Genomic DNA, 57671 nt, shown 5'->3' on the forward strand with positions numbered 1-57671 from the left:
GTCTTTTAATGCTAAAATTAAGGCGTTTAGAGCTGCTTTAAGAGGAGTAACGGATATAAAATTCTTTCTTTTCAGACTTACAAAGCTGTATGCTTAATCCCCCAGGTTTATCGGGTGAGCCCATCTTATTCGTCTGTCATTTTGACACGCAAAAAAAGCATGACCTAATTGAATAGATCATGCTCTTATTTCTTTTTTTACTTAAGTACGCAGGATGAGACTTGAACTCACACGCCGTAACCGGCACTACCCCCTCAAAGTAGCGTGTCTACCAATTCCACCACCTGCGCATTTTAGGAAGGGTGCCCAGAACAGGACTCGAACCTGCACGATCGCAAAACCACTCGCACCTGAAACGAGCGCGTCTACCAATTCCGCCACCTGGGCAATCAATACGAGAAAGAGCGGAAGACGGGACTCGAACCCGCGACCCTAACCTTGGCAAGGTTATGCTCTACCAACTGAGCTACTTCCGCATATACAACCGCTTTGTTCTCGATTGCGAGTGCAAAGGTAGTGATTTCATTGAAACCACCAAGCCTTTGCGTTACTTTTTTATTGGATTTTTTTGACCAATTCCGTAAATAGTTGTGTCATAACAGATGCTGCTTTATTAGCCGCTACGATAACATCGGCACCATCATTTACAAAGTCGTCAGCGAAGTGATAACCTTCGTTCGTGATGACAGACATACCGAATACACGCAAGCCCGCATGACGTGCCACGATTACTTCCGGTACCGTACTCATGCCGATCGCATCTCCCCCGACTTTTCCATAGAAAGCGTACTCGGAAGGAGTCTCGAAGGAAGGGCCTGTCAAACCTACATATACACCTTTCTTTAACGGGATAGATCGGGAGGCGGCTATTTCTTCCACATAGCGGATAAATTCACGATCATAAGCACGGGTCATATCCGGGAAACGAGTGCCGAAATCCTCATTGTTCGGACCGATCAGCGGGTTCGGCATCATATTGATATGATCCCGGATGATCATCAGATCACCTACCTTGAACGTATTATTGATACCTCCGGCGGCGTTCGAGACCAAAAGGTTCTTGATTCCTAAGAGCTTCATTACACGTACGGGAAAAGTGACCTGTTGCATTGTGTAGCCCTCATAGTAATGAAAACGGCCTTGCATAGCCAAGACTTGCTTATCCCCTAGTTTGCCACAAATAAAATTCCCCTTATGCCCGGTAGCGGTAGATTTCATAAAATGTGGGATCTCCGCATAAGGTATCACTATAGGATCTGTTATTTGATCGGCTAAAGAGCCTAAGCCACTACCAAGGATAATGGCGGTCTCCGGGTTACCTTCGATCCGGCTAGCTAAATAGGCGGCCGCTTCCCGATATTGTTCGGTTTTAATCATTTCCATATTTAATCAATTTAACGTTTCATCAAGTTATAAGCTATCTCTGTCGCTTTCTCCATAATCTCGTCCTCTCCCGGTACCTTCTTATTCTCCATCAATATTTTACCATCACAGATAACGGTATCCACGCAACTGCCGTTGGCGGCGTATACAAGATTTGAGACGAAATTGAAGTTCGGGGTAAAAGCGGGGGTGTTGAGATCTATCAAACATAGATCGGCTAAATACCCTTCCTTGATCTGCCCGGCTTTTAAACCGAACATAGCGGCTCCTTCCGCAGTAGCGGCTTGCAGCATCTCATTTGCGGTCAAGGCTTCGGGATCCTTTCGCCAAGCTTTTCCTAACAGGGAAGCCAGCTTCATCGCCTCGATCATATCCAAGTTATTGGAAGAGGAACAACCGTCCGTTCCCAATCCCACGGTAATACCCAATTGGCGCATTTCCTTAAACTTAAAATGAATACCGGAAGCCAGTTTCATGTTTGAGGCCGGGTTATGTACGACTTTCACCTCGTGATCGGCCAACATGCGAAGCTCGTCATCATCGATGTAAATTCCGTGAGCGATAATCAAACGTGGAGAAAGCACACCTAACTTATATAAATAACGTACAGGAGTGAGTCCGAATCTATCGAGAGAGTCTTTCACTTCCCCCTCTGTCTCTGCTAGATGCAGATGGATCGGGATTTGATGTTCCATAGCGAACCGATGCGCCCATTTCAGAAGCTCACCGGAAACGGTATAGATGGCGTGCGGCCCGATCGAGAAGCGAACCCGTTTGCTGTAGTTATCCACATCTTGGATCAGTCGCTCGTTATGGCGTTTGCATTTCTCCGCCTCTTCTTTATCAAAACCATCGAAGCAAACGCCGGCTATGATACCTCGCAATCCCATCTCCTCCGTCACATCGGCCGTGACACGAGGGCGTTGATACATGTCGAAGAAAGTGGTCGTGCCACTTTTTATCATTTCCAAGCACGCTAATTTCGCTCCCCAATATACATCCTCACGGGTCATTTTCGTCTCATTCGGCCAGATCTTTTGCTCAAGCCATGGCATAAGCGGCATATCATCGCCGAAGCCGCGGAACAAAGTCATGGCAGCATGTGTATGAGCGTTCACGAAACCGGGAATGACGGCTTTACGGCTACCATCCAGTATCTTATCGGCAGGAAAAGACAAGCCCTCTCCTATTTGCTTGATCTCTTTTCCTTCGATATAGATATCAATCGTCCTATCGTTAAACAGAACATTCTTTATTAATATACTCATCTTCTTCCTTCTTATTTATATAAACGGTAGAATTCCGCTACCGACTCGATTCCCTTGAAGAAGATATCCAACTCCTGACTCTCGTTGGGCGAATGGATCGCGTTTTGCTCCAAGCCGAATCCCATCAGTACGGTCTTGATACCTAATACCTGCTCGAATGTAGAGATAATAGGAATGCTACCTCCGCGACGAACCGCCAACGGTTTCTTCCCGAATGCGATGCCAACAGCCTTTTCTGCCGCTTGATAAGCTGGCAAGTCTATCGGACAAACATATCCTTGCCCGCCATGGCTGGGCGTAACTTTCACTTTAACATAAGGTGGGGTCACACGAGCTATATACTCCTCAAACATTTGGGAGATCTTGGCATGATCTTGGTGTGGAACCAAACGAGTGGAAACCTTGGCATAAGCCTTTGAAGGCAATACAGTTTTGCTTCCTTCCCCCGTATATCCGCCCCAAATACCACAGATATCGAAAGAAGGCCGACAACTATTACGTTCTAGCGTAGAATAGCCTTTCTCTCCGAAAAGAGCGTCTACCCCGATCGCTTTCTTATATTTTTCCTCGTCGAATGGGATTTGGGCGATCATCTCCCGTTCTGCGGGAGATACATCCTCCACGTCGTCATAAAAACCCGGGATCGTGATGCGTCCATCCACGTCGGTGATATCTGCCATCAATTTGCAAAGTACATTGATCGGATTCGCTACGGCTCCGCCAAAATGACCGGAATGCAAATCGCGGTTCGGTCCGGTTACTTCTATTTCCCAGTAAGCCAAACCACGTAAGCCTGTCGTGAGCGACGGTGTTTCAGCGCTGACCATGCTTGTATCGGAAACGAGGATTACATCCGCTTTCAATAATTCTTTATGTTCCCGGCAAAAATCTTCCAAGCTAGGAGAACCTATCTCCTCCTCTCCTTCGAAAATAAACTTCACGTTACACTGTAACAAGCCTTCTTTAATCGCTGTCTCAAAACCTTTTACTTGAATCATACCCTGTCCCTTATCATCGTCTGCTCCACGGGCCCAAATGCGTCCGTCCCGGATCACCGGCTCGAAAGGTTCACTCTTCCACAATTCCAAAGGTTCGGCGGGCATCACGTCGTAATGAGCGTAAACCAATACGGTCGGAGCATTGGGAGATACCATTTTCTCGGCGTATACGACAGGATTGCCTTTCGTAGGCATTACCTCGGCCTTATCCGCACCAGAAGACAACAGCACCTCAGTCCAACGCTGGGCACATGTCAACATGTCCGGCTTATTCTCATGCTTGGCGCTGATTGACGGAATGCGGATTAAAGAGAACAATTCCTCAAGAAAACGATCCTTATTGGATTCGATATAAGATTTTACTGACATAGCGTTTTATTTTATCAAGTTTATAAATTGTAGCAAATATAACGAAACAGATGGGGATTGCAAGGAGTTTTATGGTATTTTAGCCGTGTTACTACAATAGGCGTGCAGTAACACGGCAAGGCGGGTTGCAGTATACGAAAGAGTTTCATCCCATGATCCATTTAGCTCGTTCACCTAATATACGGTACATGAACCAAGTAAACGCCCATGAGATTATGAAAATCAAAAGTGCCATTATGGGTACTTGCAAAGGTATCGGTAAATCAAACTTCCCGATCAAGATAAAGATCGGACCTACGACAAAATAATGTACGATATAGATTCCGAAACCATATTTGGATATTTTCGATAGTTTTTTAGCTATGAGAGTATTATGAATACGTACCTTTTGAAGAAGAATAAATACAGCTGCCGTCATTAAGACTACATTCGGACTACAGAAGGTGAAAAATAACTCCATATCCAATTCTGTTGCCTCGGGATTCGCTGCGGCCGAACTGAATCCACAATAGGTTATGGCATAACCAACCACAAACATGGCTGCGCAAATAGCGAAGGTTTTCCAAATATTCCAATTATTACCTTGTTTTAAGTAATGTCCTAATAGGAGATATCCGTTGAATCCTGCGAAATAATAAAACATGCCGAATTGATTCCACGTCGCTTCCCCGTATAAATATTTGCTGATATAGGCAGACATATAAGGCAAGAAAAGAGATACGAACCATATCCCTAAATAGACCCTCTCTTTGGAACGATCCGCCTTCTCGATCCATGCGGAGAAGAATGGCATATACAGATACAATCCGATGAGTAAATAAATATACCACATATGGTTTTCCTTAAAACTGAAATTGAACGGGATCATGGCGATGTCTTTCAATGCGTCGGATAAGGATTGTGACTCATTTCCTTGCACATAGCAGAAAAACTCACCGATTATCTCTTTCGGCAAACCTAATAGCCCTGTAACCCAAGGGAATATATTGTATAATACAGACCATATCAAAAAAGGAAATAATACCCTATATATTCTCTTTTTATAGAAAACACCTAAAGATTGTTCCCGTATAGGCAATAGTAAAAGTCCCGTCATCATAACGAAAAGAGGAACGGAGGGCCGTAAAAGAGAGCCGTAAACAGCGGCCCAATGTTTATATTCCGGTAAACTTCCGAGTGTAGGTGAGATATAAAAAGGATCTATACAATGTACTCCGATAACCATCAGCATAGCTACGGTTCGTATTACATCGAGCCACACGATATGTGACTGTGTTGTTGCGTTGTTCATGGATTTATGTGTTAAATTTAAAAGATGGGTGACAAAGATAGAGCTTAGTATGAGAATTTTGTTTATCTTTATTGTTAATTTATTGTATTAAGTATTATGGTCAAACGAATTATCATTATCGGCGCTACCTCCGGTATCGGCTATGAGGTTGCTAAGATTTATTGGAAACGAGGATATCAACTGGGATTGGCTGGTCGTCGGGTTGATCGGTTGGAGGAGTTTCGTAAGCAAGATCCGGAGCATATCCAGATAAAGCAGTTGGACGTGACCGCCGAGGATGCCGCTGATCGTTTAGACGAATTAATCCGTGATTTGGGAGGAATGGACATCTTCCTGCTTAGTTCAGGGATCGGCAACCAGAATAAATACTTAGATACTTCCATTGAACAAGCTACGATACAGACGAATGTGACAGGCTTTACACGTATGGTACTAGCGGCCTATCGTTATTTTTCCAGTCAAGGTGGCGGGCATATATCTGTAATCAGCTCTATTGCCGGAACCAAAGGATTAGGTGTCGCTCCCTCCTACTCGGCTACCAAACGATACCAAAATATTTATATAGACGCTTTAGCCCAACTTTCCCGTATGGAGAAACAGCCTATTACATTTACGGATATCCGTCCGGGATTTGTCCGTACGGATTTATTGAAAGACGGCAGGAATTATCCTATGCTGATGTCTCCCCAATACGCCGCCTTGCGTATCGCTAACGCTATAGACCGGAAAAAGAGAAGGGCGATCATCGATTGGAGATACGCTATCCTTGTCTTTCTCTGGAGACTGATCCCTGAATGGCTTTGGGAACGGCTGCCAATACGGAATTAGGATCGGATATGTTAGAGGTTCATCTTTTTTGCTTCTACATTAGATTTTCTCTTGTGTCGGGAGCATGCTGAAGGACCGCACCGACTATCTGGCAACTATCCAATTCATCACAATCGCCACATGTATTAAAGCCTTTTCCGGATACACATTTGCGTATTTCACAATAATCACTGCAATACGCAAATTTCACTCCGTCCGTACGACACCCCATACAGTTTATAGTTGCGGCTGTAATTTCGGGCGCATTGTTCATGGCACTCCACTTTTGGGCGGTTTTTTCTCTTAGCTCATTATCATTCTTAACTGTGGCTATGCGGGCATCGCAACTTTCGCAATCTAATCCGCAACAGGCTATCAATTGTTTCATTATTTAGTTGTCTATTTATTTTCTTGTTTGTTTCTGTCCTTGCTTTTACTTTTCGGCAAACATAATAAAAATTCCTACCTTTGCGCCCAATTACTAATTTTTTAATCTATACAGATGGGTTTATTTATTAAGAAGCCTTTAGCGGATTTGATGACCGAGGCAAATGATTCGGGCAGTAAATCGCTGAAGCGTATCCTTGGCCCGTGGAGTTTGATCGCCTTAGGTGTCGGTGTTATTATCGGTGCCGGATTGTTCTCCATTACGGGTGCGGTGGCCGCCGGGTATACGGGGCCTGCCATTACTTTATCTTTCGCTATCGCCGCCTTAGGCTGTTGTTTCGCCGGGTTATGTTACGCCGAGTTCGCATCCATGATCCCGGTGGCAGGTAGCGCATATACCTATTCGTATGCCACGATGGGTGAGTTGGTCGCTTGGATTATCGGTTGGGATTTGGTGCTCGAGTATTGCGTGGCCGCTACGACCGTTAGCATAAGTTGGAGTCGGTATTTGGTCGTTTTTCTGGAAGGATTCGGAGTACATTTACCGCAAGCCTTGACGGCTTGCCCTTGGGATGGCGGTATCGTGAATATCCCGGCTTTCGTGATCGTGGTGTTAATGAGTATTTTGTTGATACGAGGGACGGAAGGAAGTTCTATCTTCAATGGGATTATCGTATTCTTGAAAGTCTCCGTAGTCTTGGTGTTCGTAGTCTTGGGATGGAAATATATCCGTATGGAGAATTATACGCCTTATATACCCGCTAATACGGGGACCCTAGGCGAGTTCGGTTTCTCCGGTATCCTACGAGGGGCGGCTATCGTATTCTTTGCTTTCCTCGGTTTCGACGCTGTAAGTACGGCGGCGCAGGAAACCAAGAACCCGAAACGGAATATGCCGATCGGGATCTTGATGTCATTAGTGGTTTGTACTATATTATATATGTTGTTTGCCCACGTGATGACCGGAGTCGTACATTACTCAGCGTTTGCTGGCCAGAATGGAATCGCTCCTGTGGCAATAGCTATCGATCATATGGGGCAAATGGATGCTTCTGGTGTGATTCGTCCGGATTACCCTTGGATGAACCGGGCGATCGTAATAGCTATTTTACTGGGGTATTGCTCGGTTATCATGGTAACGTTATTAGGACAGAGTCGTGTATTCTTGAGTATGAGCCGGGATGGGCTGCTCCCTCCCCTATTTTCCCATATCCATGAGAAATTCCGCACGCCGGCACGAAGTAATTTCCTGTTTATGTTATTGGTCGGTGCATTGGCAGCTTTCGTTCCGGCGAGCGTAGCGGGCGAGATGTGTAGTATCGGGACTTTGTTCGCTTTTACGCTAGTTTGCGCCGGGGTATTGATTGTCCGTAAGACAATGCCGGACGCTCCCCGATCTTTCAAGACCCCGTTGGTTCCGTTCGTGCCTATCGCCGGTATCATAACTTGTCTGGTAATGATGCTTTTTCTCCCGGCTGATACATGGATTCGTTTGGTATTATGGATGTTAATCGGTCTGGATATATATGTCTGCTATGGAATCAAACATAGCAAACTGGAACATATGCAGAAACATCGCTCGGGACAGACCACATTGGATATGATCGGTATTACCCTATCCGTGCTTTGCGTGATCACGGGGCTTTGGCACCAGCAAACCGTGGGATGGGGCGAGAGCAAAATCTTATTGATTATCTCATTCGTATTCGCTTTTACGCATCTAGCTTTCTATCTTTACAGACTCGGGAAGCAGTTTACGAGCCTTACCCGTTAGCGATTCAGCACGATTAGTCTCGATGGCTCACGCGACTAGTCCCGATGGTCAATACCAGTAGTGGTGAAGGCTTATGCGAGTAGTCGCGTTGACCTTCACCACTACTGGCGTACTATACCACTTCCTTTGATACGATTTATCGGATTCTAGCTCTTAAAAGTAAGCCTCTTATTCATCATAAAATTAACGGCTCCGTAAACGAAAAGTCCAAGGAACTGACCCAGATATTCATTTAGATCGATCACCTCCACCATTAAAAGCAAGAATATGAATTGAGTAGCGTAAGCGCAACCAAAAGCGATTAGGAATAAAGGAATCTCCTTCCAGAAATTACCTTTTCCGGAAGAAAATACCCAGTATTTACTCCAAAAGAAGTTATTCACCAAGGCAGCCACATATCCAGCCATGTTCGACCACAAGTAATTACAATCCAGAATATCCATTAATATCCAGATTACCAATGCGGTGATCAAAGCGTTAGAAGAACCTACAATGGCGAAACGAAGAATACGAACAGATTCCTTCATGCTGTTAATTATACGTTTCGAATGACAAATATACGGGTTTATTTCTATATTTGTGCTGTACTTTTGATCAAGTATGTAACATTCTTAAAACAATTATGAGTATGATTAGACTAAATGTATTTATTCAAGTAAGTGAGGAGAATCGTCCAGCCGCATTGGAGACAGCGAAAGAATTGGTTGAAAAGTCTTTGAAAGACAATGGCTGTATAGCTTATGATATTTTCGAGAGCTCTACTCGTAGTGATGTATTGATGATTTGTGAGACGTGGAAAGACGCTGAATCCTTATCAGCTCACGAAAAAGCTGAGCATTTCGTAACGTTGGTTCCTAAATTGCAAGGATTAGGTGCGATGAAACTTGAGAAATTTACATTTTAAGGGTTTTATGTAGGATATTATTATCAGCCTGAGCATGCTAAAAAATCATAGTTATGAATCCTTCAACTTATAACTATGAATGAAAGAAAACATAACTATGATTTTTTTAGTGTTATCGCTCGTTGATTGAGATATATTCCCTATCGTCCAAAACGTTCTTGTAAGCCGGACGGATGATGCGTTTTCCGTCAAAGTTCAACTCCTCGATACGGTGAGCGGTCCAACCCACGATTCGGGCCATGGCGAATAAGGGCGTATAGATTTCCTGTGGCAAACCGATCATCTCATAAACGAATCCGGAATAGAAGTCCACGTTCGAGGAAACCCGTTTCTTAGTTCCTTTATGCTTGGCGAAACATTCGATCGCTCTTTCCTCTAATAACTCAAGGAAGGCGAATTCCTCAGAGCGACCTTTCTCTTTTGCCAGATCACGAGCCAGTTCCTTTAATACGACCGCACGGGGATCGGAAATCGTATAGACCGCATGGCCGATACCATAGATCAAGCCTGTCTTGTTATAAGCCTCTTTGTTAAGCATCCGCATGAAATAAGTATCGATCTCGTCCACGTTCTTCCAATCCGCGATATTCTCTTTTAAATGATGGAACATATCTACTACCTGAATATTGGCGCCTCCGTGCAACGGGCCTTTCAATGAGCCGATACCAGCTGCGATAGATGAGTACGTATCCGTTCCCGTAGAACTAGTGACGCGTACCGTGAACGTAGAGTTATTACCACCACCATGTTCTGCTTGCAATACCAAGAGCAAATCCAACGTACGTGCGTCCAGATCCGTGAAATCACGTTTCAGCATGTGAAGGAAATTTTCTGCGATCGATAAGTTCTCGTGCGGATGACGGATGTGTAAAGAACGCCCCTGTGTGCTATGACGATAAATATTGTAGGCATAAGCGATAATCGTCGGGAACTTAGAGATCAATTCAATAGATTGGCGCATTAAGTTATCTCGGGAGGTGTCGTCCGGGTTTGCGTCGAAGGTATACATCTCCAATACGCTACGAGCCAATATATTCATGATGTTCTGTCCTTCCAGATCCAGAATATTCATCTTGGTCTTTTGCTCCAAGGGCATATTATCGTTCAACAGTTCTTTAAAGGCTGATAATTCCTCTTTATCGGGGAGTTTACCAGAAAGTAATAAATAAGCCACTTCCTCAAAACCGAACCGTTTTTCCTTGATGAAATCACGCGCTAAATCCTCTACGTCGTAACCTCTATAGAATAACTTACCGGGGATCGCTTTAAGACCGCCCTCTGGCAAGCGTTCGTATCCTACTACATTACCGACTTGGGTCAATCCTACTAACACGCCGCTACCATCCTCGTTACGAAGGCCACGTTTCACATTATACATCGGGAAAAGTTCGTTGTCAATCTTGCAAGCCTCTCTGGCAGCCTCGGACAATTTGTAAATTAAATATTCTTTCTTCAACATGACTATACTAATTTAATTGTTTCGATAATAGAGATGATACGATCACCAAATTCTTTGGTGCCGAGAGATTTGCCATTCGGCATAAAACGAGCCAAGTCATGAGTGGCCTCTCCAGCGGAGAAAGCTTGCTCCATAGCGGATGTAATCAGGTTAGCTGCATCACTCCATCCCATATATTCCAGCATCATCACGGATGATAATAATAAGGAAGAGGGGTTTACGAGATTCTTTCCCGCGATATTCGGAGCGGTTCCATGTGTTGCCTCGAAGATCGCATGACCACTGTTATAGTTGATATTAGCGCCGGGAGCAATGCCAATGCCACCTACCATTGCCGCTAATTGATCGGAGATATAATCGCCGTTCAGGTTCAAGGTAGCGATCACGGAATATTCTTCCGGAATTAATAGAGTGTTTTGCAAGAAAGCATCGGCTATGACATCCTTGATAATGATTTTACCGGCCTTTGAAGCTTCCACTAAGGCGGTATTGGCCGCTTCCTCGCCTTGCTCTTTCTTGATCTTCTCATATTGAGGCCATGTGAAAGTGAGATCCGCAAACTCCCGTTCCGCTAAAGCGTATCCCCATAGTTTGAAACCACCTTCCGTGAATTTCATGATGTTACCTTTGTGTACCAAAGTCACGCTCGGTAACTGATGCAATATCGCGTATTCGATAGCGGCACGCACCAGACGCTCCGTACCTTCCACAGAAACCGGCTTGATGCCGAAAGAGGAAGTTTCCGGGAAACGTATTTTCTTCACTCCCATTTCCTCGGTGAGGAACTTCAATAACTTTTGTGCCTCCGGAGTCCCTTGTTGCCATTCGATTCCGGCATAGATATCTTCTGTATTCTCACGGAAGATATACATATTCACTTTTTGCGGCTCCTTTACCGGAGATACGACTCCTTTAAACCAACGAACCGGACGGAGACAAACATATAAATCCAACGTCTGACGGAGGGCCACATTTAATGAACGGATACCTCCACCAATCGGAGTTGTCAACGGTCCCTTAATACCGACGATGTATTCACGGAATGCTTCCATAGTCTCATCGGGAAGCCAACTTCCGGTTTGCTTAAACGCCTTTTCGCCGGCTAAGACCTCTTTCCATTCAATGGAACGGGTTCCGTTGTAAGCTTGCTTGATGGCAGCGTTTACTATCTTTTGGCTAACGGGAGTGATCTCATGCCCCACGCCATCTCCTTCAATATAAGGGATCGTCACGTGATCCGGAACGAAAATATGATTACCTTTCTTTGTTATCTTACTCATGATATCAAGATTTTTTTGTTTGTCTTAGTGAGCTGTATTTAAAGCGGAACCCGCCTTGAACCATTTAATTTGTAAATCATTATACGTATGGTTAACCGGGAATGATTCTTGCGTACCATCCGCATGAAGAAGAACGGCCGTCAACGGTTTGCCCGGCTGAAAATCTTTCAATCCGATGATCGAGATATGGTCATTCTCACGGATCTTGCTATAATCCTCCTTATCGGCGAAAGTCAGTGCTAACATTCCTTGTTTCTTCAAGTTTGTTTCGTGGATACGGGCGAAACTCTTGGCTAGGATCACTTTTACATTTAGGAAGCGAGGCTCCATGGCTGCATGTTCCCGGGAAGAGCCTTCACCATAGTTTTCTTCCGCTACGACGATCGAGGAAATACCATTTGCCTTGTATTGTTTCGCTACGGCAGAAACTGCTTCATATTCATTGTTCAGTTGATTCAATACAGAGTTTGTCTTCCCATTGAAAGCGTTTACGGCTCCCATCAACATATTATCCGATATATTTTCCAAATGCCCACGGAAACGTAACCATGGACCGGCCATCGAGATATGATCCGTCGTACATTTACCTTCAGCCTTGATAAGAAGGGGCATATTCGTGAAATCCTCTCCGTTCCAAGGAGCGAAAGGCTTTAATACCTGTAGGCGATTGGATTCCGGATCGATGTTCACCACTACGTTCTTACCCGTAGGTGCCAGATAGCCGTTATCCTTTACCTCGAAACCTTTCGGCGGAAAATCCGTGCCTTTCGGTTCTTTCAGTTTCACAACCTTACCATCCTCTGTCTTCAAGGTATCGGTCAAAGGATTGAAACATAGATCACCTGCGATGGTCAAGGCTAGTGTCAGTTCCGGAGAAGCGACAAAAGCATGTGTATTCGGATTACCGTCCGCACGTTTAGCGAAGTTACGATTGAATGATGTAACGATCGAATTCTTACGGGTATTATCATCCGTATGACGTTTCCATTGTCCGATACAAGGACCACAGGCATTCGCCATAATGGTTGCGCCAATCCGTTCAAAATCACCGATAATACCATCTCTTTCCGCCGTATAACGGATTTGCTCGGAACCCGGGTTGATGATCAAGGGTGCCGCTACCGGTATTTTATCCTCATAAGCTTGGCGAGCAATGGATGCCGCACGGCTTAGATCTTGATAAGAAGAGTTGGTACAGGAACCGATTAATCCGACCTCCATCTTTCGGGGATAGCCATTCGCTTTTACTTTTGCGGCAAACTCCGAGATAGGCGTAGCTGCATCCGGCGTGAACGGACCGTTAATATGCGGCTCCAATTCGGAAAGGTTAATAACGATTACACGATCGTAAAACTTATCTGGCTCGGCACGAACGTCCATATCCGCTTCCAGATATTCACCAATAGCTTCGGCCCAGCTCGCTACCTCGTCACGTCCCGTGGCACGAAGATATTGAGCCATTGTATTATCGAATGGGAATAAAGAAGTAGTCGCTCCTACCTCGGCACCCATATTACAGATCGTAGCTTTTCCGGTCGCCGAGATGGAGGCGGTGCCCGGACCGAAATACTCGATGATAGCGTTCGTTCCACCTTTTACGGTTAAAATGCCCGCTAGCTTAAGAATCACGTCCTTCGGCGAGGCCCAACCATTCAAACTACCAGTTAACTTAACACCAATTAGTTTCGGCATCTTCAGTTCCCATTCCATTCCGGTCATGACATCCACGGCGTCGGCTCCTCCTACTCCGATAGCGACCATTCCAAGTCCTCCGGCATTCGGGGTATGTGAATCAGTTCCTACCATCATACCGCCGGGAAACGCATAATTTTCCAATACCACTTGATGGATAATGCCTGCTCCGGGTTTCCAAAAACCGATTCCATATTTATCGGAGACCGATTTCAAGAAATCATAGACCTCGCTATTGCTCTTGGTAGCCGTATCGATATCCGTCTTGGCTCCCATATTCGCTTGGATCAAATGGTCGCAATGCACGGTAGCCGGTACTGCGGATTTTTCTTTTCCGGCGTTCATGAATTGTAAAAGCGCCATCTGAGCGGTGGCATCTTGCATAGCCACACGGTCGGGACGGAAATTCACATAATCCTCACCTCTTTTGAAAAGGCGAGTCGAGCTTTCATCGTATAGATGCGCATATAAGATTTTCTCGGCCAAGGTCATCGGGCGACCACCGATACGTTCGCGGGCTGTGTCCACTCTTCTGGGGAAATTCGCATAGAAATTTCTAAGCATGTCAATGTCGTACACCATATTCATATTCGTTTTTTATTGTAAGCCTTTTCGCAAATATATTTATCTATAACCAGCTAAAATGTAATAAATAAGACATCTGCCAATGAGTCTTTGTTTTTATTATCAACAAATATATAATATAATGAAATACAATTTGTTCGATAATTTCTATGAGGTTATAGAGGTTATTTATAATCTCCCGGATAACTTAGAAAAACGGGCTAATCGCACGTTTATTAATAAAACGTACCATTAGCCCGTTTTGTTCAAGCCTTGGAGCTGTTTTTTCTACTTATCGAGACTTTCTTTCCATCTTTGAGCATAACTATGTAAAATAGATGCGATACCCTCTCCAATCCGGACATAATCTTCCCGTTTAAGGTTGGCTAAAGATGCGCGGATAGACCACTCGGGAGCATCAAAACCTCCTCCGTTCAGTAAAACCAAGGAAGTTTCCTGTGCCAGACGGAAAACGACATCCAGAGGTTCGTAATTCTTTTTTAGATATTCCACGAAATCATCCCCATAGAATTTCTTAGCCCAGACAAGCATATCGATCTCACTATAGTATCCCGCACGCAAAGGGTCGTCCAATAAGGTGAATCCGGTGCTTTCCCACAATGTGTGTAAACGCTCGTGGATCATATCCTGCATCCTTTTCTTATAGGTATTTTCCGCATCTAATAGAGCGAAAGACGCAAACAGAGACATTTGTGTTTGTTGTGGCAAGGAAAGACCGGCCGTATGATTCAAGGCTACTTGACGGCTATCGGCTACCATACGATCAATAAAGCGGATATCCTCGGGATGTAAGGATAGACTGCTATATCGTTTTTTTAGAAGCTCCTGTTTATCTCTTGGCAATTCACGGATCATCCGGTCGTAAATATTATCTTGATGTAAAGCGATTACCGCCAATCTCCATCCGGTTGCCCCGAAATATTTGGAGAAAGAATAGACACATAACGTATTCTTTGGTAATTCGGCCATCATCGAGCGAAAATGCGGAATAAATGTCGCATACACATCATCCGTAATAATCATAAGGTTGGGATTGTCGTTCCGTACGATCTCAACGATCCTATTCATCAATGCTTTTGTCAATCCGTATGAAGGCGGGTTGCTCGGGTTTGTTATGAAAGCGGCTTTCACGCTAGGATCTTTCAGGACATCTAAATCCTTTTCTTGATATTGCCACGTGTGATAGCCGTCTTTTGTCATCTTCAAGGCTTTTATCTCTATGACATTAAAAAGATAACGAGCCTGTTCCGGAATCTCTATATAAGGAGTGAATACCGGAGCGAAGAGAATGATCTTGTCTCCCTTATTCAACAAGAAATTCTGCTGCAAGGAATCGAAGATATAACACATGGCGGCAGTTCCGCCCTCGGTAGCGAAAAGGTCGAATATTCCCTCAGGGGGCTGGTTATCACATAATTCTTGGTCTAAATAATCCCGCACGAGCATTTCCGTATATTTCAAGATACGATCGGGAACCGGATATTGATCACCAATGACACCTTCCGCCCATTCGTATACAAGCTCATTCTCATCTACACCTTTTTCCGTGACCAGATATTCATAGGTACCCTTCAATAAAGTAGCGCCGGGAGATTGCGCATGTTTCTTTAGAAACTGTACGAAGCGAGACGCGATCCTTTTGCGGTTGGGAACCCCTGCGGCTCCGGCCATCTCATCTGCCAATTCGGTTTCCCGCTGGCATTCCTCCAAGGCGAACTGCCCTAATAGGAAGAATGCCTCCCGTGGAACCGTACTGATCCAGTTTGGATTTCCCCTTCCTGCGTTCAGCATGATGTGCGTACTTTTACGAGCGCTCTCATCCGCTAACTCTATCAAGATGTTCTTTAGCTCGAAAGGGCTAATCTCCGACATCTTTTTCTCATATTCTCTCGTGACATGTATTTTCTTCTTGTCCATACATTATATATATTACATGATTAGCACAATAACGACACCCCAGATGATTAATAAAGTATTACCCACCGCATAGGTAACGGTATAGCCTAAGGCTGGAGTCTCACTTCCTACGGCATCTTCCACCGCTCCTAATGCGGCAGTTGTCGTACGTGAACCCGCCGTACAACCTAAAGTAATAGCCGGGTGGAACTTAAAAACGTAACGTCCCATCAGAATACCGATGATAAGCGGGATAGATGTCGCTAAAGCACCGATAATAAATAAACTTATACCGACTTCCTTCAATCCGGTCACGAAACTGGGACCCGCCGTGATACCGACTACGGCGATAAACATATTCAATCCCAAATTATTTAATATCCAGACGGAAGGCTCCGGAATACGCCCGAAGGTCGGATGCTTAGAACGAAGCCATCCAAAGACGAGCCCGGCTATCAAAGCACCTCCACTCGTACTTAGGCTAATCGGGACACCCCCGAAATGAATCGCGAGCGAACCTAAAATTCCCCCTAAGAAAATACCGATACCCACGAAAATCAAATCGGTCTGATTGGTTGGGCGATCGGGATATCCTAAAGCCGTCGCCGCTTTATTTACCTCTGATTTCATGCCTACCAATTCCAGCATATCACCGGAATCTATCACCGTAGCGGCCAAGACCGGGATATTGATACCCGCACGCCTTACGGACTTGATGCTAACACCATGCATGAACGATTGATTGCGTAAATAGCAGATCTTTTTCCCCACGTATTCCTTATGGATCACTAGTACGGGTAACGTCTCTGCCGGAAAATCGAGCAATTCAATGTCATTGACCTCGTCGCCAATCCAGTTCTCCTCTCCGATCACGAATTCCCGGCGACCGCTTAGGACAACCTCATTTCCGGTATGTAAAACCAAATCCGGTTTAACATCGGTTACTACATTATTAATACGGACACGCTCCACGAACAAATGCCGTCCCAATTGGTCTAAATACACCTCCAACTGCTTTACGCTTTTGCCATCCTTGAACCATTCATTACTAATCTTATAGGCCCGGAAAGTTACCGGACGGGCGGCAGGCATAAAGCCCGGTTGCTCGCTCTCGTCGTTATTTCCCATTTTAGCCTCTAGCTCTTTACACGCTTTTTTCACGTAGTCGAGTCCTCCTAAAAGACGTGGCCCGATATCACTCACTAACCATGCGGATCCTGCCGTACCGAAAATATAAGTTACCGCATAGGCCACGGGCATTACATTTACCATAGCACTTTTATCCGTATCGCTAATATTCATCTGTCCGATCGTATCTTCGGCAACTCCTAATACTGCCGACATCGTCTGGGAGCCCGCCAATAATCCTGCGGCCTCGCCTGCGTTATATCCCATAAGTTTCGCTAACAAAAAAGGAGCGATCAAACAAAATATACACATGACGGCGGCGAAAAGCATTTGAGGAAGACCTTCCTTTTTCAATCCCCGGAAGAACTGTGGCCCAACGCTATATCCTACAGCGAAGAGGAACATCAAGAAAAAGACGGACTTTAACGGTCCGCTTATATCGATTTTTAATTGCCCGATCAATACACCGACCAATAATACGCTGGTAACCGTTCCCAGCGTGAACTTCTTTATCTTAAACTTGCCAATCCAGAAACCGAGAGCTAAGGTTATGAAAATAGCTAGCTCCGGATAATGTTGAAGTAAATTAGTTATCCATTCCATATCTATTTATTTGATGTTAAACAAAAAAGATGCTATTGGAACAGGGATTCTTTGAAAGATGTTGTTACTTTTCGGGATTATTTATATAAATTTGCGACCGCTTAGGTGATAGAGTTTGTCTACCGACAACTCTATAAAAGGGAATCCGGTTAGAATCCGGAACAGTGCCCGCTACTGTGAAGCTCTTGAAAAGGAAAGCGTTCTGCTATGCCACTGTCTTAAGAAAGATGGGAAGGTTGCTTTCCGAGCCAGTCAGGAAACCTGCCAAGCGAAGTAATGATTAATTCCTCCCGGGGTCAGGAGTAATTAAGAGGATAGAAATATCACCTATATCTAAAAGATGTTGGAGACGTAATAATACGTTGTCTCCGTGGGATTGATATGTAATCTAATTATTAATATATTCATATGATGAGGAAACACTTACTATCTTTCTTCTTGCTGGTCATCAGCCTAGTTTGTCGTGCGCACGATGGCGAGAATTTTGTAGCATCCGATTTATTCGCCTCTTTACAACCGGGCGATAAGGCCGCTTTATTGATGGTACATTTTGGAACAACCCATGATGATACCCGTGCCTTGACAATCGACGCGATCAATCAAAAAGCGAAAGAAGCTTTCAAAGATGTTGAGTTGCGTGAGGCATGGACTTCTCGCATTGTAATGCGCCGCTTAAAAGCTCGTGGCGTAGAGAAACTGAACCCGATCGAGGCCTTGGAAAAATTAAAGACTGATGGTTATACACATGTCTTGATCCAATCCACGAATATAATCGAAGGTATCGAGATGGAATCCTTACGTAAGGATGTTGCCACCATGAAATCTTCTTTCAAGGAGATTCGTATCGGTAATCCTTTATTGTATACACCGGAGGATTATGAGGCGGTAATCGTCGCTATCACAAAAAATGGGGCGAAAGAAGGCGCTACTTTATTGGTAGGCCATGGCACTTATACTCCGGCGACGGCTCAATATGCCATGTTGGATTATATGTTGAAGGAGAAGGGATTCAAGGATTATTCCGTAGGAACCATCGAGGGCTATCCTACTTTTGATACGATGGTAGCCCAAGTAAAGGCCAATGGAACGAAGAAAGTCTTGTTGATGCCATTTATGTTTGTCGCCGGAGACCATGCGAAAAACGATATCGCCGGTGATTGGAAAGAGGAACTGGAAAAGAAAGGCTACGAGGTAAGCGTATTTATGGAAGGTCTGGGACAGAATCCGGATATTCAGAAGATCTTCATCGAACATGCCCGTTTCATGGCTAAACATAAGATGATCGATATCGTTGATAAGAAGAAAGCTTATGCGGTAGAGAAGGACTAAAAAAGTTCTCCAAATCTATGTTTTATTCCTTTCGGAAGAAAAAGTAATTCCTTCCGAAAGAAACTAAATTTTCATTCGAAGGAAAATGGAATTTCTTTCGAAAGGGATTTCACATGCATACAATAAACAGTTATAATGCTAAATATATGAAAAGAGTTTTGACAATCTTACCGTTGACAGCCTTATGTATCAGTACGATGCAGGCACAACACAAGAATGAGTACACGAATTTCGCCGATACGACATTCAATATTCAAGAAGTCGTAGCGACCGCCGCACGCAAGCCACGTCCACAAATCACGAAGTTGGACGTACCTATGAAATATCTTCCTATTTCAATTAATAGCATTACGGCGAGTAGTTTGGAGTTGCGAGGTATCCGTAATATCCAAGATGCGGTACGCTTTATGCCGGGCGTACGATTCCAGACATCTTATGGCGCATTTCAACAATTGTCGATCCGTGGTTTCGATCATTCTATCATGATGATAGACGGTATCCGCGATGAACGTTCGGCAATAAACAACTCTTATCCCGTACCCGATCTATCCTGTATCGAGTCTATTGAATTATTAAAGGGACCGGCTTCTGTACTTTACGGACATTCAGCCGTAGGTGGAACCTTGAATATCGTTCGTAAATCCCCGTCAGAGAAACAGAGCGTTAATGCTCGATTGGCCTACGGTAGTTACGAGAATAAAGAGGCGACACTTGGCATGGGCGGTAAATTGGTCGGTCCGGTCAATTATTACGCCAATGTCAACTTTTCCGATCAAGAGGGCTGGCGTGATAATGGCAACCGTCGCTTTTCCGGTTATCTGGCATTGCAAGCTAAAATGACGGAACGTGACATATTAGATGTTCGCGGAGGTTTTAACCGCGACTTCTATGGGACGGAGATCGGTCTTCCCGATTTAATGGCAAATGATGTATATAATGTGCAAACAGGACAGTTATATCTCCATAAAAATGAGATGCTACCGGGACTTGACCGTGAGGCTCGCTACAATAACGAGTCCGACTTTATGAAGAATCACGCATGGAACGTATCGACGCAATACACACATACTTTTTGGAACGGCGCGAAACTAACAGATCGCCTTTCTTACAATAACGACGATATCAACTATTTTGGGACGGAAGCCCTCGACTATCTCGAAAGTGATGATCCGATCTATGATCATTATTATATGAAAAACGGCCAGAAAAAATATATCTGTTTGGACAGTGTATATCTTTCTTTCCCGCTTCGCTTCTCCCATATAGCCAAGACGGTAGCCAATACGCTCGAGCTAAGCGGTAAATTCAGGACGGGTGAGATAAAGCATACGTATATGGGAGGTTACTCTTTCGTCGCCTTGAATCGTACCAGCTATTCGGGCTATAATTTAGGAGATGATGTTCAGGGTCCCGGCCTTTATTCGCATGTATCCGTTTATGATCCGCATAGCATGGGATATATGACCAGTAAATTCTCGAAAGCAACGGTTACGCATCATTATTCCAACAGCCTTTATCTTCAAGATATGGTTGAGTTCAACGAGCAATGGAAGGTATTAGCCGCTCTACGTTACGACTTTTTCCGTTATATGTCCGCCAGCGCTACAACTCCTACCGGACGACGTGAGTATGAGGAGCATTCAAGCTTCAATATGATAAAGAATAAGGCGTTGACTTATCGTTTCGGAGCGGTCTATCTGCCCCATCCGAATACATCCATTTATGCGTCTTTCGCCTCTTTCTTCAAGCCGATCCGTACGTTCTATCAAGATAACGTCATTTATGTAGGAGGTGATGGAAATCGTTTCGAGCCTGCTCGCAATGAGGAAGTATTTAAGCCGGAGAAAGGATACCAAGCCGAGGTGGGTCTTAAATATCAATTGAACAATATATTAAGCGCCAATGCCAGCTTGTTCTATATCCGGAAGATGAACAGTACGGCTACGTTGACCAACAACTATCAAGAGGAAGTAAACGGCGAGACTACCACGATGAGTGTAATCGGACAGGTGGGTGTACAAGATTCCAAAGGTTTTGATTTTGATGTCACTCTTTCTCCGGTAAGCACCTTAGCGCTGACGATCGGTTATGGATTGAACGACTCCAAGATCCGGGAGATGAAAGAAATAAAGGATCCGGAATTGATCGAGGCTATCTATGGCAATAACCCGGATGAGACAAAGCAACAATTGAATAGCCAAGAAGGAAACTGGCAGAGCAACGTACCGAACCAGACTTTCTACGCATACGGCAGTTATACCATCCCTCGGGGTGTCTTGAAGAATCTGGAATTTCACTTGAGTAGCAGTTATACCGGTAAAGTATACCGTAATACATCTAACAACTCTTGGTTCGATCCGTATTGGGTAACCGATTTCGGTATGTCTTATTTGTTGAACAACAATATTCACCTTACATTCAACTTGAATAACTTGTTTGACAACAATTATTATAACCAAGCGCTCGGACAACAGATGGTGCCAAGCATGCCTCGTAATTTCCAAGTGGCTATCTCCTATACATTATAATATATAGAACATACGCTCATGAATCTATTGACAAAGATCATGCAATTTATACACAGGATACTGGGCACGGCACTCAGTATCCTGTTCCTCGTTTGGTTCCTATCGGGATTGGTAATGATCTACCATACGTTCCCGCGAGCGGACCGGGCCGATAAACGGGCGAAGATGGATATTCTCTCTCCGGAGAATCTTCCTTCGTTAGACCAGATAGAGAAACGTTTACCGCAGAACGAGCGGATAAACCATGTTACCTTAAACAGCTATTTGGGACAAACTGTTTTTCATCTCCGGACGGAGAAAGGGAGCTATGATATTCCTGCCGACTCGACGGAAAGATTACCCGTAATCGACTGGAATCATATCCAACGTGTGGCATCACTATGGAATACCTCTTCCATAGCGAAGGTAGATTCCTTGTACACCTTGGACCAATGGATTCCATTCGGTCGTTTAAAAGAGGAATTTCCGATCTATAAATTCCATTTCGCCGATCCGGAACGACATGAATTATACATATCCTCTAAATCCGGGGAGGTTTTGCAATATACGGATAAAAACAGTCGTTTCTGGGCTTGGCTCGGGGCGATCCCTCATTGGGTCTATTTCACTTCCTTGCGGCAAGACGCTGAATTATGGATAAAGGTAGTTGTCTGGTTATCCGGAATCGGGTGCGTTATGTGTATCGCCGGGATCTATTTAGGAATACGGGATTTCCGGTTAGCGAGGAGACGTCATTTGATTTCCCCTTATAAGAAGTTCTGGTATAAATGGCATCATATTCTTGGGGTGTTATTCGGTTTATTCGTCCTCACCTTCTGCTTTAGTGGTATGATGTCTTTAGCTCGTGTACAGGATTGGGGGTTGAAAGCCAAGCTCGATATAAACCCGGTTCAAGAACTGCGGAAGATGGCTCCTTCCCCACTCGATTATCCGTTGGATTACAGGGCGGTCATACAAGCCTATCCCGGCCAGATCCGTCAATTGGAATGGAGTAGTTTTGGTGATATACCCTTTTACATCGTACAAACAGACACGAAGGATATTGTCGTGAACGCAAATAAGAGTGACGGGATATCTTTATTGAACCTGCGACCGGAAGAAATCCGTTCCGTATTGTCTCAGATACATGGTATCGGGACCACGGCTGATATCAAACTGTTGGATGCTTATGATACGTATTATATCTCACGAAAAAGGAATTTAGAACTCCCGGTCTGGAAAGTATCTATTCAAGACGTGGATAATAGTTGTTATTACATTAATCCCCGTAATGGACAATACCGTTATGTAAATACGCCGTCTCGTTGGAACCATTGGATGTATCCGGCATTGCATAGCTTGAATCTGAAATTCTTGGTAGATCATCCGGTCTTATGGAATATCGTGATGTGGGGAACCATGTTGGGAGGCACGTTCGTTTCCTTATCCGGTGTATGGCTTGCGATAAAATATATCAGGCGAAAAGCGAGAAGAAAGAAGTAAAGCCTGTATATTTGTATTATATTTATTGAGAACATTGTATTATAAAATAGATTTGAATGAATAAAGGCAAGATTATAGTCGCCGGAATCGGCCCCGGTAGCGAGGCCGATATAACGCCTGCGGTTTTGGCCGCTATCCAAAGCTCGGATGTCATCATAGGATATAAATATTATTTCCGTTTTATCACCCACTTGCTTCGTGAGGGAACGGAATGTATAGATACAGGTATGAAACGTGAGCAAGCTCGTGCCGAGCAAGCTTTCGCTTATGCCAACGAGGGAAAGACGGTTTGCGTGATCAGTTCCGGTGACGCCGGTATTTATGGCATGACTCCTCTGATTTATGAGATGAAGAAAGAATCCGGAAGCGAGATCGAGATCGAGTCGTATCCGGGCATCAGCGCTTTCCAGAAAGCTGCGTCCTTGCTTGGCGCTCCTATCGGACATGATTTCTGTGTGATTTCCCTCTCAGACTTGATGACTCCTTGGGAACTGATCGAGAAACGGATTCACGCGGCGGCCATGGCCGATTTTGTTACGGCGATCTATAATCCAAAAAGCGAGGGACGTTATTGGCAACTCTATCGTTTAAAAGAATTGTTCCTGCAAGAACGCAAGCCGGAGACTCCGGTCGGTTATGTACGTCAGGCCGGACGGGAGGAGCAAGAAGTATTCGTCACTACGCTCGCAGATCTGGACCCCGAGCAGATCGATATGTTTACGGTAGTCTTGATCGGAAACTCACAAACATATCTTTCCGGGAATCATATGATCACTCCCCGGGGATATTATGGCGAGATCAAACAAAAGAAAATGGATACGGGTATCGGACAGGACATCATGATCCGTAGTTTCCGTACGATCGAGAAGGAATTGAAAAACCAAGAGATCCCGTTGGATAAGAAATGGGCGTTACTCCATGCCATTCATACGACGGCCGATTTCGATATGGAAAATATCCTTTATGCCGACCCGGATGCTGTCTCTACATTATATAATAAGATCAGCGGCGGGGAAGTTCCTACGATCATCACCGATGTCACGATGGCTGCTTCCGGCATTCGTAAGGGAGCTCTGCAACGTCTGGGTGTCGAAGTGAAATGCTACCTTCAAGACGAGCGGGTCGCTGAGATGGCTTCGAGCAAAGGAATTACCCGTACTCAAGCCGGTATTCGTCGGGCCGTGGAAGAGCATCCGACCGCTCTGTTTGTCTTCGGGAACGCCCCGACCGCCCTTATGGAATTATGCGATTTAATACGTAAAGGTAAAGCCACTCCAGCTGGCATTATCGCGGCTCCGGTAGGTTTCGTACATGTGCAGGAATCCAAACATATGGTGAAACCTTTTATCGGTATACCGAAACTAATCGTGGAAGGTCGTAAAGGAGGTAGTAATTTAGCGGCTACGCTAGTGAATGCCATCCTTTGTTTTAATGACGCAGAACAATTAAAGCCGGGAAGAGACGTATGAACCGATTTTATGTCATAGGGCTGGATGATAATATGCGGCAATACTTTCCGCCGGAGATATTGGAGATAATCTCGTCCCACCGGGTGTTCTCCGGAGGCGTGCGGCATCATGAGATCGTACGTTCGCTCTTGCCCGAGAAAGCGGACTGGATCGATATAAAAGTCCCGTTGGACGAGGTCTTCGATCGCTATCGTTCGTACGACGGTCGGGAAAGCATCGTTGTATTCGCTTCCGGAGATCCTTTGTTTTTCGGATTCGCCGTTACGATTCAAAACCGATTGCCGGATGCGCAAATCCGCCTGTACCCGTCATTTAATTCCTTGCAACTCTTGGCACAAAATCTATTGATGCCTTACCACGATATGCGGATCGTCTCCCTTACCGGACGGCCTTGGCACGAGTTCGATCGTGCCTTGATCGAAAGTGCGTCTAAGATAGGCGTGCTCACGGATCGGGAACATACGCCTACGACTATCGCTCGCCGGATGCTGGAATACGGCTATGATAATTATACCATGTTCGTGGGAGAACGGTTAGGAAATACCGAACGGCAGAGCATCCGCCAATTCAGTATACAAGCCGCGGCAATGAATAATTTCGTTCATCCGAATTGCTTGATCCTAAAGAAAGAGCGTGACGGGCATTCCCGTAAATTCGGCCTGCCGGATTCCGCGTTCGAGCATTTGAACGGACGGGAGAAGATGATAACCAAAATGCCGATCCGTTTGTTATCTTTAAGCATGCTGGATCTGAGAAACCGGGAACGTTTTTGGGATATCGGCTTTTGCACGGGTTCTGTCTCGATAGAGGCTAAATTGCTGTTCCCGCATTTGCATATCACGAGTTTTGAGATCCGGGAAGAGGGACGAAAGTTAATGACTGAGAATTGTCATCGTTTTGGGACTCCGGGTATCGAGGCTATAATCGGAGATTTCTTATCGGTGGATTTATCAGCGTTGGAGGCTCCGGATGCAATCTTTATCGGCGGACATGGCGGGAAATTAGTGGAGATCCTTATGGTAGTTTCCCAAAAAATGAAAGAGAACGGTGTCATCGTCTTCAACTCCGTATCCGACGAAAGCAAAGCGCTTTTAGAGGAAGCGGTCCGCCAAACCGGTCTTCGGATATCCGCCCAAACCCGTATCACGATTGATGATTTTAATACGATTACCGTGAATGTTATTTATAAATTATGAGTACAATATCAATTATTCCAATATCCGATAGCAGCCGGGTGCTTGCTGAGCGAATTCTTGCTTCTTATCCCGAGGCGAAGATCTTACCATTCGGCTCTTTCTCAAAAGAGGTTTTTCACGAATCCAGTAGTTTGGTATTTATAGGAGCGATGGGAATTTGCGTACGCAGTATCGCTCCCTTCGCGGAAGATAAACATACCGATCCGGCCGTGGTTTGTATAGACAGTACCGGTAAATATGTGATTCCGGTCTTATCCGGACATATCGGTGGTGCGAACGACCTTTCCAAGGAATTGGCAAACCTATTAGGAGCCGAGGCAATTATTACGACACAAAGCGATAATACGAACCTATGGCCGCTCGACACGCTGGGGAAGAAATACGATTGGACCTTGATCGTCAAAGATAGCAATGCCGCCATCTCCACTTTTGTCAATGGAAAACCGACAGCGCTACTCCTTGATATACGAGATAAAGGAACGGATTATTTGGAGCGTACGGTCCCGTCTCATGTCTCTATCTTTTATTCCTTCGAGGCGATACCGCAGCAAGACTATGAGTTATTGATGATCGTCAGTCCCCAACAATACGATACTTCCATCCCTACGATCACCTATATACCGAAAGTCCTCCACCTAGGAATGGGTTGCCGCAAGGATATGCAAGGCGATCCTACGGTCGTTTACGAACATATTAAAGATGTATTGCGTGATAAACGCCTATATCCGGAAGCTTTGGCGGATGTAAATACAATCGATTTAAAGAAATGCGAACCGGTGCTGACATTACTGGCTTATGGAGTTATGGAATGCCCTTTCCACACCTATACATCGGAGGAGCTGAAAGATATCCCGGTACCCAATCCCTCGGAGAAGGTACTGGAGGTAACCGAATCCTCAAGTGTATCGGAAGCTTCCGCCATTTATGCGGCTCATGGCGGTCCGCTTTTGGTCGAGAAGCAAAAAGCGGATTTAGGGAAAGGAAATGAATATACCTTTGCCGTAGCGTTAGATCGGGCGGCCTGCCGCAAGGGACATATCGAGATCGTAGGAGCCGGTCCCGGCGATCCGGACTTGATCTCTATCCGCGGACGGCAAATGTTGGAGAAAGCGGATTTGATCCTGTATGCAGGAAGCCTCGTCCCGAAAGAACTTACCTTATGCGCGAAGGCAGGCGCTACGGTGCGAAGCTCGGCGGATATGAATCTGGAAGAACAGTTCGCGTTGATGAAAGAGTTTTATGATAAAGGATTGTTTGTCGTTCGTTTGCACACGGGCGATCCTTGCATCTATGGAGCTATTCAAGAGCAAATGAATTACTTTGATCAATACGGGATGGATTATCATATCACTCCGGGTATTTCCTCTTTCCAAGCCGCCGCCGCCGCTCTTTATTCCCAGTTCACGATTCCGGAGAAAGTACAAACGATCATCCTCACTCGTGGCGAAGGACGTACGCCCATGCCTGAGAAAGAGCAACTGCACAAACTGGCTCAAAGCCAAAGTACGATGTGTATCTTCTTAAGCGCCGGTGTCGTAGAGAAGGTCCAAGAGGAATTATTGCGACATTACGCTCCAACCACTCCGGTAGCCGCTTGCTATAAATTGACATGGAAAGACGAGCGGATCTACCGTGGGCAACTGAAAGATCTCGCGAAAATCGTAAAAGAGAATCATCTTACACTGACAACATTACTTGTCGTCGGGGATGCCATCGATAATCGCAAGGGTCTATCCCGCTTATATGCGGATGAATTCAAACATCTTTTCCGTAAGTAATGATACTGATCCTTGGAGGAACGACAGAAGGCCGTGTGGCTGTGCGGGTAGCGGACGAGGCAGCCGCTACCTATTACTATTCTACGAAAGGAACTTTGCAATCCATTGAATGTGCGCATGGAATCCGTTTGACCGGAGCCATGAATGCGGAGGAAATGGAGTGTTTTTGTCGTGACCACGCGATTAAGCTATTGATTGATGCGGCACACCCTTTCGCTCAAGTGTTACACCAAACGATCGAAAAAGTATCGAAATGTTTACAGATTCCGGTGATCCGTTACGAACGTCGGTATCCACCTCGTGATGAGGACTTGATTTGGTGCGATAGTTATGCAGACGCAATTCACCAAATGGAAAACAAAGGTATCCAACGGCTACTTGCCCTCAGTGGCGTGAACACCCTTGCCCCGCTCCGCCCTTATTGGCGATCGCATACCACTTGGTTCCGTATATTGGAGCGGGAGGAATCTTTGTCGTTGGCCGAGAAGCAGGGCTTCCCCCAAGAACGTCTGGTTTTCTATCGAGAAGGTGAGGATGAGTTAAAGTTGTTGGAGCAACTCCATCCGGATGCGATCTTGACAAAGGAAAGTGGTTTCTCCGGCTATTTTACGGATAAAGTGAACGCTGCCCGCCAATTCGGAATACCAGTATTTGTCGTGAAGCGTCCCGCATTACCGGAAACTTTCTACCGAGTGTATGGTGAAGACGGATTGCGCAAACAAATCGAACGCCTATTACCCGAATTCTTTCCCTTGAAAAGCGGATATACGACCGGAGCTTGTGCTACCGCCGCCGCAAAAGCCGCTTTATTGGCCTTATTATCAAGGAAGGAACAAACAGAAAGCCAGATAACATTACCCTCGGGAGAACAGATAACGTTGCCGGTAGCCTATACCGAATGGGCCGGGTGTTCCGCCACCTGTACCGTGATCAAGGAGTCTGGGGATGATCCGGACGTGACGAATCATAGCCGGATCCGGGTTACTGTTCAATTATCTCTCGATGCATCCGGTTGTGCCATCGCCGTGGCAGAGTCGTGCCACGGTGATGGCACAGCTGTGCCAAGCCGATGGCACAAGCGTGCCACGGTAATGGCACAAGAAGAATATTGTCAAGAAACAGAAAGCGACGATACGGGAAGAGTCATCTTCCAAGCAGGTGAAGGAGTCGGAACCGTGACCCTTCCGGGACTCGGCTTGAAAGTCGGCGGCCCGGCTATAAACGCCACGCCCCGTAAGATGATCCGGCAAGAGCTGATTCCACTCCTGCCCTCACCCGATTCCGTCGCTATTGTCACGGTCTCGGTTCCCGGTGGCGAGGAGTTGGCGAAACGTACCTTCAATCCGAAACTTGGAATTATCGGGGGAATCTCCATTATCGGGACATCCGGAATCGTGCGTCCTTTCTCATCGGACGCTTTTATCGCCTCGATACGGAAAGAAGCCAGTGTCGCCAAAGCGATAGGTTGCGAGACGTTGGTTATTAATTCCGGGGCGAAGAGTGAACGCTACCTTCGGAGCTTATACGCTTCTTTGCCTCCACAATCATTCGTCCATTACGGGAACTTTATCGGAGAGACGCTAAAGATCGCTGCCGATTTAGGTTTCAAGCAGGTTATCTTAGGTATCATGATCGGCAAGGCGGTGAAACTTGCGGAAGGTTTCCTAGATACACACAGCAAAAAAGTCGTCATGAACAAAGGCTTCCTTCAAGATGTAGCGAAAGAAGCAAAATGCGAGGAGGCGACCGTAGATGCAATCAATCGGATTACGTTGGCCCGTGAATTATGGGAGCTTCTTGCGGAAAAAGAACAAAATCGTTTCTTCCCATTACTTTTACAAAAATGTAAATCGTATTGCGCTCCTATCCTTCCCGACGGCGAACTAACCTTGCTGTTAATATCCGAAGAGGGCAAGGTCTTGTACCAATCTTAGCTGTAGAGACGCAGCGCGCACGCTACGTCTCTACACCCCCCAGACTGTAATAGCATTTCTTTTTAGCTGTTTATTCTTTTTTATTAGGGATTCTTTAAGAATACATATTAGGAGGATTTCGTACTTTTGCCCTCTAAATATTGATTAAAATAATGTTTAGATATCTTTTAATTTATATGGCCTGCCTTCTATTCGCCTTTTCCGTAAAGGCGCAAGGCATTTCCAATGACACGATTCCGAAAGAAGTGCTGATGCTGGATGGTAAGCCTATGACCGAAAAGCAAATACAACGTTATCATAAACAATTACATAAAGACTCCATACGGGCCAACAAAAGGATCTGGTGGTCTATCCTTGGCGGACCGTCTTACACGCCGGAAGCCTCCTTTGGCGTAGGTGGCGCGGTTTTGGCTAGCTTTCGCTTAAACAAGAATGATACGATATCCCAACGATCGTTTATCCCTGCGGGATTTAACATTACCTTAAACGGGACGTTCGTTTTTGCCGGTGCCGGTACCTTATTCTTCAACGAGAATCGCTTCCGTATTTATATCAGTTACGGTTATCGGAACGAACCTTCGCATTATTTCGGGAAAGGCTATGAGACGATCGAGCAAATCGAGAAGAGCGACTCGACAACGAAATTCCATAAGAGTTCTTTCCAACTATATCCCCGTTTCGTATGGGAAGTTAGGCCTCATTTATATACGGGTCCTCTTTTTGATATTAATTTCAGCAAATCAGATGATATCAACCCGGTGATGGCCGAAGATCCTTATTTCAATAAGTTCAAACGAGATTATGTCAATATCGGTGTCGGCGGCTTGATTCAATACGATACACGAAATGACGTGGCGACCCCAAGTTCCGGTATGTTACTAAGCGCGATCGCTAAAGTGTATGGAAAGTATTTAGGCGGTGCATATAATTATGAGATGTTCGAGTTAGAATACCGCCAATTCCAGCAAGTATTTCGTCCTCGTAGCACCTTGGCATGGATCGCCAAGACACAAATCGGTGTGGGAAACGTTCCTTTTACGGAGCTTCCTTCGTTTGGCTCTCCTTTCGATCTTCGCGGATACTATTGGGGCAAGTACCGTGACAAGACCATGGCGTATGGGATTCTGGAGTATCGTCATATGTTCGGCAGCGTGGAGAAATATAAGAGCGGTAATTTCTGGGCGAAGTGTGGTTTTGTTGGCTGGGTCGGCACGGGTACGATCGGAAACGCTCCTATCGTAGACTGGAATAAATGGAAGTTCAACTACGGCGTAGGCTTACGTATCCAAATGCAACCCGGCAAGAACTTCCGCCTAGACGTAGGCAAAGACCCGAACCAAAAAGGGATGGCGGTTTATATGAATATGACGGAAGCCTTCTAAAACCAGAAGGCTCCCGTCTACGATTTATGGAAGTATAACCTTGCGTTAAAATTATCGTTTAAAAGCCGGAAATATCTTAATATCGATTTTTTTCACTAAGTTTGCGTCGTCGAAGGGGTGCCATACTATATGGGCTGAGATCATACCCTTACTACTTGATGCGGGTAATGCCGCCGTAAGAAAAACGAATGTTAGATGGATAAAAATGAAACGTACCGTTATCCGGTAGCTTTAACGATCGCGGGCTCTGATAGTGGCGGTGGTGCCGGAATACAAGCGGATATTAAGACTTTTTCCTCGCTGGGGGTTTTTGGAGCCTCGGCGATAACGGCTATAACCGCTCAAAACACACAGGGAGTGCGAGGGATCCAAGCGATCTCTCCCGAGATTTTGAGAGGACAAATCGAAGCTATTCTTGAGGATTTCATCGTAGATGCCGTAAAAATAGGGATGCTACATAACAAGGATGCCGTAAAGGTCGTATCTGAAACTTTACCTTCCTTCCAACAGACTTCTATCATTTTAGATCCAGTGATGATATCCACGAGCGGAAGTAAATTATTGGAGGATGACGCCATCCGAACCATCATGGATGAGTTGTTCCCTAAAGCGACACTGCTTACTCCGAATATTCCCGAGACGGAATATCTTTCCGGTATAAAAATCAATAACGAGGCGGATATCTTACTTGCCGCCCGGAAATTGCAGGAAAAAGGATGTAACGCTCTATTGATCAAGGGGGGGCATATTCCCGGAGTAGAAACGGTGGATCGGTTATTTATCAATGAGAATAATCCGATTTGTCTGGTCTCGCCAACAGTGGAGACCTTCAATACCCATGGAACGGGCTGTACGCTATCGTCCGCCATCGCCGCTTATATGGCACTCGGCCATTCATTGGTGGAAGCCGTACGATTAGCCAAGGAATATATGAATAACGCGCTCGTTCACGGGGCAAATGTATGCATGGGAAAAGGGCACGGACCTGTAAACCACTTCTTCTCACCCTCTGCCCTTCATAAAATCCGATGGAATCATGAATAAGCTGGTCGTAATTACTACACCTTATTTTTTCGCGGATGAAGCTTCTTTGATCGAACTTCTATTTGCGGAAGGAATGTCTCGTTTACATCTACGTAAACCGGATTGTAAACGTGATGAATTGGAGGGCTTATTGGATAACATCTCTCCGGCTTATTACGACAGGATCGTTCTTCATGATTGGTTTACCTTGGCAGAAGAAAGGGCTTTAGGAGGAGTCCATTTGAACAAGAGGAACCCGGAAGCTCCACCTTTATATAAAGGCAGTATAAGTCGTTCTTGCCATAGTCTGGAAGAGATTATCGAGTATAAACCGGTATGCGACTATGTATTCCTTAGCCCGATCTTTCAGAGTATATCCAAAGAAGGATATGGTAGCGGATTCCCCTTAGATGGATTGCGAAACGCGAAGGGCATCATCGATGATAAGGTGATCGCCTTGGGAGGAATCTGCTCACAAACAATAACGAAATTAAGAGATATCCCCTTCGGCGGTGTCGCCGTTCTCGGGGCCCTTTGGGGAAACGATCCCTCCCTTCTTGTTGCGGATCAACTCATAAAACAATTCAAACGATTACAAGTATGGCCTTAAATTATTATTTCGGATATGATGAGAATGGAAGAGTCGGTCGGAGAACAACCGGATTACGCCCTCCTTTTGGTGGGAGTAACCGCTTGATGTTTATAACGCATCGTACACCTAAATATACGGAATGCGACGAGGTACGCATGGCAATCCAAGGAGGATGTTCGTGGATACAATTGCGTATGAAAGACGGGATCTATGAGGATACCGTACGTAAATGTGCCACTATCTGCGCGGACGAATGTGAGCGAATCGTGGATTTCTGCGTAAACGATGATCTGGAAGCCGCCGTGACATGTGGCGCTACGGCTTGTCATCTAGGCAAGAATGACATTCCCTTGGATATCGCTTGGGAAGTACTGAAAGACAAGTTGGATTCCAATGCCATCTTCTATATCGGGGCTACGGCGAATACCTTTGAGGATATCCGGCTGGCCGTAGAACGAGGCGCCTCGTATATCGGACTAGGGCCGTATCGCTTTACGGGTACCAAGAAGAATTTGAGTCCCATCTTAGGCTTGGATGGTTATCGTAAAATAATCGCTCAATGCAAGGAGGCTGACATTGATATTCCTATCTTCGCGATAGGTGGTATTACGCTGGAAGACGTAGGCCCTTTGATGGAGACGGGTATAACCGGAATCGCTGTTTCGGGCGCGATTATCAATGCCCCCGATCCCGTGGAGGAAACCCGCCGGTTTATTGAGGAAATCAATAAGTACTAAACTAAATACATATGGCTACTAAAAAGAATATGCGTATTTCCTATCCGTCCTCGGAAAAGATTTATGTCCCGGGCGAGATCAATAAGATCAAGGTTGGTATGCGTAAGATTAAATTGTTGGACACGGTAACCTTGGATGAGCATGGAGAGCGAATCTTCAAGAAGAACAATCCGGTAATCGTTTACGATACGAGCGGCCCGTATTCCGACCCCAAGATATCGATTGATATCGCTAAAGGACTTCCTCGTATACGTGAGGAGTGGTACGGTAAGCGTAAAGATGTGGTTCAATTGCCGGAATTGACTTCCGCTTATGGTCGTGAGCGATTGGCGGACGCGAGTCTGGATTCTCTCCGTTTTCCCAAGCGACACTTGCCTTTCCGGGCTAAAGAGGGTAAGAATATCACCCAGATGTATTATGCGAAGAAGCGTATTATCACTCCGGAAATGGAGTACGTGGCGATTCGTGAGAACCAGCAAATCGAGGCTTTGGGACTGAAGTCGTATATCACGCCGGAGTTCGTCCGCAAGGAAATCGCCGCCGGTCGCGCGATCATCCCGGCGAATATCAATCACCCGGAAGCCGAGCCGATGATTATCGGTAAGAAGTTCTTGGTAAAGATCAATACCAATATCGGTAACTCCGCTCTTTCCTCCGGTATCGACGAGGAGATCGAGAAGGCGATATGGAGTTGTAAATGGGGCGGAGACACGTTGATGGATCTCTCTACCGGCGATAATATCCATGAGACGCGCGAGTGGATTATCCGTAACTGCCCGGTTCCGATGGGTACGGTTCCTATTTATCAAGCCTTGGAGAAGGTGAATGGTAAGGTAGAGGACCTTTCTTGGGAGATCTATCGGGATACGTTGATCGAGCAGGCGGAACAGGGCGTGGATTATTTCACGATCCATGCGGGTTTGTTGCGTAAACATGTGGAGCTGACGGCGACTCGCCTGACGGGGATTGTCTCCAGAGGCGGATCTATCATGGCTAAATGGATGCAGCTTCATGACGAGGAAAACTTCCTGTACACACATTTCGCCGAAATCTGCGAGATACTAAAGGCATATGACGTGGCGGTCTCTATCGGAGACGGGCTTCGTCCGGGTTCTATCTATGACGCGAACGATGCGGCACAATTCGCCGAGCTTCACACGATGGGAGAACTGACGAAAATAGCTTGGGAGCAGTTCGTACAAGTGATTATCGAAGGCCCGGGCCATGTTCCCATGAATAAGATTCATGAGAATATGAAGGAACAACAGTATGCCTGCCATGGAGCGCCGTTCTATACGTTGGGCCCGTTGACGACCGATATCGCTCCTGGATACGATCATATCACGTCGGCTATTGGTGGCGCGCAAATCGCTTGGCATGGGACGGCTATGATCTGCTATGTTACGCCGAAGGAACATTTGGGATTGCCGAATAAGGAAGACGTGCGTAATGGGGTGGTCGCTTATAAGATAGCGGCGCATGCCGCTGACTTGGCGAAAGGGCATCCCGGCGCTCAAGTACGTGATAACGCGTTGAGCAAGGCCCGTTTTGATTTCCGCTGGAAAGACCAGTTCAATTTGTCCTTGGACCCGGAAAGGGCTTTACAGTATTATAAGGAGAGTGCTGTTACGGATGGAGAGTACTGTACGATGTGCGGTCCTAATTTCTGCGCTATGCGGTTAAGTAAGGATTTGCAAGGTTGTAAATAAAATACTGTTTTGAGGGGATGAGACGGGGCATGCCCCGTCTCTACAATTGAGTGATTTGTTTTCCGCATTCGTAGCCTTCCTCATATAGTTCTTCCAGTTTCTTTGTGTCGCTTCCGGTACGACCGACTTTAATCGGGCTTTGCGGACGGATGACGAAGGCTTTTCCTTCGGCCTCCAGTTGGTCTATGTAATCCAAGACCTCGTTGTACTGCCGGTATCGTAGTCGCAACTGTTCCCGGATCGCCGGGTATTTGTTATAAATAAAGCCGGGAAGGTAAAAATCTTTCTCTTCTTTCCGATAGCCTTTGTTACGGGTAAGGATGATGACGTTCTTGGAGAAGCCGTCAGCGATAGCCCGTCGGATAGGGATGGCGTCGCATACGCCTCCGTCGACCATCGGTATCCCGTCTACATACGTAATTGGACAGAGGATCGGTAAGGTGCAAGATGCTTTACAGATATCCACCAAACGTTTCTTATCTTTCTTCTCCTCGAAATATTCCGCTTTACCCGTCAAGCAATTGCTCGTGACCATAACGAACCGATCCTTGGACTTGAAATAGGTATCGTAATCCAACGGATAATACAAATCCGGATAGACATAAAACAAGAAATTCAGATCGATATATCCCCTCCCCCGTAAGAAATGACGAAGACCTATGTAATTATATTTCTTCAATAGGTCGATATTGCTAAAACGGGAGCGTCCCCGCTGGCGGGAAGCATACGAGATTCCGTTACTCGCGCCCGCCGATACTCCGATCGTATAAGGAAACCAAATATCATGATCCATAAAATAATCCAATACTCCCACCGTAAATATGGCACGCATTCCGCCACCTTCCAACACCAAACCTGTCTGACTATCTATTTCCATATATATACCTCTGAATTAAAAAAGCCATTGCTGGGTTCCCACCAAGCAATGGCCACAAAAATATAATAAATCAGCGATAAATAATAGTTCCTTTTTAGAATTTACTTGGTCACTTCGTTCACTAAGGGACGGCCTTCCTCGAAATCCTTGATGTTCCGCAAGGTAGTCTCAGCGATATTATGCAGAGCCTCTTTCGTGAAAAACGCCTGATGGGAAGTAACGATCACATTGTTGAACGAGAGCAGACGGGCCAAGACATCATCATCGATAATCTTATCCGATTTATCCTCGTAGAAATAGTCTCCCTCCTCCTCGTAGACATCCAATCCAGCGGCAGATACTTTCTTGGTCTTCAATCCCTCGATCAAGGCGTTGGTATGAATTAGTAACCCGCGTCCCGTATTGATAATCATTACGCCGTCTTTCATCTTGGCGATCGAATCGTCGTTGATCAGATAACGGGTCTGGTCGGTCAACGGGCAATGCAAGGAAATGATATCGGACTCTTTGTATAACTCGTCTAAAGAGACATAGGTGATCCCTTCCTCCTTGGCGAATTTCTCATCCGGATACAGGTCGTTTGCCAATACACGCATCCCCAATCCTTTTAAGATATGAATCAATATCTTGGCGATCTTTCCGGTACCGATAATACCGGCGGTCTTGCCATGCATATCAAATCCCATCAAGCCATTCAAGGAGAAGTTGCCATCTCTCGTACGCCAGTATGCCCGGTGTATCTTACGGTTTAACGATAACATCAAGGCCAACGTATATTCAGCGACCGCATAGGGTGAGTAGGCCGGTACGCGTACGACCGGTAATTTCCCCCTGGCGGCATTCAAATCCACATTATTAAAACCGGCGCAACGAAGCGCCAACAGTTTCACACCATTGGCAACCAAAGCGTCTATTACGGCGGCATCAGCCGTGTCGTTCACGAAAATACATACTGCGTCTACCCCTTGGGTTAAGACGACATTATTGATATTCAAATGTCCTTTATAGTAACGAATATCGAACTCATACCGCTCATTGATCTTATCGAAAGAAGCGATGTCGTAGGGTTTAGCACCAAAAAACGCAATCTTATACGCCATATAACTTTAGTTTTTTAATATAACTAAATTAAGCCCTTGATTGTTTATCGAAAAAGAAATCCATTCGTTTAATTATAGTACTTTTGTCCGCTGGGTAACAATATAGATGAGCATGAATCAATCCCATAAAAGATCTTTTATAGCAGTTCTTATTTTTATTGGCTTTCTCTTGTTTATGGCATTTTGGGGCATCGACTTGATCTTAGGGGCGTATGCGGGACATAAATTGAGTAAACTTGCCGAAAGGCATCATCTTGACATACGCTATGATAAGATCCGGTTGATGGGGCTGAGTACCGTACGTATGGAGGGATTGACCGTTATCCCGGTTGACGCTGATACGTTGATACATGCGGACAGGCTTCAAGCGAAACTGGAGCTTGGCAGATTATTGCTACTTACCCCTTCCATAGAGAGTGTACAAGCGGATAATTTGCATATTCATTTTATTAAGAAGGGAGAGAGAGCTAATTTTGATTTCCTTTATAAACCATCGAATCACCCAGGTGAGCCAGTGGAAACAGCTGTAGATGATAAGGAACGGGATTACGCACGCAAGGCTGAACGCTCCCTTAGTCTACTTTTCAATTTATTGCCCGGAAATGCCTTGGTACATGATTTATGTGTTTCTTATAGTAATAAAGGAGATGAACTAATACTAGAGATACCCGAACTCAATCTTGCTAACAATCAATTCTCTACGCATATAAACAGCACGGAGAACGGAGTTCGTAGCGAATGGATTTGCGAAGGCTCTCTCTCTGATAAGGAGCGACTCGTGAAAGCCCGTCTCTACGCCGACGAGCATACGAAGATTCCTCTTCCTTTTCTGGAATATCGTTGGGGGGCATCGGTACGTTTCGACACCTTGGCCTTCGAGCTTAAGGGACCTAAAATAGAAGAAGACATACAATCCTTACTCGGAAGCGCCTATGTGAGCGGGCTTACCATCCACCAAGAGCGTATATCTCCGGACACGGTCTTACTGGATAAAGGCTCTATACACTTCCGGACAAACATCGGTAAGAACTATATCGAATTAGATAGCGTCAGTGATATCCGGTTTAATCATCTGGATTTCCATCCTTATCTGAAGATCGTTAAAGATACCAGTTGGCAAATCACGGCCTCTGTGAATAAAAGGGATTTCCCTGCGGATCAACTGTTCTCCTCCCTGCCTAAAGGCTTATTCTACAATCTGGAAGGCCTGAGAACAGAAGGTACCCTCTCCTATCATTTTCGATTGGATCTGGATTTCGGACAGGTAGACAGCTTGATCTTGGAATCTACTTTGAAAGCGAAGGACTTCCAGATCCTTGCCTATGGGAATACGGATTTGCGGAAGATGAATGAGCCATTTGAATATACTGTCTATGAGCAAGGCGAGCCGGTACGCTCTTTCGAGATCGGTCCGGCGAATCCCTCTTTCCGCCCGTTCAACGCCGTATCCCGTTATCTTCCTTTAGCGATCATGCAGAGTGAGGATGCCGGCTTCTTTTATCACAACGGTTTTATTCCAAGCGCTATCCGGGAATCGTTGATACAGGATATCAAGGAACGACGTTTCGCCCGTGGCGGCAGTACGCTCAGCATGCAATTGGTGAAGAATGTATTCTTGAGCCGTAATAAGACGATCGCCCGCAAGCTGGAGGAAATGTTAATCGTATGGCTGATCGAGAGCGATCATCTGACCTCTAAAGAGCGGATGTTTGAGGTTTATCTGAACATCGCCGAATGGGGCCCCATGATTTATGGAGCCGCCGAGGCCTCACGTTATTATTTCGCGAAGGAACCTTCCCAGTTAAACCTTGCCGAGTGTATTTTTATGGCCAGCATTATCCCCAAGCCCAAACAGGTCCGCTATTGCTTCGACGGGTTGCGGTTGAAGCCGTATTATGAGGATTTTTACAGGGTAATACTGGATCGCTTGGTAGATCGCAGACTTATATCTTCGGAAGAGGCGGTAGGGGTAACGCCGGAGTCTGTCGAAATAACAGGTCCGGCTAAAGAATACCTGACGGCTACCCAAAGTCGATCTCCACGCTCGTCCCAATTCCTAGATCAGAAGTAATATTCACCTTCGCCCCATAGGTGCTCAATATGCGTAGCGAGAGGCTTAGCCCGACACCATGCCCGGCGTATTCCCGGGTATTGCTCGCCCGGTAAAAGGGCTGGAAGATTCGTTTCAACTCCTCGGGAGGAATGCCGATACCTCGGTCGGATATGGTCAAGACACTGCCTCGAAGCCGCATCTCTACCGGTTTATCGTTCGAATACTTACAGGCGTTGCTCAAGATATTCTTGATCGCTATCTTCAATAAATAGGGATTGGCACTGATCATATAAGAGAAATTATCCGGGGAGAACGAGATCCGGGCCGAGGAGAACTGCATCAAGAAGTCCGCTAGGAAGATCGTCTCCATCGCGCTTTTCTGGATCTCCTTATCCCCGTGCGACAGGAACAGCAGGTGTTTGATCAATTGTATGATACGGCTCGTCTCCGTGGCGATACGTCTTAATGCCGCTTGGTATTCCTCCGGGGAGCGCTCTTTCAGCAGGCTGATCTCGCATTCGCCTTGAATGGCTGTCAGTGGATTGTTCAACTCATGCGAGGCGTTGCTGATAAACGCTTTCTCACTTTGGTAAGCAGCGTCGATCCGGTCTACCATCCGGGTCGCGTATAGTCTGCCGACAAAATAGATCAATACCGAGCTAACCAATATCAATCCCAGCAACAGCCAGCCGATCCGATGCTGGATATCCATCCCATACTGATTCCCGGAAAGGACAATCACGATGAAATTCCCCTCGTTGTCGGGATAATACAAAGCCGCTCCCATTTGCGTATCGTGCTTGAAGTGAACGATATCCTCTTGGTATAGAGATCTCACCTGCGTGGCGTCCAGATAACGGGACAGCACTTGCCGGGTCTCCAAGCTATCGGCGTTCAGCAATATCTCGGTAGCGACGGGAAGGGTTTCCTCGTAACGCTGTTGGATACGGGCATAGCTCTCGTCGTCGGTCTCGTCCTTCTCCCAATGCTTCTGTGCCGTGGCATAGGCTTTTTCCGTCAGGTAAGAATAGTACAGGCGAGAGATATAGCTCGTGGAAACCCAATAGAAGACAAGCGTCACGACGGCTATCACGCCTATGGTAATGGCCGAGTAAAAGAGAGCGATCTTGTTTCCTGTCTTCATGCTTCCATCATATAGCCCACACCCACCACGGTATGGATTAGCTTAGGTTCGAAGTCTTTGTCTATCTTCGTGCGCAAATAATTCACGTAAACATCGACCACGTTCGTATTGGTATCGAAATCCTTGTCCCAGACATTCTTTAGCAAGTTCATCCGGCTCAAGGCCGTTCCTTGGTTCTGTATGAAATATTCCAAGAGCCTATATTCCTTTACGGTCAAATCGATGACCTGCCCATTCCGTATAGCCCGATGGCTTGGAGGATCTAAGACCAGATCTCCGCACCGGAGAGCCATATGGACGGATTCGTTTCCCGATCGACGTAATAACGCCTTTATGCGGGCCTCGAGCTCTTGGAAGCTGAAAGGTTTTACCAGATAATCATCCGCCCCGGCATCCAGCCCGCTAACGATATCCTCGGTGGTTCCCAAGGCGGTCAGCATAATCACGGGGGCATGGTAACCGAACCGTTGCCGGTACTGTTTGCAAAGTTGCAGGCCATTCATCTTCGGCATTATAATATCCAGAATCAGCAATTGGAAATCGTTCTTCTGTGTCAGTTCCCAACCAGCGGCACCGTCATAAGCGACATATACCTCATGCCCGAACTCCCGCAAGCCTCTTTCTATAAAAGAGGCGATGTTTATCTCGTCTTCTACTAATAATATCTTCGCCATTGTATCGTATGTATTAATAAGAATGTCCATCATTAGTAATGCGTACTCAGGATGATGCTAATCGTATCACAGAGGTGAAACGTTCTTTTCACGGTTGTGACACGATCGTTTCACCTCTGTGATATGATCTTTTCACGGCCGTGAAAAGATCAGTAAGTATAATCCTTTCGCATAATAACTCCAGTCGCCCTCCCTAATAGTTCCGGACTTTCTTGCTACAAATATAGCAATTACAACCTACGTTGCACTAATTTACCGTTCTTATCATAAAGCATTCGTCGATAAAAAGCCTCCACCATCAGCGGGAAGACAAAGAGGGTGAAGAACGTGGCCCCTATTAATCCGCCAATGATCACGATCGCCAAAGGACGCTGGCTTTCCGATCCGATACCGTGGCTCAAGGCGGCCGGAAGCAGGCCGATAGCGGCCATGGAGGCGGTCATTAATACGGAACGTACCCTTGATTTCACGCTCATCTTGATCGAATCTTCCAGAGGATGCCTCTCCCGCAGGTTATTCTTGATGTCCGATATCATGATCACGCCATTCTGTATACAGATACCGAAGAGGGCGATAAAGCCGATACCGGCGGAGATCGAGAAGTTGAAACTCGTGATTAATAGGGCCAAGATACCTCCGACGGCGGCGTAAGGCACGTTTAATAAGACCAGTCCGGCATCCCGGGCGTTGCCGAAAAGGACGAATAGGATCACGAAGATGATCGCTATACTTACGGGGACGACTTGGGCCAAGCGTTTGGTAGCCCGTTGTTGGTTCTCGAAATCTCCGGTCCATTTCAAGGTATAGCCTTCGGGGAGCTTTACCTGCCTCTCCACTTTCCGCTGGGCTTCAGCCACGGCGCTACCCATGTCGCGGCCCCGGACCGAGAATTTCACGGCGCAGAAACGAGCGTGGTTATCCCGGTAGATAATCAACGGGCCGGTAATCGTATGGATATCCGCCAGCTCGCGGATAGGAATCATGGAACCATCCTTCGCCGGAACCAGTATCTTGCCTATCTCATTCTCGCTACGGCGGAAAGCGGATTCGTAGCGGACCATGATATTGAACTTACGCTCGTCCTCATAAAGCAGGGAGGCGCTCTTACCTCCTATCGCCATCTCGATAATGGATTGTACATCCTCCTTGGCCACGCCGTAGCGGGCTAAACGAGACTCGTTCAACTCGATCCGCAGCTCCGGCTGGCCGATATTCCGGATAACGCCCAGATCCTCGATACCGTCTACGGTCTCCAAGACCTTGAAAACCTCTACCGCCTTCTTCTCCGACTCGTACAGGTTCTTACCGAAGACCTTCACGGCGATGGAACCCTTCACGCCGCTGGCCGCTTCCTCTACATTGTCCGAGATAGGCTGCGAGAAGTTAAAATCCACGCCCGGATAGATCGCCAGATCCTCTTGCATCTTCTCGATCAGACCCGCTTTCGAGCGTTCGCTTTCCCACTCTTTCTCGGGATATATATCCACATGAAACTCGATGTTGTAGAAACCTGTCGCGTCCGTGCCATCGTTCGGCCGGCCGGTTTGCGATAAGACCTGACGAACCTCCGGATAAGCCGCCAGCTTCCGGCGCATCTGGTTGGCCAACGTAACGGATTCATCCAAAGATATACTTTGCGGTAAGGTCGCACGGATATAAATAGAGCCCTCGTTCAGTTGCGGGAGAAACTCGCTGCCCAACAAGGTGAAGCACCAGATACCTATGGCAGCTACCAGCGTGGCGAACGTGATCGTCCGCTTCTTACGGGCGTGGCACCAGTCGAAAATACCGATCGACTTCCGATTGATCCACGCGAGGAACGGATTATGTTTCTCACGCACCTCTTTCTTTAATAGCATGGAAGATAGGACGGGTACCAATGTCAACGTAAAGATCAACGCTCCCAACAAGGCGAACCCCAAGGTATAAGCGAGCGGGCTGAACATCTTTCCTTCCACCTTCTGGAAAGAGAAGATCGGGACCAAGGCGGTGATGATAATCAGCTTAGAGAAGAAAACCGCTTTCGCACGGTCCTTCGCCGTATGACGGATAATACCCATCTTACTCATCAAATTGAAAGCGGGCATGCCTACTTCACGGGCTTTCCGGTCCAATGCCACGAAAAGCCCCTCCACCATCACGACGGCGCCATCGATAATAATACCGAAGTCGATCGCTCCCATAGATAAGAGGTTGGCGCTCATCCCCATCGCCCGGAGACAAATAAAGGCGAAGAGGAGTGCCAACGGGATAATGATCGACACGATCACCGTCGTACGCCAATCCGCCATGAAGATTAATACGATGAAAGTTACCAGCAGAATACCTTCCGCCAGATTATGTGTTACGGTCTTGACCGCCAGATCTACCAGATTCTCACGATCGTAGAACGATACGATTCGCACGTCTTCCGGCAAGGCGTTTTGTTGGATATCCTTGATCTTATCCTTCAAGGCGGCGATTACCTCGCCGGGGTTCTCCCCTTTTCGCATGACAACGATGCCTTGTACGACATCATCTTCCTCCATGCGGCCGACTTGCCCTAGGCGGGGAAGACTGGATTCGTGTACGGTAGCCAAGTGCTTGACAAGGATTGGCGTGCCATTGATATTCTTTACGACGATATTCTCGATCTCTTTTATATCGTTAATCAAGCCAATACCCCGCACGACATAGGCTTGCGAGCTTTTCGTGATCACGTCGCCGCCTACGTTGATATTACTTTTCGCGATAGCGTCATAAAGTTCCAAGGTCGTTACCCCGTAACTGATCAGTTGATTCGGGTTGACGCTAACCTCGAAAGTCTTTACTTCTCCTCCGAAGCTGACGATATCCGCTACACCGGGTACGGCCCGCAACTTCCGCTCGATCACCCAATCCTGCAAAGTCTTCAATTCCCGGACGGAACGCTTATCGCTACATAATGTATAGCGGAAGATCTCGCCGGTCGGACCATATAAGGGCTGCACTTCCGGCGTGACCCCTTCCGGCAGGTCGGCGTCGTTCAAGAGATTATAAACTTGCTGGCGGGCGAAGAAATCATCCACCTTATCTTCGAACATCACGTTGATGACGGAAAGCCCGAAAAGGGTCGTGCTCCGGATATCCGTCTTTTTCTGTACCGGGTTCATGGCGATCTCGATCGGGATCGTGATAAACTTCTCGATCTCCTCGGCGCTCCTGCCCGGCCATTGGGTGATAATCGTCACTTTCGTATTCGTCACATCCGGAAATGCGTCGATCGGCGTATGGATAAAGCTGGTGATACCGGCGATTACGGCGATCGTGGTACAGAAGAAGATAAAGAATTTGTTCCGGAGGGAGAACGTTATGATATTATCTATGAATGTGTGCATATCGTCTGGTTACTTTAATTCGTTATACACCAAAAGAGCGTTCCGATCTACGATCCGATCCCCATCCTTCAAGCCGGATCGCAGGTAACAGAACTTCTCGGTTTGCTTATACACCGAGATCTCACGCATTTGCAAATATCCCTCCTTCGAGACATAGACAACGTATTCTTTACCATCCTCGAAAATCACGGCATGGGCGTTTACGCAAGGCATACTTTCTCCTTTTACCGCGCTCTGTACATATACGTTCGTAAACATTCCGGGTTTAAGCATATACTTCTCGTTCCTTAATTTGACTCTTACGCTCATGGTCTTACTTTCTCGGTCTAGCATATGATAGACCTTATCAATCGTTCCCGTAAACTCCATATCCTTATAGGCCAAAGTGGTGATACGAACGGTAGCCCCCTCTTTTACCTTGCTGATATCTCCCTCATAGACATCGGCCATCACCCAGACATCGTCGAGACCGGAAATGGTAAACATCTCCTCCCCTTGATCAGAACGGATCTGCATATCCCGGTTTATATTCTTATCGATGATAAAGCCGGAGACCGGCGCTTTCACCACATAGGTAGATGGGTCTGTTATGTTATAAATAGAATACATTTCTTGGATACGTTTGGTCTCGGCCTCGGCATCGGCTTGCTCTTGCTGGGCTTGCAGGAAGTCCCGGTCGGAAGCCATACCGCTCCGGGCCATATCTTGGGTAGCCTCCAAGTTACGGTTAGCGATAGCCAGTTGATGCTCGGCCTCCTTTCGCTGCTTGTCGATATCAGCGATCTCGCCGCTCCGGATCACCGCTAGGACATCTCCTTTCCCTACGTAATCGCCAACTTCCGCATGAATGGAGGTGACATTTCCACCAAATATCGGATACACATGGGCCACTCGCTCTGGATTGAAACTGACACGGCCATTGAGCAATAACTCGTTGGTTAATGGTGTGTCACGAACCGTATCCAGTGTTATAATCTCCTGTAAACTGTCATTTAATAGTAAAGGTTCCCGGGTATCGACCGAGGTGGTCGCCTGTTTCCCGCAGGAACATACCAAGGGTACTAAAAGGATGCATGTGATTAGATGCTTATTCATATCGTTTGATTTGCTTTTAATAGTTGAATACATGGCTACCCGTTACGGTATTTACCTCCTCCAAGGCCAGTAACACTTCTTTTTGAGTTTGGTAAAGTTGCAAGCAGGTTGTTTTGTAGGTCTCATAATAATCGATAAACTCAAGGAGACTGATATTCCGTTTTTGGAAATTCAAGTTCACGCCTTCGATAATCAAGGCGAAATCCTTCTCCAATCCATAGTTCGAGGAACGATAAAGCTGAATCGCCTTTTCCAATCGGGCATAGCTGGTGAATAATTCATTCTCGGCCTGGCGGCGTGCGTATTCTTCCTTATGGGCCTTTTGAGCGACAGATATTTTCGCCGCCCGGATATTCCCTTGATTCCGGTTAAATATAGGAAGGGAGACGCTCAATCCGATCGCCCAATAATCATTGATAAAGTTACCGGCCTTATCATACGTACCCTTTACGCTCACTTCCGGGAAAGCGAGGGAACGTTGTAATCTCACGTCCGCCTCCGAAGCCTTGATGCTTACTTGCGCCAACTTAAGATCCGGACGTTCGTATAATAAAGAGGTCAATTCTGAGAAAGGGACGGAGTCCATATCGATCTGGTTCAACACAGACTCATCGAATATCGGCTCGAAGGTATCATTGCCGGATATTCCTAGTAAAAGCCGCATGTCTCCTTGAAGGGAGATTGCTTGATTGGCGATATCATTCCGCTCTTGCCGCAAGGAAAGCAATAGGGCCTCGATACGGGACTTCTCTAATAAAGAAACATTCCCTTTCTCATTCTGCTCCTTGAGAACCTCCAGCAGATGAGCCAAAGAATCGATCTCACGATCGTAAATGGATTGGGATTTCCGGGTGAAATAAAGCGTTACGAATTTCTCCTTCAACTCGCTCCGGAGGGTTCTTAATACTTCCTCGAATTGGTAAAGGGCCATTTCCTTATGGATCTTCTCCAAACGGACACGTTTGTTTCGCTGTCCGGCGATATAGATCAACTGTTCCACCTCTACGATCGTTTCCCCTTGTTTCCCGAAATCAAAGTAATGTCCGTTCAACCGGTTATAAACATTTTGCTCCAAAGAGACCACGGGATTCTCGAAAAGTTTGGCCTGTACTACTTGGGCCTCGGCTATATCGATATTATACCGTTCGGCTATCACTTCCAGATTGTGCTCAGAGAAACGTTGCTCGGACTCTTTCAAGGAGAGGGAGACAACAGAGGCTTTTGCCCCAGAGAAAAGAAGAGATAAAAAAAGTAAAAGAGTGACTTGTCTGTCCATTTGCGTTAAATTTTACGCAAAGGTAGAAGTCACTCTTTTATCGCTTATGAATATTTAGTTAGAATACTCTTAGGCCAAATTAGAAATTTATTAGAGAGATTTAAAGTATAATATCGTTTTCTTTAATCCTTCCTCCAAACAAACCGTAGGTTCCCACCCATCTAATTTCTCTTTGGCCAACGTAATATCGGGCTTACGTTGCTTGGGATCGTCTCCCGGCAACGGGCGGTATACGATCTTAGAGGAGGAGTTTGTCAAACGGATCACGATCTTGGCCAACTCGTTCATCGAGAACTCTCCCGGATTTCCGATATTTACCGGACCGATAAAATCATCCGAGGTATTCATCATACGAATCATCCCCTCGATCAAATCGTCTACATATTGGAAACTACGAGTTTGGTTTCCATCCCCATAAATCGTAATGTCCTTATTTTGTAATGCCTGTATAATGAAATTAGAGACGACACGGCCATCGTTCGTACTCATATTAGGCCCATACGTATTAAAGATGCGGATGATTTTAATGCGAACCTTGTTTTGGCGATGGTAATCCATAAATAAGGTCTCGGCGCAACGCTTGCCCTCGTCATAACAAGAGCGAGGCCCTATCAGGTTGACATTTCCCCAATAGCTTTCCGGCTGCGGGTGTATCATGGGATCTCCATACACCTCACTGGTAGATGCTTGTAATATCTTAGCGTTCACCCGTTTTGCCAGACCTAACATATTGACCGCTCCTAACACGGATGTCTTGATCGTCTGTATCGGATCTATTTGATAATAAACTGGAGATGCGGGACATGCCAAATTATAAATCTCATCGACCTCGGCTTGGAACGGTATAGAAACATCATGCCTGATCAACTCGAAATGTGGATTTTTCAGCAGAGGAATCACATTCTCCTTACTTCCCGTAAAATAGTTATCCAGACAAATTACTTCATTTCCTTCTTCTAAAAGACGGGCACATAAATGAGAACCGATAAAGCCGGCGCCCCCGGTGATAAGTATTTGCTTCATTATATTAAATTTATTTCGTGAATTTCACCCTATAAGGTGGATCCGGACGTAAATAATCTATATCCAGATAAGGAATCTTAGGATAGATCAAGTCCAGATAGCGGAGGTCTAAGGGGCCGGGAACGACTTCTATCCGTACCTTAGCGACACCTTTATCGATAAAATCCAATATCTCGGCGGCGCTCGCTGATACATCAATGATTCGTTTTCTATAACGAGGTCCACGATCCGTTACGCATACAATGGTACTTTTCATATTCTCCAAGTTCTTGACTCTTAAAAAAGTACCAAAAGGATACGTACGATGCGCGGCGACTAATTCTTCTTTATCATGAACCCTTCCACTGGATGATTTCCTGCCGTGGAAACGATGATGGTAATACGAAGCAAGTCCTTCCTCCTGTGCCCATATTCCTTCTCCACACTTAACTGCGGCAAATATAAGTAATATGTAGAACAAGCGGAAGGACATGTACCTTTTTTAATCAATTATTGAAGCATTTTTCCATTATATTCTCCGTTCAAAGTCCTTAGAAAAACAACGATTTTTTCAACTTCTACATCATTGATCTCCTTTCCGATCTGGAACTCATGCATGATACGGATCGCATCCTCTACAGAGGCTACCGTTCCGTCGTGCATGTACGGATAAGTCAGCATCACGTTACGAAGTGTCGGGGTTTTGAACTTATGACGATCGGATTCTTTCTTAGTCACGGCATAGCGTCCGTTATCACCGTCCGTCAACCCTGTATTCCGGTAATCGAAATAGCTGTTCTTGATACCCATGAACTCGTAAGATTGACCACCGACATTTACACCAACGTGGCAAGTAGCGCATTTATTGTCCTTGAATAGTTGATAGCCCTCTAATTCTTCCGCTGTAAGCGCGTTTTTATCTCCCATCAAGTATTTGTCGAAACGACTCGGCGTAAGCAAGGTCTTCTCAAACTCAGCGATAGCGTCCGTGATCGTAGATTGAGAATAACCTTCCGGATACACTTCCGTGAATTTCTTCGTGAAATCCTTATCTTGCGCTAAAGCCTCGCAAATCTGGTCGAATGAGGTACAACCCATTTCCACTGGGTTTAATGGAGGACCAGCCGCTTGCTCTTTTAGGTCTGCCGCACGTCCGTCCCAAAATTGAACGAAATTAAGCGCCGCATTATATACGGTCGGAGCGTTAACACCACCGAACTGTCCATTAATACCTTCCGAATATTGCTTACGGTCTACACCACCTGTGTTCAATCCGTGGCAAGTAGCGCAAGAGATCGTATTGTCCGCAGACAAACGAGTATCATGATACAGGGCAAAACCCAACTCTACCTTTGCCGGATCTGTAGGCAAGCTCTTCATTAGAGGCTGAAGAGGCTCATTCTTAAATTCTTCCGCTACGGTTTCGGTCGTGAAACGATCTTTACGGACATTCTTCGCCCATGAAATGATCACCGCTTTCTCATTGTCGTCAAGGCTGGTTCCCCAGTGCATCGGCATATGGGAATACTTAGCCGGGGGCATAGAGCCGCTTAGGGCCGTATTCTCCACCTTCGCCAAATCAACCTCTGAAACGGGCTGCCCGTTCTCCAAGGCTTCCACCATAGCAGTCAAGTCCACATAGTGAACGGCCTCCTTCATGTCTGCCTGTACTACGGGACCGATCAACGGTAAATTACCGTAAAATGGCAGAGGCGCATTTTCAGAGTGGCAGGCCAAACAGTCGTTTTCCCGCAGGATAGAGGCCACTTGCTTACCTTCATTGTCGGCAAATTTCTTGTATTCGGAAGAACCGCACGAGGTAACCGCAAAGGCTAAAGCGCAGAGTCCTACCGGTAATGCCGTCATTTTAGCATAAATTGTTTTACGCATAACTATATTTATTTAGATTTATTAAGTGCAAATATAGAACAATTCACTTACATGTACCCTAAAAGCCTTGGATTTCATTGATCAGTTTTATCTATGGGAAGATAAATAGAATCTATGCGGTGGGCTTCCATCCGCAGCATTGCGGCAAGCTCCTTCCTATAATGCCCAGTATGAGGTTCTAACAATGGGCAATATAAGGATGTTACAATGCCCATTATAAGCAGCTAACAATCGCAGTTATAAGCAGCCGCCAATCGCTATGTGGATAATCCGATTTTTTTATATAGCTTTGTCTCATTATGTATAATCAATAAATTATAAGGCAAAGATGTTTAAGAACAAAGTTGTATGGATTATCATCGCTATCGTAGCGATATTATTCTTTTGGGTGAAAGGCGTGTATAATAATATGGTAACTCAAGACGAAGGCGTGAAAAACGCATGGAGCCAAGTTGAGAACCAATATCAACGCCGTATGGATTTGATCCCGAATCTGGTAAATACGGTAAAAGGATACGCCGCGCATGAGAAAGAGACTTTAGAAGGTGTGGTCAACGCTCGTGCCGAGGCGACGAAGACTACGATTGATCCTTCTAACCTTACTGAGGAATCCTTGAAGAAATTCCAGTCCGCACAGGGTGAGTTAGGAAATGCCCTCTCCCGTTTGATGCTTGTTTTAGAGCGTTATCCAGACTTAAAAGCGAATCAAAACTTTATGGAGCTTCAAGCGCAATTGGAAGGGACCGAAAATCGTATCTCAGTAGAGCGTAAACGTTTTAATGAGGTAGCTCAGTCTTATAATACCTATATTCGCCAATTCCCGAACAATATTTTGTCCGGAATGTTCGGCTTCCAATCGAAAGCTTATTTCGCCGCTGAATCCGGTGCGGAAAAGGCTCCTAAGGTAGAATTCTAATAGCCATTCGCTGAATGAGTGAGATAAAGAATATAAGATCTAGGCGCAAGTGTCCGGTAAGCCTTTTATGGATCAGTTTATTGCTGGTTGGTTTTGCCTCTTCTATTTTCGCGGCAAAGGATTATTCGATCGAGACCATTCCGAACGTACGTCTTTCCAACCGGTTGAACCATGTCAGTAATCCGGATGGTATCATTACCCCGGATGACGCGGCACGTATCAATCAATTATTAAATGTAGTGGAAGATAGTCTCGGTATCGAGGTAGCTGTCGTTGCCGTGAATAGCATCGGGGATCAGGATGCCCGGATGTTCGCCACAGATCTATTTAAGCATTGGGGCTTGGGGCAGAAGAGCAAGGATAATGGTTTATTGATCCAGTTGGTGACGGAACCTTCCCAACGTTCGGTCGTTTTCGAGACGGGATATGGCATCGAGGGTGTCTTACCCGATGCGATTTGCTACCGGCTCCAGCAGCGGTATATGATGCCCGATCTAAAGGCCGGGGATTATAGCGCCGGCATGTTGAAAGGAGTCATGGCGGTTACCAAGTATTTAATGTCCAGCGACTATGAACGGGCAGGCATGACTGGCAACCGTTCTTCTTCCTCGTCCGATGATGATTTTATGTGGATATTCGTGGTGGGGATTATCGGGATGATCGGTTTCTCGGCGTTTATCGCATACTTAAAGTATCGTCCGAAGGCATGCCCCCGTTGTGGAAAGAAAACCTTTGTGTATATGGGGCAGCAGGTGATCCGGGAAGCGACTCGTTTTTCGGAAGGTCTGGCCGAAGATGTATATCGCTGTAAGAGTTGCGGGTATACAGAGAAAAAAAATCGTACTATCGACCGCATACACCGAGGAGGAGGTGGCCCTATTATTATGGGGGGCGGTGGTGGTTTCGGAGGTTTTAGCGGAGGCGGCGGTGGCGGCTCTTGGGGAGGTGGAAGCTCCGGGGGTGGCGGTTCGATCAGTCGTTTCTGAAAATACGATTATTCGCATTATTTTATACAAGCGGTCACGTAAAACCTTATGTGACCGCTTGTGTTTTCGTATCTTATTGCTCTTTCAGATAGTAGTCGGAAAGTATATCCCGTACCTTCTCGGGAGTAACCCTTCCATAGACCTTCCCGCCGATCATGACCACCGGAGCCAATCCGCAAGCACCGACACAGCGTAAGCAATCCAAGGAGAACAAACCGTCCGGTGTAGTCTCTCCTACCTTTATTTCCAATTGACGTTGCATTTCTTCCAGAACATTTTCCGCGCCACGCACGTAACAGGCCGTTCCCAGACAAACCGAGATGGGGTATTTCCCCTTGGGGGTCATCGTAAAGAATGAGTAAAAAGTAACTACGCCATATACCCTTGAGACCGGGATATTCAATTCGGCGGCGATAACCTGTTGGACTTCCGGTGGTAAATATCCGAACAAGCCTTGGGCGGCGTGCAAGATATTGATCAACTCCCCGGGATCGTTGTTGCGTTCAGCGCATATCGCATGTAGCTCCGCTACTTTTGTTTTAGGCAAATGTATCTCATTCATGGCTTATTTACTTTTTTCAGTTTCTATATACATACCGATTACTTCCTTACGATCTATGTAATGGGTATGCAGTAATTTGTGGGCTTTCGGTCCGCAAGGCTCTCCCAAATACTCGCTGTATAATTGCTGGATATACGGATTCTCATGGCTCTTGCGAAGCGGTTTGTTAGCGTCTTCCCGGTAAAGAGCGGCAGCACGCCGGCGAAGTACCTCCATACGGCCTCGGTGGAACGGTTGTCCGCCACCGCCGATACAGCCTCCCGGACAAGCCATCACCTCGATCGCATGATAAGGAGAGGTACCGTTCTTCACCTCCTCGATCAATTTGCGGGCATTCCCCAGACCATGAGCGATACCGATCTTTACCGGAGTCCCATTAAAATCGATCGTAGCGCTACGAATACCTTCCAGCCCGCGTAACTCCTCGAAATCCACTTTATCCAGATTTTTCTTCGTATATAATTCATAAGCTGTACGGCAAGCGGCCTCGATAACACCGCCGGTAGTACCGAAAATCACGCTCGCTCCGGTAGATTCACCCAACGGGCGATCGAACTCACCATCCGGCAGTTCATTGAAATCTATATTTGCATAACGGATTAAACGGGCTAACTCACGGGTATAGATCGAATAATCTACATCGGGATTACCTTCCACGCTAAACTCCGGGCGGCTAGCCTCATACTTCTTCGCCAAACAAGGCATGATAGATACGACTACCAAATCCTTACGGTCCACTCCCAACTTCTCGGCGAAATAACTCTTGGCGATCGCTCCGAACATTTGCTGCGGGCTCTTGGCTGTAGATAAATTATCCCGTAACTCGGGGAAATGTTGTTCCACAAAGCTAACCCAACCCGGACAACAGCTCGTCATTAACGGTATTTTCACCTCTTTGTCTCCATTTAGGTAACTACCTAGGCGATGTAATAATTCCGTTCCCTCTTCCATAATGGTCAAGTCGGCGGCAAAGTCCGTATCGAATACATAATCAAAACCCAATTGACGCAAAGCTGAAACCATCTTGCCTGTAACCAATGTACCCGGCTCATACCCGAAATCACGTCCCAACGCTGTGCGAACCGCCGGCGCTGTCTGGGCGATAACAATTTTAGTAGGATCGGCCAAAGCGTCCAAGACCGGCTGTTGCGTATTACGTCCGCTAAGCGCGTTTACAGGACAGACGGATACGCATTGTCCACAATAAGAACAGGTACTTCCGGCCATATCCCGTTCGAAAGCTGTCGATACGGCCGCGTTAAATCCACGGTTCACGGCAGTCAAGGCGCCAACCGTCTGTATCGTATTGCACATGGTCTCACAACGGCGGCACATGATGCATTTGTTCATGTTCCGGACAATAGAAGGGGAACGATCTATCGTAAATGTAGACATTTCTCCCTTATACCGGATCTCGCGGATTCCTAGGTCGTGCGCGATCTTTTGTAACTCGCAATGTCCGTTGCTACTACATGTCAGGCATTCCGCCGGATGATTCGAGAGGATCAGCTCCATCACCGTCCTGCGGGCATTCATTACCCGAGGGGTATGTGTCCGTACGACCATACCTTCCGTACATTCCATTTTACAGGATGGGGCTAAATTTCTACGTCCCTCGATCTCTACGACACAAATACGGCAAGCTCCCGGATTATTCTCATAATGCAAATCCTCCAGTTTCATATAACAGAGTGTCGGGATATGGATACCTACACTTTTTGCCGCATCTAAAATGGTGGTTCCTCTCGGCACTTCCACCTCTTTATTATCTATGATTAATTTAATTGTTTCCATGATTGTAAATGAATTTAGTGGACATAAATCGCTCCGAACTTACACTTCTCCATACAGGTACCGCAACGGATACAAGCTTGCGGATCGATAATATGAGGAATTTTCCGTCCACCTGTAATTGCGTGCACCGGACAAACACGGGCACAGAGCGTACATCCTTTACATTTCTCCGGATTGATGAAATATTGAGTAAGTTCCCGGCATTGATGAGACGGACAACGATGCTCCCGGACATGCGCCAGATATTCATCGTAGAAATTATCCATCGTAGATAAAACCGGATTCGGGGAAGTCTGTCCCAAGCCGCATAAAGCGGTATCCTTAATCACCATCGCCAGATTCCTTAGACGGGTCAAATCCTCTTCGGTTCCGTTTCCACTCGTAATTTTCTGCAATATCTCATGTAAGCGTTTATTACCGATACGGCACGGTGCGCATTTACCGCAAGATTCCTCGACCGTAAAGTCCAGATAGAACTTAGCCATGGCTACCATACAATCATCCTCGTCCATGACGATCATACCTCCGGAACCCATCATGGAACCAGCGGCAAGCAAATTATCATAATCGATAGGAAGATCAAGATGCTTTTCTGTCAAGCAACCTCCTGACGGGCCACCGGTTTGCACAGCCTTAAACTTCTTTCCATCCTTGATACCTCCCCCAATTCCAAAGATAACCTCACGCAAAGTCGTACCCATAGGAACCTCGATCAGACCTACATTGTTTACCTTTCCAGCCAAGGCGAACACCTTTGTTCCTTTGCTTTTCTCCGTTCCGATACTACTGAACCATTTAGCGCCTCTTAACAAGATCACCGGGATATTCGCATAAGTCTCTACGTTATTTACATTGGTCGGACAACCTTTATACCCGTGTTCACTAGGGAACGGTGGCTTTACGGTAGCCTCGCCTCGCAAACCTTCCATACTGTGGATCAAAGCGGTCTCCTCTCCACAAACAAAAGCTCCGGCACCGTACCGGATCTCGATATCGAATGAGAAATCAGTCCCAAATATATTCTCGCCCAGCAATCCATATTCTTTCGCTTGCCGTATGGCTATTTTCAAACGTTCCACGGCTAGCGGATATTCGGCACGGATATATACCAAACCTTTGCTAGCTCCCGTACAATATCCATTAATCGCCATAGCCTCCACAATCGAATGCGGGTCGCCCTCCAATATGGAGCGATCCATAAAAGCGCCCGGGTCGCCCTCGTCCGCATTACAAACCACGTATTTTTGAGGCGCTTGTACCTTACGGGTAATCTGCCATTTCAAGCCTGTGGGGAAACCACCACCGCCACGACCTCGTAAGCCGCTATCCATGATTTCCTTGATTACTTCCTCGGGAGTCATTTCCACAAGGGCTTTTCCCAACGCTACATAGCCGTCACGAGCGATATACTCATCGATATTCTCCGGGTTGATAAAGCCACAATTTCGAAGGGCGATTCGTAGCTGTTTCTTATAGAATCCGATATGCTTGGAGTCCGGAACCAGCTCACGGTTCTCTGGATTCATATAAAGTAACCGTTCCACTTTACGGCCTTTTACCAAATGCTCCCGTACGATCTCGTCCGTATCCGATGGTTGAACTTGTACGTAAAAAGTGTTATCGGGGATCATCTTAACCACCGGACCCTTCTCGCAGAAACCGAAGCATCCAGTACGGATCACTTGTGTATCCTCTAATCCGTATTGCTCGACGGCGGCTCTCAGATTCTCGATGATCTGCTCGCTTTGTGATGCACGGCAACCTGTGCCACCGCACACCAATATATAATTCGTGTATTGTGCCATTTATGTAAGATATTAAATTTCTTATTCGGGTTTTACGGTGGTGTAAGTTACAGGAATGATGCCGTCTACCAAGATACCCTTACGGATATACTTGTCTATGATCTCTTCTACTTTTGCCTTATCGACATAACCGAATACCAACGGCTCCTGACCCGGAAGCTTGATTTCGATAGTCGGTTCCGCATAACAATAGCCCATGCATCCGGTTTGAGTTACCAACGCATCGATTCTCTGCCGGTCTAAAACCTCGATAAAATAACTCATTATCTCCTTGGCTCCGGCAGCTATACCGCAAGTGGCCATAGAAACCTTAATTTGTACGAGCTGATCAGGGGTATTGCTTTTTTCACGCAGATCCAAAGACGCACGAAGAGATTCACGCATTTTCTTGAGATCATCTAATGTCTTTACTTTGTTCATGGTCATATTCTATTATTTAAGGAAAACACCGTAATGTCATTTGCACAAACATACGGAATCTCTTTCAAATAATATCATATTTCCGTGAATTTTTCTTCGACACGTGATTGAGATATCTTGGAATTGGGAGGTACACTATGGGTGAGCCAGATGTTACCCCCGATAATAGATCCTCGGCCAATAGTGATCCGTCCTAATATCGATGCGTTGGAATAAATGGTCACATAATCCTCGATGATCGGGTGACGGGGCAAATCTATCGGAAGTCCTTCCTCGTCCAGCGTAAAACTCTTGGCTCCTAACGTCACACCTTGATAAAGGCGGACATGGTTTCCGATAATGGCGGTTTGTCCCACGACAATACCCGTTCCATGATCGATACTGAAATATTCTCCGATCTGCGCCCCGGGATGAATGTCGATCCCGGTTTGCGAGTGTGCCATTTCCGTAATGATACGCGGGAGTACCGGTACGCCTAGCTCGAATAATTCATGAGCGACCCGTTGATGTAAAAGCGCGTAGACCGCCGGATAACAGAATATAATCTCACTCACGCTCTTGGCTGCCGGATCACCATCCAAGATGGCCTTTACATCGGTGGACAGTAAATATTTGATATGAGGAATCCGGTTAATAAAAGCGATCGAGATCTCGGAAGCCCGGTCCTTGGAATCACAACAACGCTCTACCTCAAAACAAAGTCCATTATATATTTGCTCTTGTAAGAGATCATAGATCTTTTCCAAATAGACTCCCGTATAATATTGGATAGAGCCTAATTGAGCCTCTTGTTCCGTACCAAAGAATCCGGGGAAGATAACCGTACGTAATAGGCGCATGATCTCATGCAACGTAGCGACTGAAGGCGATGGCTTCTGATGCAACGGGATATATTTGTATTCCGGTAGATCAGGAGCCGACAGCCGTTCTACGTTCTTCTGTATCTGTTCTAAAATCGCTGTTCTATTCATCTTTAATTATCCCAAGTAGGATCGTAACTGATTAATGAGTTAGAGGCATTGCCCAAACCGATATAGATATAATTATCCAAGACATACATGCAATGTACAGACCTGTTAGCCGCTGGTAACTGGGATTTCTGGCTCCAGTTCTGAGAGTCCGGATCATAGCGCCAAATATAACCGTCCCCGTCTACGCCATATACATAATTACCATAAGCGATAGCACATAAAAGCATCCTTCCGGGGAACGAAGCCTCCTTTTCCCAAGCTACAGCGTTCTTGTCTGTAGACCAAAACTGTGTCGTATATTCCAAAGAAGGATCCGCTTTATTAATAATCCCCAGTCCGGCATATATACGGTCACCAATTACAACGGATATTCCGCCGTATTGTTTAATCGGGAAATTAGATTTCTTGCTCCAAACGAAAGCGCTCGGTTCATAAGTCCAGACTTCATCGATTAGTTCGTTACCTCTACGTCCACCTATGAGGAACGCTTGATCTTCCATTCTGCAACATGCCGCCCGATACATACCTTTAGGCCGTTGCTGGTCTGTTTGTACGGCGCTCCAAGAATTATCGGATGTGGAGTATACATATAAACTGTCACATATCTTTCCCGTGTTATCCAAACCACCAAAAGTCCATAGGCCAAATCCGATGCTGAAACATGCTTGGCCCGATAATTTCTCAGGCTGAGACCTTAAGGGCAACCATTCTTTCTTAGAGGTCATATATCCCCAAAACTCATCGGTGTATTCCCTACCCGTGTCACC

At 46.1% G+C, this 57671-nt stretch carries 45 protein-coding genes, 3 tRNA genes and 2 riboswitches (1 of these 50 running past the window's edge); of the genes, 18 read left to right on the forward strand and 30 right to left on the reverse strand.

The annotated features are described in order from the left end of the window. Positions 1-206: 206 nt before the first annotated feature. The 7 genes from NBH16_RS15560 to NBH16_RS15590 form a co-directional block, all read right to left on the reverse strand. Positions 207-290, reverse strand: a tRNA-Leu gene (locus NBH16_RS15560). Between the two features lie 13 nt (positions 291-303). Next, positions 304-387 (reverse strand) — tRNA-Leu (locus NBH16_RS15565). A 16-nt stretch (positions 388-403) separates the two neighbouring features. Beyond that, a tRNA-Gly gene (locus NBH16_RS15570) sits at positions 404-476 on the reverse strand. Between the two features lie 79 nt (positions 477-555). After that, positions 556-1383 carry a purine nucleoside phosphorylase I, inosine and guanosine-specific gene (locus NBH16_RS15575; protein ID WP_005862304.1) on the reverse strand — a complete coding sequence of 276 codons (828 nt, stop codon included), beginning with the start codon at positions 1381-1383 and terminating at the stop codon, positions 556-558. A gap of 11 nt (positions 1384-1394) precedes the next feature. Further along, positions 1395-2651 carry an amidohydrolase gene (locus NBH16_RS15580; protein WP_250788854.1) on the reverse strand — a complete coding sequence of 419 codons (1257 nt, stop codon included), beginning with the start codon at positions 2649-2651 and terminating at the stop codon, positions 1395-1397. 11 nt (positions 2652-2662) lie between these two features. After that, on the reverse strand, positions 2663-4018 hold the full coding sequence (locus tag NBH16_RS15585) for a dipeptidase (protein ID WP_009017450.1): 1356 nt from the start codon (positions 4016-4018) through the stop codon (positions 2663-2665). Between the two features lie 145 nt (positions 4019-4163). Further along, on the reverse strand, positions 4164-5309 hold the full coding sequence (locus tag NBH16_RS15590) for an acyltransferase (protein WP_008772162.1): 1146 nt from the start codon (positions 5307-5309) through the stop codon (positions 4164-4166). A gap of 96 nt (positions 5310-5405) precedes the next feature. Between NBH16_RS15590 and NBH16_RS15595 the strand changes: the two genes are divergently transcribed. Further along, entirely contained in the window at positions 5406-6137 is a 732-nt protein-coding gene (locus NBH16_RS15595; RefSeq protein ID WP_057326247.1) for an SDR family NAD(P)-dependent oxidoreductase, read from the forward strand. Positions 6138-6171: 34 nt separating this feature from the next. Here the strand turns inward: NBH16_RS15595 and NBH16_RS15600 are convergent, their stop codons facing one another. Continuing rightward, positions 6172-6504 (reverse strand): DUF3795 domain-containing protein, encoded by a 333-nt coding sequence (locus NBH16_RS15600; protein ID WP_048927295.1) that lies wholly within the window; start codon positions 6502-6504, stop codon positions 6172-6174. A gap of 114 nt (positions 6505-6618) precedes the next feature. Between NBH16_RS15600 and NBH16_RS15605 the strand changes: the two genes are divergently transcribed. Continuing rightward, on the forward strand, positions 6619-8277 hold the full coding sequence (locus NBH16_RS15605; RefSeq protein WP_005862312.1) for an amino acid permease: 1659 nt from the start codon (positions 6619-6621) through the stop codon (positions 8275-8277). 146 nt (positions 8278-8423) lie between these two features. Here NBH16_RS15605 and NBH16_RS15610 read toward each other — a convergent pair whose 3' ends face one another. Next, positions 8424-8804 carry a GtrA family protein gene (locus NBH16_RS15610; RefSeq protein WP_005856979.1) on the reverse strand — a complete coding sequence of 127 codons (381 nt, stop codon included), beginning with the start codon at positions 8802-8804 and terminating at the stop codon, positions 8424-8426. Positions 8805-8905: 101 nt separating this feature from the next. Here NBH16_RS15610 and NBH16_RS15615 point away from each other — a divergent pair, with 101 nt between their 5' ends. Then, on the forward strand, positions 8906-9181 hold the full coding sequence (locus NBH16_RS15615; protein WP_005856980.1) for a putative quinol monooxygenase: 276 nt from the start codon (positions 8906-8908) through the stop codon (positions 9179-9181). 112 nt (positions 9182-9293) lie between these two features. Here the strand turns inward: NBH16_RS15615 and NBH16_RS15620 are convergent, their stop codons facing one another. The 5 genes from NBH16_RS15620 to aspT all read right to left on the reverse strand — a co-directional run bounded on the left by NBH16_RS15620 (position 9294) and on the right by aspT (position 17824). Next, on the reverse strand, positions 9294-10637 hold the full coding sequence (locus tag NBH16_RS15620; RefSeq protein WP_008772165.1) for a citrate/2-methylcitrate synthase: 1344 nt from the start codon (positions 10635-10637) through the stop codon (positions 9294-9296). Between the two features lie 5 nt (positions 10638-10642). Further along, positions 10643-11920 carry an NADP-dependent isocitrate dehydrogenase gene (gene icd / locus NBH16_RS15625; protein ID WP_005856984.1) on the reverse strand — a complete coding sequence of 426 codons (1278 nt, stop codon included), beginning with the start codon at positions 11918-11920 and terminating at the stop codon, positions 10643-10645. A gap of 24 nt (positions 11921-11944) precedes the next feature. Then, a complete protein-coding gene (locus tag NBH16_RS15630; protein WP_048927482.1) occupies positions 11945-14194 on the reverse strand; it encodes an aconitate hydratase in 2250 nt (749 codons plus the stop codon). A 270-nt stretch (positions 14195-14464) separates the two neighbouring features. After that, positions 14465-16114 (reverse strand): bifunctional aspartate transaminase/aspartate 4-decarboxylase, encoded by a 1650-nt coding sequence (locus NBH16_RS15635; protein WP_008779874.1) that lies wholly within the window; start codon positions 16112-16114, stop codon positions 14465-14467. A 12-nt stretch (positions 16115-16126) separates the two neighbouring features. Next, positions 16127-17824, reverse strand: a complete 1698-nt coding sequence (aspT, locus tag NBH16_RS15640) for an aspartate-alanine antiporter (protein WP_036610880.1) — start codon at positions 17822-17824, stop codon at positions 16127-16129. 85 nt (positions 17825-17909) lie between these two features. Further along, positions 17910-18107, forward strand: a riboswitch (cobalamin riboswitch). Positions 18108-18235: 128 nt separating this feature from the next. Here aspT and NBH16_RS15645 point away from each other — a divergent pair. The 12 genes from NBH16_RS15645 (at position 18236) to thiC (ending at position 34983) form a co-directional block, all read left to right on the forward strand. Continuing rightward, positions 18236-19153, forward strand: a complete 918-nt coding sequence (locus NBH16_RS15645) for a sirohydrochlorin cobaltochelatase (protein ID WP_005862321.1) — start codon at positions 18236-18238, stop codon at positions 19151-19153. Positions 19154-19299: 146 nt separating this feature from the next. Beyond that, on the forward strand, positions 19300-21681 hold the full coding sequence (locus tag NBH16_RS15650) for a TonB-dependent receptor (protein WP_008779872.1): 2382 nt from the start codon (positions 19300-19302) through the stop codon (positions 21679-21681). An 18-nt stretch (positions 21682-21699) separates the two neighbouring features. Next, complete coding sequence (locus NBH16_RS15655) at positions 21700-23163, forward strand: PepSY domain-containing protein (RefSeq protein WP_009017440.1); 1464 nt, start codon at positions 21700-21702, stop codon at positions 23161-23163. Between the two features lie 56 nt (positions 23164-23219). Beyond that, entirely contained in the window at positions 23220-24632 is a 1413-nt protein-coding gene (gene cobJ, locus NBH16_RS15660; RefSeq protein ID WP_005862324.1) for a precorrin-3B C(17)-methyltransferase, read from the forward strand. After that, complete coding sequence (locus NBH16_RS15665) at positions 24629-25828, forward strand: bifunctional cobalt-precorrin-7 (C(5))-methyltransferase/cobalt-precorrin-6B (C(15))-methyltransferase (protein ID WP_057318753.1); 1200 nt, start codon at positions 24629-24631, stop codon at positions 25826-25828. Before cobJ ends, NBH16_RS15665 begins: the two co-directional genes overlap by 4 nt. Next, positions 25825-27606 (forward strand): precorrin-4 C(11)-methyltransferase, encoded by a 1782-nt coding sequence (cobM, locus tag NBH16_RS15670; protein ID WP_250788855.1) that lies wholly within the window; start codon positions 25825-25827, stop codon positions 27604-27606. The genes NBH16_RS15665 and cobM overlap by 4 nt, the downstream gene beginning before the upstream one ends. Further along, on the forward strand, positions 27606-29540 hold the full coding sequence (gene cbiD / locus NBH16_RS15675) for a cobalt-precorrin-5B (C(1))-methyltransferase CbiD (RefSeq protein ID WP_121961126.1): 1935 nt from the start codon (positions 27606-27608) through the stop codon (positions 29538-29540). The genes cobM and cbiD overlap by 1 nt, the downstream gene beginning before the upstream one ends. Before the next feature lie 152 nt (positions 29541-29692). Next, positions 29693-30922 (forward strand): BamA/TamA family outer membrane protein, encoded by a 1230-nt coding sequence (locus NBH16_RS15680; protein WP_005862328.1) that lies wholly within the window; start codon positions 29693-29695, stop codon positions 30920-30922. A 103-nt stretch (positions 30923-31025) separates the two neighbouring features. Then, positions 31026-31123, forward strand: a riboswitch (TPP riboswitch). Next, the gene (gene thiD, locus NBH16_RS15685; RefSeq protein WP_005862329.1) at positions 31118-31966 is read left to right on the forward strand and encodes a bifunctional hydroxymethylpyrimidine kinase/phosphomethylpyrimidine kinase; all 849 of its coding nucleotides are present in this window, start codon (positions 31118-31120) and stop codon (positions 31964-31966) included. (Overlaps the previous riboswitch by 6 nt.) Beyond that, on the forward strand, positions 31959-32555 hold the full coding sequence (locus NBH16_RS15690) for a thiamine phosphate synthase (protein ID WP_008772177.1): 597 nt from the start codon (positions 31959-31961) through the stop codon (positions 32553-32555). Before thiD ends, NBH16_RS15690 begins: the two co-directional genes overlap by 8 nt. Next, a complete protein-coding gene (locus NBH16_RS15695) occupies positions 32546-33274 on the forward strand; it encodes a thiamine phosphate synthase (RefSeq protein WP_250788856.1) in 729 nt (242 codons plus the stop codon). Before NBH16_RS15690 ends, NBH16_RS15695 begins: the two co-directional genes overlap by 10 nt. Before the next feature lie 11 nt (positions 33275-33285). Continuing rightward, a complete protein-coding gene (gene thiC / locus NBH16_RS15700; protein WP_057327639.1) occupies positions 33286-34983 on the forward strand; it encodes a phosphomethylpyrimidine synthase ThiC in 1698 nt (565 codons plus the stop codon). Positions 34984-35023: 40 nt separating this feature from the next. On the opposite strand, the gene NBH16_RS15705 is transcribed toward thiC, so the two are convergent. Beyond that, positions 35024-35860 carry a patatin-like phospholipase family protein gene (locus NBH16_RS15705; protein WP_005862333.1) on the reverse strand — a complete coding sequence of 279 codons (837 nt, stop codon included), beginning with the start codon at positions 35858-35860 and terminating at the stop codon, positions 35024-35026. Positions 35861-35961: 101 nt separating this feature from the next. Continuing rightward, complete coding sequence (locus tag NBH16_RS15710) at positions 35962-36960, reverse strand: 2-hydroxyacid dehydrogenase (protein WP_005862334.1); 999 nt, start codon at positions 36958-36960, stop codon at positions 35962-35964. A 112-nt stretch (positions 36961-37072) separates the two neighbouring features. Between NBH16_RS15710 and NBH16_RS15715 the strand changes: the two genes are divergently transcribed. Further along, positions 37073-39031 carry a biosynthetic peptidoglycan transglycosylase gene (locus NBH16_RS15715; RefSeq protein ID WP_333558128.1) on the forward strand — a complete coding sequence of 653 codons (1959 nt, stop codon included), beginning with the start codon at positions 37073-37075 and terminating at the stop codon, positions 39029-39031. Here the strand turns inward: NBH16_RS15715 and NBH16_RS15720 are convergent. The 8 genes from NBH16_RS15720 to NBH16_RS15755 all read right to left on the reverse strand — a co-directional run bounded on the left by NBH16_RS15720 (position 38982) and on the right by NBH16_RS15755 (position 49450). Beyond that, a complete protein-coding gene (locus tag NBH16_RS15720; protein ID WP_250788857.1) occupies positions 38982-40157 on the reverse strand; it encodes a sensor histidine kinase in 1176 nt (391 codons plus the stop codon). The two genes, NBH16_RS15715 and NBH16_RS15720, sit on opposite strands and share 50 nt — an antisense overlap. Beyond that, positions 40154-40831, reverse strand: coding sequence for a response regulator transcription factor (locus NBH16_RS15725; protein ID WP_008772182.1), 678 nt, complete (start codon positions 40829-40831; stop codon positions 40154-40156). Before NBH16_RS15725 ends, NBH16_RS15720 begins: the two co-directional genes overlap by 4 nt. 230 nt (positions 40832-41061) lie before the next feature. Next, on the reverse strand, positions 41062-44187 hold the full coding sequence (locus tag NBH16_RS15730; RefSeq protein ID WP_250788858.1) for an efflux RND transporter permease subunit: 3126 nt from the start codon (positions 44185-44187) through the stop codon (positions 41062-41064). Between the two features lie 9 nt (positions 44188-44196). Beyond that, positions 44197-45282, reverse strand: a complete 1086-nt coding sequence (locus NBH16_RS15735; protein ID WP_121961134.1) for an efflux RND transporter periplasmic adaptor subunit — start codon at positions 45280-45282, stop codon at positions 44197-44199. A 16-nt stretch (positions 45283-45298) separates the two neighbouring features. Then, positions 45299-46558 carry a TolC family protein gene (locus NBH16_RS15740; protein WP_122382397.1) on the reverse strand — a complete coding sequence of 420 codons (1260 nt, stop codon included), beginning with the start codon at positions 46556-46558 and terminating at the stop codon, positions 45299-45301. A gap of 90 nt (positions 46559-46648) precedes the next feature. Next, positions 46649-47581, reverse strand: coding sequence for a UDP-glucuronic acid decarboxylase family protein (locus NBH16_RS15745; protein ID WP_122297240.1), 933 nt, complete (start codon positions 47579-47581; stop codon positions 46649-46651). 10 nt (positions 47582-47591) lie between these two features. Beyond that, the gene (locus NBH16_RS15750) at positions 47592-48053 is read right to left on the reverse strand and encodes a septal ring lytic transglycosylase RlpA family protein (RefSeq protein WP_250788859.1); all 462 of its coding nucleotides are present in this window, start codon (positions 48051-48053) and stop codon (positions 47592-47594) included. Between the two features lie 17 nt (positions 48054-48070). Continuing rightward, on the reverse strand, positions 48071-49450 hold the full coding sequence (locus NBH16_RS15755; protein ID WP_009017426.1) for a cytochrome c peroxidase: 1380 nt from the start codon (positions 49448-49450) through the stop codon (positions 48071-48073). 328 nt (positions 49451-49778) lie between these two features. Here NBH16_RS15755 and NBH16_RS15760 point away from each other — a divergent pair, with 328 nt between their 5' ends. Beyond that, a complete protein-coding gene (locus tag NBH16_RS15760; protein WP_122369357.1) occupies positions 49779-50366 on the forward strand; it encodes a LemA family protein in 588 nt (195 codons plus the stop codon). 14 nt (positions 50367-50380) lie between these two features. Further along, positions 50381-51352 carry a TPM domain-containing protein gene (locus tag NBH16_RS15765; protein ID WP_005862349.1) on the forward strand — a complete coding sequence of 324 codons (972 nt, stop codon included), beginning with the start codon at positions 50381-50383 and terminating at the stop codon, positions 51350-51352. A gap of 73 nt (positions 51353-51425) precedes the next feature. Here the strand turns inward: NBH16_RS15765 and NBH16_RS15770 are convergent, their stop codons facing one another. The 6 genes from NBH16_RS15770 to NBH16_RS15795 all read right to left on the reverse strand — a co-directional run. After that, positions 51426-51914: an NADH-quinone oxidoreductase subunit NuoE family protein gene (locus NBH16_RS15770; protein WP_005857033.1), complete on the reverse strand. Its 489-nt coding sequence runs from the start codon at positions 51912-51914 to the stop codon at positions 51426-51428. A 3-nt stretch (positions 51915-51917) separates the two neighbouring features. Next, positions 51918-53708, reverse strand: a complete 1791-nt coding sequence (locus NBH16_RS15775; RefSeq protein WP_005862352.1) for an NADH-dependent [FeFe] hydrogenase, group A6 — start codon at positions 53706-53708, stop codon at positions 51918-51920. Between the two features lie 14 nt (positions 53709-53722). Continuing rightward, entirely contained in the window at positions 53723-55513 is a 1791-nt protein-coding gene (locus tag NBH16_RS15780; protein WP_005862354.1) for an NADH-ubiquinone oxidoreductase-F iron-sulfur binding region domain-containing protein, read from the reverse strand. A gap of 21 nt (positions 55514-55534) precedes the next feature. Continuing rightward, positions 55535-55933: a (2Fe-2S) ferredoxin domain-containing protein gene (locus tag NBH16_RS15785; protein ID WP_044546039.1), complete on the reverse strand. Its 399-nt coding sequence runs from the start codon at positions 55931-55933 to the stop codon at positions 55535-55537. 74 nt (positions 55934-56007) lie between these two features. Further along, the gene (locus NBH16_RS15790; protein ID WP_005857041.1) at positions 56008-56904 is read right to left on the reverse strand and encodes a serine O-acetyltransferase; all 897 of its coding nucleotides are present in this window, start codon (positions 56902-56904) and stop codon (positions 56008-56010) included. A gap of 2 nt (positions 56905-56906) precedes the next feature. Beyond that, a protein-coding gene (locus NBH16_RS15795) for a Kelch repeat-containing protein (RefSeq protein WP_250788860.1) crosses the window boundary here: on the reverse strand, positions 56907-57671 show its final stretch. Its footprint extends 1398 nt past the window's final position; only the last 765 of its 2163 coding nucleotides appear in the window; its start codon lies off the right edge, out of view — the gene reads right to left on this strand; the stop codon is at positions 56907-56909.

This window comes from Parabacteroides sp. Y3-G-102 (assembly GCF_023656845.1).
Classification (GTDB): domain Bacteria; phylum Bacteroidota; class Bacteroidia; order Bacteroidales; family Tannerellaceae; genus Parabacteroides; species Parabacteroides distasonis.

Excerpts from the sequence above, each read along its gene's own strand:
- NBH16_RS15600 (WP_048927295.1), bottom strand. The coding sequence starts at position 6,504 with ATGAAACAATTGATAGCCTGTTGCGGATTAGATTGCGAAAGTTGCGAT.
- thiC (WP_057327639.1), top strand. The coding sequence starts at position 33,286 with ATGGCTACTAAAAAGAATATGCGTATTTCCTATCCGTCCTCGGAAAAG.
- NBH16_RS15760 (WP_122369357.1), top strand. The coding sequence starts at position 49,779 with ATGTTTAAGAACAAAGTTGTATGGATTATCATCGCTATCGTAGCGATA.
- cbiD (WP_121961126.1), top strand. The coding sequence starts at position 27,606 with ATGATACTGATCCTTGGAGGAACGACAGAAGGCCGTGTGGCTGTGCGG.
- NBH16_RS15630 (WP_048927482.1), bottom strand. The coding sequence starts at position 14,194 with ATGGTGTACGACATTGACATGCTTAGAAATTTCTATGCGAATTTCCCC.
- NBH16_RS15690 (WP_008772177.1), top strand. The coding sequence starts at position 31,959 with ATGAATAAGCTGGTCGTAATTACTACACCTTATTTTTTCGCGGATGAA.
- NBH16_RS15755 (WP_009017426.1), bottom strand. The coding sequence starts at position 49,450 with ATGCGTAAAACAATTTATGCTAAAATGACGGCATTACCGGTAGGACTC.
- NBH16_RS15605 (WP_005862312.1), top strand. The coding sequence starts at position 6,619 with ATGGGTTTATTTATTAAGAAGCCTTTAGCGGATTTGATGACCGAGGCA.
- NBH16_RS15775 (WP_005862352.1), bottom strand. The coding sequence starts at position 53,708 with ATGGAAACAATTAAATTAATCATAGATAATAAAGAGGTGGAAGTGCCG.
- NBH16_RS15655 (WP_009017440.1), top strand. The coding sequence starts at position 21,700 with ATGAATCTATTGACAAAGATCATGCAATTTATACACAGGATACTGGGC.
- NBH16_RS15650 (WP_008779872.1), top strand. The coding sequence starts at position 19,300 with ATGAAAAGAGTTTTGACAATCTTACCGTTGACAGCCTTATGTATCAGT.
- NBH16_RS15710 (WP_005862334.1), bottom strand. The coding sequence starts at position 36,960 with ATGGCGTATAAGATTGCGTTTTTTGGTGCTAAACCCTACGACATCGCT.
- NBH16_RS15740 (WP_122382397.1), bottom strand. The coding sequence starts at position 46,558 with ATGGACAGACAAGTCACTCTTTTACTTTTTTTATCTCTTCTTTTCTCT.
- cobM (WP_250788855.1), top strand. The coding sequence starts at position 25,825 with ATGAGTACAATATCAATTATTCCAATATCCGATAGCAGCCGGGTGCTT.
- thiD (WP_005862329.1), top strand. The coding sequence starts at position 31,118 with ATGGATAAAAATGAAACGTACCGTTATCCGGTAGCTTTAACGATCGCG.
- icd (WP_005856984.1), bottom strand. The coding sequence starts at position 11,920 with ATGAGTAAGATAACAAAGAAAGGTAATCATATTTTCGTTCCGGATCAC.
- NBH16_RS15680 (WP_005862328.1), top strand. The coding sequence starts at position 29,693 with ATGTTTAGATATCTTTTAATTTATATGGCCTGCCTTCTATTCGCCTTT.
- NBH16_RS15695 (WP_250788856.1), top strand. The coding sequence starts at position 32,546 with ATGGCCTTAAATTATTATTTCGGATATGATGAGAATGGAAGAGTCGGT.
- NBH16_RS15750 (WP_250788859.1), bottom strand. The coding sequence starts at position 48,053 with ATGTCCTTCCGCTTGTTCTACATATTACTTATATTTGCCGCAGTTAAG.
- NBH16_RS15780 (WP_005862354.1), bottom strand. The coding sequence starts at position 55,513 with ATGGCACAATACACGAATTATATATTGGTGTGCGGTGGCACAGGTTGC.
- NBH16_RS15635 (WP_008779874.1), bottom strand. The coding sequence starts at position 16,114 with ATGGACAAGAAGAAAATACATGTCACGAGAGAATATGAGAAAAAGATG.
- NBH16_RS15615 (WP_005856980.1), top strand. The coding sequence starts at position 8,906 with ATGATTAGACTAAATGTATTTATTCAAGTAAGTGAGGAGAATCGTCCA.
- NBH16_RS15665 (WP_057318753.1), top strand. The coding sequence starts at position 24,629 with ATGAACCGATTTTATGTCATAGGGCTGGATGATAATATGCGGCAATAC.
- NBH16_RS15735 (WP_121961134.1), bottom strand. The coding sequence starts at position 45,282 with ATGAATAAGCATCTAATCACATGCATCCTTTTAGTACCCTTGGTATGT.
- NBH16_RS15745 (WP_122297240.1), bottom strand. The coding sequence starts at position 47,581 with ATGAAGCAAATACTTATCACCGGGGGCGCCGGCTTTATCGGTTCTCAT.
- NBH16_RS15645 (WP_005862321.1), top strand. The coding sequence starts at position 18,236 with ATGAGGAAACACTTACTATCTTTCTTCTTGCTGGTCATCAGCCTAGTT.
- NBH16_RS15575 (WP_005862304.1), bottom strand. The coding sequence starts at position 1,383 with ATGGAAATGATTAAAACCGAACAATATCGGGAAGCGGCCGCCTATTTA.
- cobJ (WP_005862324.1), top strand. The coding sequence starts at position 23,220 with ATGAATAAAGGCAAGATTATAGTCGCCGGAATCGGCCCCGGTAGCGAG.
- NBH16_RS15725 (WP_008772182.1), bottom strand. The coding sequence starts at position 40,831 with ATGGCGAAGATATTATTAGTAGAAGACGAGATAAACATCGCCTCTTTT.
- NBH16_RS15705 (WP_005862333.1), bottom strand. The coding sequence starts at position 35,860 with ATGGAAATAGATAGTCAGACAGGTTTGGTGTTGGAAGGTGGCGGAATG.
- NBH16_RS15730 (WP_250788858.1), bottom strand. The coding sequence starts at position 44,187 with ATGCACACATTCATAGATAATATCATAACGTTCTCCCTCCGGAACAAA.
- NBH16_RS15785 (WP_044546039.1), bottom strand. The coding sequence starts at position 55,933 with ATGAACAAAGTAAAGACATTAGATGATCTCAAGAAAATGCGTGAATCT.
- aspT (WP_036610880.1), bottom strand. The coding sequence starts at position 17,824 with ATGGAATGGATAACTAATTTACTTCAACATTATCCGGAGCTAGCTATT.
- NBH16_RS15585 (WP_009017450.1), bottom strand. The coding sequence starts at position 4,018 with ATGTCAGTAAAATCTTATATCGAATCCAATAAGGATCGTTTTCTTGAG.
- NBH16_RS15580 (WP_250788854.1), bottom strand. The coding sequence starts at position 2,651 with ATGAGTATATTAATAAAGAATGTTCTGTTTAACGATAGGACGATTGAT.
- NBH16_RS15715 (WP_333558128.1), top strand. The coding sequence starts at position 37,073 with ATGAATCAATCCCATAAAAGATCTTTTATAGCAGTTCTTATTTTTATT.
- NBH16_RS15765 (WP_005862349.1), top strand. The coding sequence starts at position 50,381 with ATGAGTGAGATAAAGAATATAAGATCTAGGCGCAAGTGTCCGGTAAGC.
- NBH16_RS15610 (WP_005856979.1), bottom strand. The coding sequence starts at position 8,804 with ATGAAGGAATCTGTTCGTATTCTTCGTTTCGCCATTGTAGGTTCTTCT.
- NBH16_RS15770 (WP_005857033.1), bottom strand. The coding sequence starts at position 51,914 with ATGAATGAGATACATTTGCCTAAAACAAAAGTAGCGGAGCTACATGCG.
- NBH16_RS15590 (WP_008772162.1), bottom strand. The coding sequence starts at position 5,309 with ATGAACAACGCAACAACACAGTCACATATCGTGTGGCTCGATGTAATA.
- NBH16_RS15595 (WP_057326247.1), top strand. The coding sequence starts at position 5,406 with ATGGTCAAACGAATTATCATTATCGGCGCTACCTCCGGTATCGGCTAT.
- NBH16_RS15720 (WP_250788857.1), bottom strand. The coding sequence starts at position 40,157 with ATGAAGACAGGAAACAAGATCGCTCTCTTTTACTCGGCCATTACCATA.
- NBH16_RS15790 (WP_005857041.1), bottom strand. The coding sequence starts at position 56,904 with ATGAATAGAACAGCGATTTTAGAACAGATACAGAAGAACGTAGAACGG.